This window comes from Pseudomonas sp. GW821-FHT03A09, from assembly GCF_059421065.1.
In genome coordinates, this window is the sequence record NZ_JBWKUX010000004.1 from 56,413 (window position 1) to 113,818 (window position 57,406).

Here is a 57,406-nt window from a genome sequence, read left to right on the forward strand (position 1 = left end):
GTTGATCGGTGTTGCTGCCGGGAACAGATCGGCGCAACCCTCAAACGAAGGCTTTTTTTGTTGACTGGAATAGAGATCAAGGGCGGCGCCCTGGCTGATCGAACCGGAGCGTGAGGCGTGCTCAGCCGGTGGCTTGAGAAAATCCAACAGACCCCGGGCTTGCGCCCCAGAGGAAAGCAAAACAAGGGCTGACAGCCCAACTGCAATTTTGCGCAGGTGCATGGAGTGATTCTTCGAATAAGAGTGAGGCGACAGGCTCCGCGAAACGCAGCCAAGTACATGATATTGCGAGGATTATTGACCAGTAAAAGTCACATTGGTGCCCAGCGTGCCCACCTTGCACGCCACCTGCCTGGGGGAACCACACAAAAATCTGCCAGCCTATCGCCATCTCTATATGGTAATGTTTCGCATTAAGCAGTTTATCCAAGGAATGTGCGCCGCCTGCAAGCCCGTGCGCACCATCGTTTAGAAGGATCTCCATGCCAGTCTCTATCTTCTCCCCCGCACGCCTGTTCGGTGTGCTGGCGATGCTCGTCTGTGGTTTTTTCAGCGCAACAGCCAACGCGGATTACACCGACCTCTCGCTCACCGTCGAAAAAAACCTGCAGTCCTACGTGGTCAACGCCGACGGCAGCTTCGTGCTGGATGTCGAGCTGGTCTCACGCATCAACGAAGAGCGCGCCATCAAGCCCAATGCCCAGCGCTCGGTGAGCTTCAACCGCACCCTGGAAACCCTGGCTATTATCGAGGCGTACACCCTCAAAGCTGACGGCCGCAAGGTTCCCGTGAGCGCCGACCAGATCAAGGAACAGCAGGAGCAAGCCTCGGCCAACGCGCCCATGTTCCAGGACTCTCTGGTCAAGGTGGTGATCTTCCCGGAGCTCGCCGTGGGTGATCGCATGGTCCTGCACTACCGACTCCAGCGCACTACCCCGCTGTTCCCCGGGCAGTTCGAAGACCTGTATGCACCGGATTTCTACCAGTACGAGCAGGTGCGCCTGAGCTACGACATGCCTGCCGGCATGCCGCTGCACGCCGACTCAAGGGGATTCAAAGCGTCCACGCCCGCCACTGCCAATGGCCGAGTGGTGTACCGCTGGGACTTGGAGCCCGCCGTAAAAAATCGCGTAGAAGAAGGCTCCGTCGCCTACACCGACTACGGGCAACTCCTGGCCGTGTCGACATTCACTGACTACAAACAGTTTGCCCAGGCCTACGCGGCCAGGGCACAGGTCGAAGTGACTCCGGCCATCACCACACTGGCCAAGGAACTCACCGCCAACCTCGAGACACCTCGCGCCAAAGCCTTGGTGCTGAGTGATTGGGTACGCAAGAATATTCGCTACGTGGCCGTCTACGTCGGTGCAGGCGGTGTGGTGCCACACTCAGCACAGGCCGTGCTGGATAACCGCTATGGCGACTGCAAGGACCATGTCGCGCTGCTGGAAGCATTGCTCAAGGCCGTCGCCATTGAAAGCTCGCCAGCCCTGATCAATGCCGGCAATGCCTACGTGCTGCCCAAGGTGCCGACCCTGGGGCTGCTTAACCACGCCATCACCTATGTACCCAGCCTCGACTTGTACCTGGACTCGACGGCGGCTCCCATCGCCGCCGGCTACCTGCCGATTCCCGAGCTGGGCAAACCGGTATTGCTGACCCAGACCGGCGAACAGGCCCATGTGCCTTCCAGCCAACCGGGCAAGGTGGAGTCAGCCATGCGGTTCAAGGTCAACGCCAAAGGCGCCGCCGAATTCACCAACGACTCCACCGTGAACGGCTGGGGCGCAGAACTCAACCGCTACCTGTTCAAGGCCATGCAACCGGCCGATCGTCATCAGTTGGTGCAGCGCATCCTTAGCCTGTACGGACAATCCGGCAGCGGGGTATTCGAAACCGACCTGGAAGGCAGCACTGATACCTTCAAGTCCAGCATCAAAGGCCGTACCGATAACCTGGTGAACCTGCCCGGACCGACCGGCACACCTACCCTCTCCAGCCTGTCTGGCGGTATTGCCCAGAGCGTGTTCACCTTATTGGCCGAACAAGAGCGCACTCAGGCCTTCACGTGCCTGTCGGGTGAAATCTCGGAAGTGGCGCACATGGAGTTTCCCGGCAAAGTGAAGATCCTGGCCGTGCCCAAGGCCGTGTCCGTGAAACAGGCGGGCTTCGACTATCGGGCCACCTATGTGAAGAAAGCCAATACGGTGCTGATCACACGTCACTATGCCTTTGCCAAGGCGGACGTCTTGTGTACCCCACAAGACTTCGAGGCCATGAAGCCGGTGATTGAAAGCATGGTCAACGATCTTAAAAGCCAGATCATTGTGCAGACACTGTAACGCCGCAACACCCGCGTGACAGACCAAGGCACTGGCACGCGGGCGTTCTTCGCTTTTCACAACCCTCCCTTCAAGACGTTCTGGTGTTTAAGTTGGCGCTGAAGAGGGAGTGGGTGATGAGTTCATTGAAAGTGTGGATTGCCGTGGGCTGTATGCCGCTCATGCTGAGCGCCTGCGACTCAAGGAATGCAAAAATCCAAGACATAGACCGTCTCCCTTCAGGGTTGCTGATTGAGCCAGCTCCCTTGCCGGGCGCCGAATCCACCGGCCCGCTACGCCCGGTGGTTGCCAAAGGTATCGCCCTGACAAAAACCTCGGAAGGCTGGGTGGATCAGCGCTATAACGACGCCGTCGGTTATTGCACCATCGGCTATGGCCACCTGATCAAAAAGGCGCGGTGTGATGGAACGGAGCCTGCGCAGTTTCTGCAGAAAATCTCTGACGCTCAAGGCACGGCACTGCTGGTCAACGACATGCGATGGGCTCAAATCACCGTCACAAGCGTCGTCACAGTCCCTCTGACAGACCTTCAATACGCCGCCCTGGCCGACTTTGTCTTCAATGTCGGTGCGAACAACTTCAAAACCTCAACCCTGCTGCGGGTGATCAACGAGCAGCACTTCGCGCAAGTGCCCTATCAACTCGGTCGATGGAAAATGGCCGGAGGAAAGGTCCTGCCTGGCTTGGAACAGCGCAGGCAGGGCGAGATTGACTTGTTTTTCGAGGGGCAGACGGTGCCTAAGGGGATGCTGCATTCAGGTACCGCTGACGCCATTGATATCAGGGTCGGTGAGCAGTAGCGCTACTCGGCGGCCTCCACGTTCGTACAGTCGAGCACGACGGTGAACCGTTGTTGTGCGCGTATCACTTCAATACGCCAGCCCAGTTTTTCGCATAACTGGTGCATCAACTGCAGCCCAAGGCCGTAGCCAAAATCAGTGCTCTCCTGCTGTTGCTGGGTTTCCGTCGTTTGATTGGCAATCAGCAGCCGGGGGTATTTGAAGCTGATTTCTACTTGGCCTTCCTCCGCGTATTGAAGTGCATTGCGCAGCAAGTTGCCGATCACGATACGGCACGCGGTGGGAGGCAATCGGCAAGGTTCGTTGTGGATATCGACGATCAACTCGATATCCCGGGTGCCGATCAGGTAGCGATGTTTCTCAATCAACTCTCCGACCAACTCGCTCAGGTCAACGTCTTCCTCCGGCAACGGTTCGGGACGTTCGCGGCTCATCCACAGCAACGTCTCGGCGATAAGCTGCATGTTCAGCACGGAACGCTCAATGCGTTGCAAGGAGGTCGGCAGGACACCACCGGATTGCAGGGCCAACAGTTCTATATTGGCCTTGAGCACCGCCAGTGGCGTTCGCAGTTCATGGCTGGTGTAGCGTAAAAGGCGGCCCTCACGCTGGCTGGCTGCCTGCACCTGCTCAACACTTTTGGCCAGTGCTTCGGCCAGCATATTGAATTCCTTGAAGCTGAAACCTGGCCGCCCGCTGGCCATTGCGTCAGGGTTTTTCAGGGTGCGGGACCATTGGGCCAAGCGCCCCAGCGGACGAACCAACCACCAGACCAGCAGTGCGATGATGAGCAGCGCCGGCACGAATACCGCCAGGCTGATGAACATGACGCTCTGCATCACTTGGTCAAAGTAGGCGTCGGACAACGGCGTCTCCACCTCACCACCGACCTCATCATCATGGTCGACGTCATACAGATAAAGGCTTTTGCCGTCACCCAGGGGTTGCTCGAGGATTATCTGGAACACCGCGTCATCGTCATCGGAGTAAATATCGCCGAAGATATGCACCGCACCGAAGGACAGGCTCGGCGGCGCATCCAGCAATTGGCGGATGTTCTCCGGCAACGCCTCCTTGCCAATGACGCCGGTATAGAAGTAGTTGTGCGGAGGGGGCGTGGTCGGGTCCTTCTTGTAGTGCATGCTGAAATACTGGGCTTCCTCCTCCATCATCGAGCTCGCGGCATAGAGCAAGCCGCGCACGGTGAATACAGGCAGCAGTTGGCTGTAGATCAGCAATACCAGTGCAATCAATAACAGGAAACTTCCGCTGATCACCCACTTCAGGCTCAAGCCATTACGCATGTGGTTTTACCTGGATACCGACCCCGGGAAGGGTGTGGATCAACGGCCGGCTAAAGGGTTTGTCTACCGCTTTGCGTAGCCGGTGCATGTGCACTTTGAGCGTATTACTGTCGGGTGGCTCATCGCCCCAGACTTTTGCCTCCAAGCGCTCTCGGGAAACGGGTTCAGGACTGGCGCGCATCAGATGCTCCAACAAGGTCCAGCAGATGGGCGACAAATGCAGCTCCTGCCCTGCGCGGCTGACTTTGCGGGTGCTCAGCTCCATCACCAGGTCGTCCACCTGCAGGCGACTGGTCTGACCGCTGCGGCGCATGCTCAGTGCACGAATCCTGGCCACCAGTTCGGCCAGCTCGAACGGCTTGACCAGGTAGTCGTCGGCCCCAACAGCAAAGCTGGCGAGCTTGTCCGACAACGCATCCAGCGAGGTCAGCATCAGGATGGGCGTCTGGATGCCTTGCTGGCGTAACCGCTCGCATAACTGCTGACCATCCAGTCGCGGCAGCATGATGTCCAGGAGAATAACGTCGTAGTGCTGATTGAGTGCCAGGTTAAGCCCGGTTTGGCCATTACTGGCATGGTCACAGACGATGCCGCTGATCTCCAGATACTCGATAACGGTGGTGGCCAGATCAAGGTTGTCCTCGACCAGCAGCAGGTGAATATGCACAGAAAAAGCCTCGGACAGGTAGTGCGCAGAGGTTTGAAGGATAGCGGAAGCCAGGCTGCTTTCTATTGATGTTTACCTGATGTTAACCCGCCCTTCTCTAAGCTGAAGCTCTACTTATCCAGAGCTCGTCACAGCCATGAACCTGCCTTCGATAGTTACCGGCGTCCTGCTCGCCTTGATTTTCGCCGCCCTGATGGTCGGCATCCTGACGCCGAACGCGCAGTTGATACGCCTGGGAGGGAGTAGCAAGTTTCTGATTGGCCAGAACGTCGAGCGAACAGGGTCGCACTATGTCGCCAGCGCGTCCTGATGACATAGGCGCCAGCTATGCCACGCAGTTGGTGTTATGCGTGGTGCTGATTGTTTGCGTGTCGGTTGCGATGGGCATCTATATCGTTCGCTTGAATGCACACGTTGATAAGCAACAAGAACTGTCGCCGGTGTATCTGCACGAATGTCACAAAGGCCGCGGGGGGTTTATTGTCTATTCTGATGGCAGGCGCAGCAGTGACAGTTGCTACACAGTCGATGACGGTGAATCGGCGGGGGGTGATGAGGGGCAGGAGCTATCAGGTTCACCGCGTGCTGGGTGGCTCAAGTACATCTTGCCTGGTGTTGAATCGTAGGATTAGAGACAGTCTCATATTGTGCGCTTTGCTTAACCTGGCCAAATCCAAGGCAAAAAAAGCCTGCAGCGCTGCAGGCTTTTCTCGATCTGGCTCCATGACCTGGAGTCGATCTAGGGAGCCAATGATTAACTGGACTGCCCCCGGCATCGTAGATAAACGCAAGATGTTGGGATAGTTGACCGCTTTCGGCCATAAGCGACCGCTCAACGAGGGCTTCTGCCTGCCGATAGCGGACGCTGATCATCCCGACGCAAAACTGCGCCGGTCTGCGTTTGGAAGTGCAACTATGCGTTCGCGAGTTACCACTGGCGGGGTGGAATTTCAGCCGGCCTCATTTCGCTCGTAAGCCTAACGGCCGCATCAAGTGTCAGATGATTCAGAAAGCTCTTTCGCGAAACAGGCCGCTTCAACTCTGCCGACATATTTCCCGAAATTTGCAATCTGGCTATAGCCATGAGTTTCATAAAAGCGAACCGCATGGCTGTTTACTACACGCGTCTCAAGCCAGAACGCTTTGTAACCATCGGAAATCGCACTTCGCTCAAGAAAGGAAAGAATCGCGCTTCCAACTCCTTTAGTTCCAGGAGCAGCGAACATTCGTTTCAACTCCGCGACACCGTCGGACAGCGGTCGATATGCGCCGCAGCCGATTGCTTTTCCATGCGGATCATAAGCGACCACAAACTGAGCACCTTCCCGCTCGACGTCGGAAGGATTGAACGAGGCGCGACCGCTATCGCCGGTAATCATCTGAAGGCTTTCGGAAAGTTGCTCAAGCAACTTGAGCGCTTGGGGAGTGGACGGGTTTGTCGGCTCGATATGCATCTAAAGGGTCTCAAGTACGGTTGACCCAGAATCCGGCACGGGTTGGTTTGTAGAATGCCAACAATAAGCTCTTCTTCGAAAAAATGGAGATAAGAGGGGGCAAAAAATCAATGGCTGAACGTTCGAGATTAGCTGTAGCGAGTCCATTACAGAATCCACGACAGTCAGCAATCGGCCAAAAGCAGCCAAATCCTAACGATGACTATCGACACATTGCGGCCATCCGCAGGCCTTCATTAAAGCTTTGCGGAAAGCAGGTTGCCCTCTGCGGCGGATAATATCAGCGGATACGCGTTTTCTGGCATCAACAACGTCTTTGGGATCAAAGATGGCGGCTTTTCGGCTCTATCAGCACCTTAGGATCTGAAATGGAAGCGCTCATGATGAAATACAATCCCATCATAACTCGCCCCATGAACAAACAAGTCTTGCCTGTACTGCATTTGTAATACCGTCCAAAACAGGCCACATTACTTCCGCGGTGTAACGGGGCAACGGGGCAACGGGGCAACGGGGCAACGGGGCAACGGGGCAACGGGGCAACGGGGCAACGGTATCTTGAAGCTACCGGTAGTCAAAGCAGTAACGCGAAAACGCGATAGAGAATAAAAATGGAGAGTGCCGCCAGAACATGAGCACATCACAAAATAACAATTCACCCTATGAACGGCGACGCAAAACCAGGAGCATTACGATTGATTTAGGCCCAAGTAAACCATCAACTTTGGAACAATGAAAATAACCACACAAATTATTAGTGGCAACATAAACACCTGCAAATGCTTACGCTGAATATTACCACCAAACTTCGAGTTTATTATTGATGCACCGCCCTTTACTGCAAGTGCTAAAAACAAAACGATTAATAGCGAAAGAACGATTAACATATCCCCACCAACCTGCAGAAACACCGTAAAAAAATAATATGAAAATTTGATCAAGACAATATAGCACCTGCAAGGTGCTACATCATAAAATCGAAAGATCAAATTTACTATTTAACACTATTTTGGCTAGGAGCCGTTAGTTAGCCGCCCCGCATTTCCGACGATAACACCTCCAGTGAAAGCGACACCCGCAGAAGCCAAGGTACGGCCAATACTGGCGGGCCCCATAATCGCCCCACCCAGTGCTCCCGAACCAACGGCTGCCATGAACTCACCAGCACTGAACGAGCCTCCGCCAATAAGCCCTCCAACATAAGCTGTAGCACCGGCAGCCGCCCCCCCAATTGCCCCCGGGACACCGTAAGCGCCAACAACAGCTTCCGCTTCCTCCATGGTAACTTCACGCATTTTTTACTCTCCCTGAATATAGATTAAATCACTTGAGCTTTAGCCTGCCCAAAACAGTACATCGTCGAGTATTTGAGAAAAATTCAACCCCACCGACCCTCAGGCATGCTAGGTGGGTATAACTAAGCAGCGCAACCACTACACATGTAGGGGGATACCTGCACACACAGCATATATTCAATTATCCCGAACATACAGACACAAGCTGTTACACTTGTCTGGATAGCCGCTGACATCCAGCAATAATCACATCTCCGACGACCGCCACGAGATACTCGACCCCACACAACCCCTCGAAAAAACTAACAATCACTTAAGCCAAACAGGTTTAAATAGTTGATTTTGAAACCTTCCTCACTGAGTAATCGGAATTTCTCCGAGCCCAACTTACCGACCTTACATGATCCCCATGAAACATATCCCGCAAATATTGACGTGCGTAGATTAATCCGCCATACGGAAAACAGCAGTCAATTATCCAAGTACGGTTTCCTTCATCCCATTCAGACTCATGCAGTAGAAAATTCGGATCCTCTAGCAACCTTCGCTCGCTATCAGGCGCTAAATTCGCCCAGATAACATACCCAACCGGACTGTCATAATCATCAAAGAAAAATACGATTTGCTTATGATCGATAGCAGGAATAACCCACACCCTGAAATCAACTAATCGAAGCATTGAATAACGCCGACATTGCATGACTATCCAGGCAGCAAACCCAATCAACTTAGCTTTTTCCATCAGATTGTTTTTTCGACACTGTGTAAACAACCGAAACTTTTTACTCATGGCAAAAACTCCTTCACCCCCTCATAAAATTTCAGCAAGTCATCCTGCCCTTTTACAGACTTGACTAAATCGACAACCTTACTGAATTGTGTTTCACAACCCCGCCTATCGACTGCCGTATAGATACCGCTCAGCCCATTAAAATTTATAACAACGCCATCAGCTTCCCACAGTATTGTGTCAAACGACTTTTCGCAGCTATAGGCCAACCCTGCATCTCGTACCGTGCACTCCAGTTGAGCAGTATAAGAATAATCCCCCCCATTCGCTCTTGAGTTAACCCTTAGCTCGATAACTCTTTCACGAACCTCCAACAGTAGCTTACTCACCCGGTTCAATCGAGTAGTGGTAATCGCCATATAAGCAACGAAATAGCGAAGACTGGCCTTGGAGACTTTCACCTTAATAAGCATCAGTTCGACTAGCCGATCATAAGCATCCATTAGCTCAGCCATAAGCCTCGCATCCTTACAAAACCAGGTCACGTCCTGTAATGCTCCGGTGAATTTTTGCATCAGTAATTGACGATACAAGCGGGACACATAATGTTCACAGCCCTCCCAACTCAAGGACGCCGTGACAGGCACCAACGAAAACTCATCATAGGCCAATACCTTTTGTAAAACCTTTGAGAACTCAATGAACACGGGCTCACTCAGCACTTCTTGAATAACTGGAAACGGAAACCCAACCTGTACCGCTGTATACAGGTACAGATTCCTTTCGTATTCACGAGCAAACGTCGCAACTGACTTTTCCAACATACTATTTGAGTTTGCGGCGCTGATAACTTTGTACTTGCTGAGATAAAAGCACATCTCCTGTATACTTTCCATTGCTGGAGCGTATTCAGACATAAACCGATTGATATTAAAACCATCCCACCACATTGCATTTGAAAAGACAGTTGCACCTGCCAAATCCATCCACGCGCCGTCCAATGTCACATTGGAAGCACTGATACTCTGATGAAATATCCGTTTAGCCCTTGCAGCTGCGAACTGATTAGCGTAACGATTCGCCAATTCTATCATCCCATTTTCAAGATGATTTTCCTCACTAGCAATTTGCTCCTCTCCTTTGCTTGGCAGAAAGTGGACTAATTTCCTTACCGCCAACATCACTCGTTTGGCATCCTCACTCAAATCAGTATGTTTTCTCTCTTTAAAATAAACCGCCCTAATAAAATGTGCGGGGCGTACGGCTGGTACCCTAACCAGTAGTCCACGCGGGTGCGTCTGATCTGGTTCCTTAAAGTCAACACCCAAATCTATAACGGCCGCGGTCCTTACTGCACCATGAGGTAACGCAACGTTAATTATTTCAGCCCAAATGGCTTCATAAACAGCTACATCCAGTGATAGGAAGCCGTTTCCATGGGAGTTTCCATAGCCATCCTGTGCCCGGGCGCCAACCAACTGATTAGCGCCAAGCCCCTTCAAATGAAAGGTACCGTCATAGCCGCAGCGCCCTCCTCCTCCGTTGGTTAAAATGCCGTCGCCACCATAACGCTCGGCATAAAATATTTTCTTTTCTCCAGCGACGCTCACCTCAGCATCACTATCTACGGTCACATAGCTGTAGCTAGACAACAGTTCTGACTCGCTCAAATTGCTCTCAAGGCTATTGTTATAAAAAACTATTTTTCCTTTTTGAGCCTTGACCGTCTCGAAAGGTACGAAGACCTCTGGCAGGTCAGACAATCGCAACTGTGCCATGCGCACCTCATTATTTGGAGAAATCATCTAAACGACTTATACCCAACACATTCATCAGCGCGCCGTACCAAGGCTCCATCGAACGATATAAGACGGTCAGCCGTCGCTTTCCATTCGGCGATATTATGATAGGCATTGATAAACCAACTCAAATTCTCGCAAAGATTGCCGAATGCCGAGTTGATCTGCATAACATCACCAAACTTAATACTTCCCGAGAAAAACCTTGGAACGGCCAACAAGCTACTGAACACTAAAGAAAGCTGACTATAACTTTCTGTAAACAATGACAGCCTAACCTTAACTGTAATGGTGCGACGCATATTAGCCAGACTCACATCCAGTTTGCTACTAATGTGATTTTTTTCGGAGTGACGGGCTTTCTCGAGAAGATCAATTTTACTGCTGTCGCGGTATTGCACAAGAGAATACCGGAGATCTGCCTCTGATTTTTGCTGATTATTATTTAACGAAACCAGCTTAAATCCAATTTTCTGACTTACATACATCCCTACAGCCGCATAAAAAATAGCCGCCCAAAACATATAGGCAGGCACTGTTACTCCCCACAATGTGCCGCTTCCCGAGAGACCAATCAACACGATACTGAACGACACCACGCTTGCCAACGTGTAAATAAGACCGCAAGTCAAATAGACCGTAGAGAAAGTGAATTTATTTATATCCTCAGCAATACGCTGGTCAGGATTGTCTACACGATGTTCTACTTTATCAGGCTGTAAGGACTTCACAATCCATGCAGCTAGGTAATGATTAGTCAACCAACGACGCCATTTGAGTGCAAAAATATCCACTAGAAAGGTGGTTAGCACAGAGCGGCCCACCGAGAAACATACGATCCCGAAAAAAACCAGCGTCAACCTATAAAATTTTTGTCCATTGTGGTCCTGAATAGCATTATAAAAATACTTATACCACTCGTTGAGCGCTAGTGCTGTGGCAACCCCTAAGAGCGAAAGCGTCACTAAAGCAATCAGTGCGCACCATGCAAACACTTTCTCTTCCGACTTCCAATACAATGAAGCCAACAAGAATGTATTTCGCAAAAAACTGTTTTCGTTAAGCTTTACCGCATCCGTACTTGCTGAATCCGCATCCATCATGGCTTCTCGGTTTGTTTTACATTTATAGTTTTAGTTTTAACTGACACAACTTACTTACCATCACGACTAGCTATAGCGCCCAGAACCCCAAGCGCCCCAAACTTGCCGCTAATTTCAAGCGCGCCATCTGCCAACTGTTGAGGGCGCTAATGTGTTGTTGCTCTGCGGTCGCATACGCAGTCAGCGCATTGAGCAGTTCAATCATGCTGCCGACGCCAGAACGATAGCGGCCTTGCACCACGTCCAGCGCCTGATTGGATTGTTCTACCCACTCGGCTGTCTTTTCCAGTGACCGCGTTTCAATGATGAGCGCTTGGTAGTTGCTCCACAGGTCTATGGAAATACGCTGCTCAACATTGGTTAACTCAGCCTCCATCGCCTCCATTTGCGCCTCAGCACCACGTACCTGGTAAGTACGCTCGAAGCCCTCAAATAAAGGAATATTCAGTTGCAGTCCGACACTGTTGTCACGTGTTCGACTATCACCGTTGAATGCCATTGATTGGTTGAGCTGCACATCCGACGCATTGGCAATAAATGACAAGGTCGGGCGGCCCTGCGCTTTATTCTCGTCAATGGCTGCTTTTGCCGCATCCAGCCTGGCCTTTGCGGCTACGAGCGAAGGATGATCCTGCCGGGCTTGCTCAAGTAACTCATCAATACCTTTGACAAATTGGGTATCCGGACGCCGTGTCAGACTTCCGACGAGCTCCAGTGGTGTTTGCGGCGCCAGCCCCATGCGCAGGGCAATCAGGCCCTTGGCATTGACTAAAGCCCCATTGCTGCGGACTTCATTGAGTGCCGCTTGGGAATACGCTGCCTCGGCTTGGAGGCGGTCCGAAAGTGCAGCAGCACCTGCGTCATGCTTGGCACTGGCAGCCTTAAGGTTTTCGGCTGCCAGGGCCGCCACCCGAGCAGCAGCAATCTGACTGTTTTGTGCAGCCAGCGTGTCGTAATACAATTGCGCAGCCAGTATGAAAGTTTGCTGCAATTGCTCATCTTGATTAGCGTTCGCCGCAACCAACAATTGGCGAGCATTACGCAACGCTGCGTCGCGCCGACCAAAATCAAACAACACCCAGCTCAAGGCCAATCGATGATCCACTTGGCTTTTATGGCCGCGGCCGGAGTACTCCTCACGCTGGTCATAATTCGTATCGTTGCGACCCGTGGTGATACCCGAACTTGCGTTAAGTCTGGGAAGATACGCCGACTGCCGCACTCCGACATACGCGGCCTGAGCCCTGGCATTTGCCCAGTTGAGCCTCGCCTGGGGATCGTGACACAGCACCCGCTCTATCATGTCCTCCAATGTTAAACGTGCAGGTACCAGGCTGCGCTCACACATACGGGGAACACTGTCGATGGGTTGAGTAACTGTTTGCGCAACCTTACGCTCAGTCGCGAACACATCCAGACCGGCTGCTAGACCCCACTGAGAGAAAGCACAAAGACAAGCCACTACTGTGACGGAGCGTGAAATCTTCATCACTAAGTGACCGTGCCAATAGCATGAATACAATGGGTCTCAGCAAACGGAACCGGTACAATCCGCCCATGCTCCAGCACCACTACTCGATCTGCCGAGGCAATCGTCTCAGCACGATGAGCAATAATGATCCTCGTCACTTTCAGCGCTCGCACAGCCTCATTGACTTGTTGCTCACACGCCATATCCAAGTGGCTGGTGGCCTCATCAAGAATCAGGATGTCGGGTTTCTTGTAGAGAGCCCTGGCTAATAACACACGCTGTTTCTGGCCACCCGACAAGACCGTCCCCATATCGCCCACGAGGGTGTTGTAACCCATTGGCATAGCCAGGATGTCGGCATGAATGGACGCCATGCGCGCGCACTCCATAGCCCAATCCAGATCTGGGTCAGACTCAAAGAACACGATGTTGTCTGAGAGTGAACCGGCGAACAGGCAGTCGTCCTGCATGACTGTCCCGATCTTGCCCCGGAACGTTTCGGTTCCCAGTTGTTGTAGATCACTCCCTGCCATGAGTATCCGGCCTTCGGTAGGCTGGAAGATACCCAGCAGCAAGCTAACGAGCGTACTCTTGCCGCTGCCCGAAGCCCCGGTGACGGCCACCGACTCGCCTTGGGCGATATACATATCAACGCCATTGAGCACGAACGGCTCTTGGTCGGAATATCGGTACTTCACGCCTTTAAGCTCAATATCCACCGGGCAGGCAGGCCACGTTGCATTTGCTGATGTGCCGCGGCTTTCTTCCGGTGGGTGCATGACAATGTCAGCCAACCGCTCACCTTGCAGACGCAACATATAAAGCTCAAAAAGATGGTCGATCAAGTTCGCGACGCGGCTGACGAACTGATTTTTGTAAGCCATAAACGCGATCAATACGCCGACAGTGAACTGGTTATTCATCACCAAGGAGGCACCCAGCCCAATGGCAATCAGATTCTCCAAACCAAATATCAAACCGTTCAACTGCGTGTAGATCAGCTGCAACTTCTGCGTTCTCAACCCTGCATTGATCTGTTCTACCAGCAAGCCAAGCCAGGCAAGGCGCCTTTCGTTCTGACGCTGGAACAGCTTGATCGGCCGCATACCACGCACCGTTTCAAGAAAGTGACTTTCCTGGCGGGCGGCGTGAACAATCTGTTCTTCACTAGCCCGACGCAACGGGTAGTACCACGCCCAGCGAACCATGGCGTACAGGGTCATCGCTGTGGCGGCTATGGCTGCCAGTAACGGGCTGTAGATAAACATGAGAATGAAAGTAGCGATGGTCATGAGACCATCGAGCACGGCAGAAAAGAACGCCGCTGTCAGGGTGCCCTGTATGACATCAACGGCACCGAAACGGGAAACGACATCCCCTAGATGCCGCTTTTCAAAATAGTGGATAGGCAGACGCAACAGATGACTGAATACATTGGCGCGCCATTGCACGCTCAATAGCGTGCTCAAATGCATCATGACCCAGGCCCGTATGGCGCTCACCATTTGCTGCATCAGCAACAGCAAGCCAAAGCCGATAATCAAAGTTGTCAACAGGTCACGATCTTGGGTGACCAGCACGTTGTCGAGCGTCCATTGCAGCAGGAAAGGACTGACCAGTGAGAACACTTCCAGCGCCAGCGCCAAGGCAAGCACCTGTCCAAGGGAACGGTACAGACCGCTCACTCTCCCCAGCATGCTCATCAGTTTGACTTGAGGCTTTGGCTGCTGCTTTTCAAAGCTCCCGCCAGGCCAGACTTCAAGCGCCACACCGGTGAAAGACTTGCTAGCTTCGGCCAAGCTCAAATGCCGGATGCCGGAGGCAGGGTCATGCACAATAATTCGTTGGCTCTCTACAGCCTTGAGAACAATGAAGTGGTTGAAGTTCCAATGCAAAACGCAAGGCAACTTTAATTTGCCCAGATCTTCAAGCTCCAGCCTGACAGCTCGCGTCCCAAGATTCAGTTGGTCAGCAGTCTGGATCAATTGCTTGAGCGTACTTCCCTTGAGTGACACGCTGAATTGACGGCGCAAGTCCATCAGCGTTGCATGATGACCGTGAAATCCCGTGATCATCGCCAGGCAAGCCAGGCCACACTCCGTCGCTTCAGTTTGCAGGATCAAGGGCAGGCGTCGCCCCATTCGCAAAGAGATCGCATCGAGATAGTTCATGCGGTATCTCCTAGAATTTACCAGTCAGGCTGTAGAGCGGCTCAAGCACCCACTCATAGAGATGACGAGTCTCCTGCAGGATGTCAGCCTCAACCAACATGCCGGTTTGCAGAGGTCGTGGCTTGCCATATGCCAGTACGGATTGCGCTTCGATATCGACGCGTATGCGGTAAATCTGCTCACCATTCAATCCAAGTCCAGGGACACTGCCGGTCATCGTTGCCAACTCAGCGGCAGACAACGTCGCCTTTGAGATAGAGGCGACGCTGCCACTGTGTTGGCCGAACTTCTGATACGGGTACGCCTGATAACGCACCCTCACCGGGTCACCGGTATGAATGAAACCGATGGCTTTACTCGGCGCGTACAGTTCGACTTGCAGATGAGAATTGGCAGGCACGATGCTCATCAAGACCCGTGAACTATCAACTGTCTGACCCGGCTCAACGAGAATCGCAGTAGCCACGCCACCCTGGGGAGCCGTAATGGTCAAGGCACGCTTGGCTTCACTTTCAATGAGTTCTTGCTGGATGCCCGATAATGAACGCTGAATATCTGCCAGTTGGTTTTCGTGCAGCGACGAAAGACCTGCAAACTCATGCTGGGTTTCCACCAACTGCTGGTTCAGCACTGTCGTTTCGCGAGCCAGCCCCTGGAGGGTCTGATGCTGGCCCAGGAGTTCGGACTGACGCTGTTGCAGCTGATCCATTGAGATGTAGCCCTTGTCCATCAATCCTTGATATCGATCAGCCGCATTGGTCGCCAGCTTTACAAGCTTCTCTTGACTGGCTGTCTGCTGCGCCAGCGTCCGTAACTGTCGTCGTAAACTTTCGAGCTTGCTTAGCAAGCTTTGTCGCTCCTCTGACTGCAGTTGCTTCTTTTTGACTAACTCGTCATTCAGAGAGTGCTGTCGAATGGTCAGTTGATCGGTGACATCTGCTTGAACTGGCCGCGAATCACCGGCATAGCGCTCACTGGAAATTCGGAACAGTGGCGCTCCTTGCTTGACCGGCTGGCCTTCATCGATAAAGCGCTCTAGGACTAAGCCGTACTGAGGTGCGTGTATTTTCAGTTGCCCCGAGAACGGCACCAACTGACCCGGGACGGTAATGCGCTTTGTGTAACTGCCCCATAGAAAAAAACTCACCACCATGACTGCAAAGAGCCCAGCAATCAGCGTCAGCACAGCGAAGGAAACGGGCCTAACGAGCACGATCTCCCCTAGCCAATTAGCTTGCCTAGCGCTCAGAGCTTCTAGCCGGAACAACGGTGTTTCCGATGGCACAATTCATCCTTTATCAATCTTTTTCCAGGGTTCACCCGAAGCAGTACGCGTCCTCACGGCGTCACAGAACAGTGATCAGCTCCACGCCTGATGAAAAATCAGTTGTCCAAGGTAAATTTCTGACCGCCTCATTCGTTAGCCTTACAGCTGAAGGGAGCCATCCTTTCTTCAATACCCTATATGAGCGAGCGCAGGGAGCAGCGTATTGAACATTACCGATCGAGAGTCCGCGGTACTGAATTTTTTAGTTCAAGGCTTAACCAACAAGGAAATTGGCCGAGAATTAGGAATCAGCGACCACACTGTAAGGGACCACATTTCATCAATGCTCAAAAAAACCAACACATCGAGCCGTGTTGAATTAGCTGTTAAAACCAGCACAATGAAGGGAGTAAAATAGGCCTGCCCACACCTACTTGCTTCTTTACTATCCCAGGCTCCAAACATTTAGTCACCCCCTACAACCGTAGGGGAGCCTGATTTTCAATACTGAGTTAAAACAACCTTGACATTCTCCACCCATATATTTCAAGGACCTCAACACCCACCGAAATGGTTACCAACCAGGATTATCAGTTCCACTTACACTAGCTAAAACACAACTTCAGAAATGCGTAATTACTTGACTTTCGAGTGACATCAACATTAGAAACCAGAGCCGAGCACCCACAGCTTCTTGGCTCTCCTCCGCCGCCCCCCCCTACAAATGAAGGGTGTCGACCCGAACTCTGACGAGCTATAATTTCGCTTTATACCCTTTCTATTCACCCAAAAGTTGTTTAGCTTTCGCCAACCAAAACTCAACTTCTAACGGGTGGATAGACACTCAACACTGCCTCATTCAGGGCTAAACTCGTGAAAACCTTATTTCCGGTTCTGATATCAGTTTTGATCGGCATCATCGTCGGCACGATTTCAGACTATCTAGCACTAAACTCACTTTTAAAATACATACTCATTGGATTGGCCGTAAGCAGCACCTACAAAATCATACTCATTCGATTCATTGCTAAAAAACAATAAGCATCACATCAGATTAAACTCACCCATCAGAAAATAAGGAAATGCCATGAGAAGCTTAACGAATGAAGAGCTAGTGGATGTTTATGGTGCACAGGGAGGTATGACCGTCTCAGCAGAAACAATTGGCGCATCAATTGGCGCAACCGTCGGCAACGTCTACGGTGGAAACTTAGGCGCGATGGCTGGCGGGATTATAGGCGGCGCAATCGGAAATTATCTCACTGGTACTCGCCAGCCTGGGTCCGTTAGCACTAGTGGCATTCCGTGGGGAGCTTCATTCTCAGCCCCCTCTAACGGCTCCTGATCACACCCCTAATGCTTGAAGGCACAGGGCTAAAATCAATGGTCAAAGAAATATAATCGGCTAATGCGTCGCCCCCCCCCATAGTGACTAGAAACCTCATTTAGCACTTTGAAACTTTCGAGCCTGTGATTACCTAAAGAGGTGTCCGGCTATTTAGTCGGGCATCTTGTTCGCCCCATAATTGTCGCCCCTCCCATAAAAACACCTCAAAACGCGCTCTGTAAGCGGCACTGGGTCAGCTCAGCTACTGCTTTCCCCCAGAAGTTTACTGCACTGCACGCCGTATTCCCCTATTGGTTACCGTCTTATCCGCCCCTTCAGCAAATCACTCACGCCATCCTTTACACCGGCGATGGTTTTTTGAAGCAACGAGAGCAGCTCTGGAACATGCTCAACTACTTCACTACTAGACGGATTGCACAGCCTAAGGTTCTACAGGTTATGCATCATGGTTCCAGATCCAGCTGGCATCGGGGCGCAGCCGACTCGCTCGCACCGAGCATTTTTGTGCGTATAAGGATGGGCTGTACTGTCATCCGCACGCCGATATCTGGGATGATTTTGTAGGCTACAGACCGAGGGTCTGTGGAGCGTATGTGAGTGAAGGCTTCCGGTTTTATCAGCAGATATAGATCTGAAACATGAACGTTAGGTATGAAATATGGCCGCGCCGTCAAGACACATGCACGCTCCTTCGTGTGCAGTGCGATGAGTATTCATGGTTATGAACTTGGCGATGAACCGAATTGCGTACATGCGGATTTCTGGGTGGACAAACATATAAACGGGCACACGCACCGGGATCTGAGGACGGTAGCTAAGCGGTGATTTTTACGAGCTGAAAAGAGATCCAGATGCAGATTGGAAATTACCGAAAAAGGCGATCTGCCTGCTTAATGCGGAGATCGGCGAACCAGTTTTCTTAGTGTTCTTTGACAGCATTACGTAGAGGCTCAGGGGTAACCCTTTACCGGCCCTCTCGCGATGAAACTCAAACACCTACTCAGGCCCATTGACTCCATAGCGCTGACCAAGACTAACTCTTCTAATACCATGTCCGCGCTAAACACTGACAACTCACCCCGCAAAAGGATCAGTTCAGACGAGTCTCGTCGAAGACAGCACTGGGAAACGAGACCATGAGGGGCTCCAGCACACAACGTAGCCTCCTCCCCATAGCGACGACCATTGCTCTGCTTCCCTACTCTGCTCTCGCCCTAGACACCGCCACGTTATGACTCAAGCGTTCCTCGCTCAGAGCCTCAAACTTCGATCGCCACTCCGGAAACAGCTCCATGGAGAGCTCTTTGATGACTTTGAAAGCCGTTGGGGAGCGACGATGAGTCGGAAGTCGATACTCCAGCCGATGTGCAGGTACACCTTCGGTGGCAGCGCGGCGAAAACTCACCGCAGCGGGGATTGTCGTGTGGACCATCTGAATTTTGGGATGGTCGGAAAAGGTCTCGGTCAACGTGTGATAGATGAGATTTGCATCATTGGTTGCATCGAGCTTGTTGATCACGATGTTCAACATGGGTGTCACTGCACCCAATGCAGCCAAGGGTTCCAAATCCCGATAGAGCTGGAGCATTCCTCGTTGAAACTCTCGGGCAGTCAACATATCGGGCGTGATGGGAGAAATAGCCACTTGAGACCCCAGCAAGGCCATTTCTAACACGATGGAGCGAGCCCCCTGGGTGTCGATCAGAATCAGATCAAAGTCCTGCGCGAAGGCCGGCATCAAATTCTTGAGACGCAGGCGGCCGTCAGCCGCGTGCAGCAGTAAATTACTCAACAGATTGAACGGATCATTCGACTTGATCAGCGACAGATTGGGGATACAGGTCTGAGAAATGATTTGATCAAGCCGCGTCTCATTGCTCGTGATCAACTGATAGGTACCGCCAGGCGCCTCATGCGCCAGGTTGTAAAACGAGGACAGCGACGGCTGATTATCAAGATCGATGAGCAGGGTTCGAACACCTGCATCGGCGCAGAACGCGCCCAGATTGGCACCAACCGTAGTTTTACCCGGCCTGCCTTTGGTTGAAACGACTGCTGCGACTTTCATGGGGCTTACCTCTAGATCGTAGGATTAGAGACGGCTTCATGCTGGTCACGCTGCGCGCTTCGTTCACCCCGACCAAATCCAAGGCAAAAAAAAGCCTGCATCTCTGCAGGCTTTTCTCTATCTGGCTCCACGACCTGGACTCGAACCAGGGACCCAATGATTAACAGTCATTTGCTCTACCAACTGAGCTATCGCGGAATGCGCCGTATGTTACTGATTAAAAAGAAGAAGTCAAGCATTCGATCGAATTTATCCGGATAACCGGTAACCGCCCTACTCCGAATGGGCCATTTCCTTGGCCAAATCCAGCCAGGCGCGTGCGGCAGGAGGCAGGTGGGCGCTGGCACGCCAGGCCAGGGCGATGTGCCAGTCGGTGTGGGGTTCGTCCAAGGGGATCAAGGCGATGCCGGCGTGTTGATGCTTGTGCGCCAGCATGCGTGGCAGGAAGGCGACGCCCAGTCCTGCCGAGACCAAGTCGACGATAAAGTCGATCTGCCCGCTGCGCGCCGTGACCTTGGGTGTCACACCTTTGCGCTCGCAGGCGGCGAGAATCTTGGCGTTCAGGGCGAAGCCGGCTTCGAACAGGATGAACGGTGAATCGGCAAGGTCGGTGAAGTCGATGCGCTTGCGCCGGGCCAGCGGGTGGTTAACGGGCAATACGGCCATCAGCGGTTCATTGCGCACGGGCTGGTAGTCGAAACCTTCATCCGTGGGCAACAGCAGTGCCGCCAGGTCGATCTCTCCGGCTTCCAGGCATCCGCGCAGTTTTTTACTGCCGTATTCGGTGAGTTCGATTTCGATGTCGGGGTAGCGTGTGCGGTAGGTGGCAAACATCGCCGCGAACAGCACGCCACAGCCCACCGGCGGCAGGCCGATGCGCAGTTGGCCACGCTTGAGGCCGCGCAGGTCGTTGATCTCAGCCACCAAATCGTTGCTCTCGGCGAGCAGTACCTGGGCGCGGCGGTAGGCAATTTCACCGGCGGCGGTGAGTTCGTTGCGGTGGCCCAGGCGATTGAGCAGCGGCGTGCCCAGTTCGTCTTCCAGGGTCTTGACCGCCTTGCTCACGGTGGACTGGGTCAGGGACACCACTTGCGCGGCCTGGGAAAAACCGCCCTGGCGTACCACTTCGACAAAGGCACGCAATGCTCGCAGGTTCATCAGTATTCCTTTGGCGACTGGTTATTAGTGAAAAAAGTTGTTTTTATCATGCCAGATTGTTGCCTATCCTGAACCCACCTTGCCTTGTGGAGCCCCTCGTCAATGATCATCTCGTCCGCCTCCGACTATCGCGCAGCCGCCAAGCGCAAGCTGCCGCGTTTCCTGTTCGATTACATCGACGGTGGCGCCTACGCCGAACACACGATGCGCGCCAACAGTTCGGACCTGGCCGAGATCAGCCTGCGCCAGCGCGTGCTGCGCAATGTCGACAGCCTGAGCCTCAAGACCACCTTGTTCGGCCAGTCGCTGGACATGCCCGTGATCCTCAGCCCAGTGGGCTTGACCGGCATGTATGCGCGGCGTGGCGAAGTGCAGGCGGCCAAGGCGGCCGCCAACAAAGGCATACCGTTCTGCCTGTCGACGGTGTCGGTGTGCCCCATCGAAGAAGTGGCGTCGCAGAGCGCCAATGCGATCTGGTTCCAGCTGTACGTGCTCAAGGACCGTGGTTTCATGCGCAATGCCCTGGAACGCGCCCAGGCTGCGGGTGTTACCACCCTAGTGTTTACCGTGGACATGCCGACGCCCGGCGCACGCTACCGGGATGCTCACTCGGGCATGTCCGGGCCGTTCGCGGCCTCGCGGCGCATGCTACAAGCCGTCACGAAGCCGCAATGGGCGTTCGACGTGGGGTTGATGGGCCGCCCCCACGACCTGGGCAATATTTCCAAGTACCTGGGCAAACCCACCCACCTGGAAGACTACATCGGCTGGCTGGCCAACAACTTCGACCCGTCGATCAGTTGGAAAGACCTGGAGTGGATCCGTGAGTTCTGGAAAGGCCCGATGATCATCAAAGGCATTCTCGACCCCCAGGACGCCAAGGACGCCGTGAGCTTCGGCGCCGACGGCATCGTGGTCTCCAACCATGGTGGTCGCCAGTTGGACGGCGTGCTGTCCACCGCCAAGGCCCTGCCACCGATTGCCGACGCCGTGGGCGACGACCTAACGGTGTTGGTAGACTCCGGCATCCGCTCCGGGCTGGACGTGGTGCGCATGCTCGCCTTGGGTGCCAAGGCGTGCCTGTTGGGCCGCGCCACCGCCTACGCACTCGCTGCCGATGGCCAGCATGGCGTGGAAAACCTGCTGGACATCTTCGCCAAGGAAATGCGCGTGGCCATGACCTTGACCGGCGTTACCTCCATCGAGCAGATCGACCGCACCACTCTGGTTTAACCCCGCTGTTCTGGGCGGCGCGTCTCTTATTTGCGGGGATACCGGCCTTGTTTATTCGCGATAAACAGTTCGATCCACAAAATCAGTAAGGTCGACGCCGCCAGCCAAATAACTGACACAGGCAGGCGGTGTTCGTGCTTAGTTAGAAGAGCAATTAATTGATTTATAAGATGTTTTATATAACCAAATGGATTTGGCACGAATCTCGCTCAATTCCCTGCCAAGCAGGTTAAGCGATGACAAGACGTGCGGCAGTGCCCCGGGGTTATAACCCGGCCCAAAGCGGTTTAAACTGTTTCCAATGTTTTACACAACTGAAGGAACAGTAAGACGCTTGGCATCTGCCATTCTCATCCAGCCTGTAAGACAGTTAAGTGCTTAGAGGCCGTCCGTTTATGAAAACACCCACCCAGACCAACGCAATTGACTTCGACAGTGCCAAATTGCAACGTCTGGGGTTTGGTCAACCCTCCCTGCGCCCTCGACGGCCCACGACCCTCGCCCAACTCCGCCAGCAACTGAACCAGCAATTGCAGACCAGCCTTGAGCCGGAGCGCATCCTCGGCCTGTTCTTTCGCGAGGTCCAACGCCTGGTACCCCTGGATGCCCTGCAATACCGCCATGAAACCAGCGACCTGCGCCTGGAGTTCGGCCATCGCGGCCATCACTCGGTGAGCTACAGCCTGAGCCATGAAGGCGAGCATTTGGGCGAACTGATCTTTCGCCGTAACCAGCGCTTCATGGACGACGAACTGAATCAGCTCGAATCCCTGCTGGCCACCTTGCTCTATCCGATGCGCAACGCCCTGCTCTACCGTGCAGCCACCCGCAGTGCCCTGCGCGACCCCTTGACTGAAACCGGCAACCGCATCGCCATGGACCAGACCCTGCAACGGGAGATCGACATGGCCCGACGGCATCTGAGCCCGCTGTCCTTGTTGATGCTGGACATCGACCACTTCAAGCGCATCAACGACACCCACGGCCATGCCGCTGGCGACAGCGTGCTACGCGCGGTGGCCGCGGCGATCAAAAGCCAGTTGCGCAACGTGGACATGGTGTTTCGGTTTGGCGGGGAAGAGTTCCTGATCTTGCTGTCCAACACCGGTCGCGATGCGGCAGCGATGGTCGGCGAGCGTCTGCGCCAGGCAGCGCAGGCCCAGGATTACTGGGTGGAGGGTACGCGGATCGAACTGACGGTGAGCCTCGGCTGCTCAACCCTGCTGGCTGCCGAATCGGCTGAAAGCCTGTTGCGCCGGGCCGACAACGCTTTGTATGTGGCCAAGCGCGAAGGCCGCAATCGCTTGGCCATGGCGGGGTAAGCCCCCGCCATCACCTTTACATCACGCCTCGCTGGCGACGCGCGCCGGGCGCTCGCGAACGGCTGCGGGCGCCTTGTCTTTCTCCTTTTCCAAGCGCATGCAGCTTTCCAGGAACAGGTACATGTAGTCGTAGCTCTTGCAGACGGCCTGGCGCAACTCGACCTGCAGGGCCTTGCTCGGGTTCATCCCGGCCAGGGTGCAGATGATTTCCAGGGCTTCCCAAGGGTGGGCGTCGTCGTACTGGGCGTGCATCTTCAGCCACTTCATCGCGCGCTTGCGGTCTTCCTCCGGGAAGGCGGCCGCATAGACACCGGTCGAACACACTACGGCGGACCACTCCCCAGTCGCCCCCTCGATGGCGTAGTTGGTGGCGGCGATCGCAACGATCAGCGCGTCGGCCGAGCTGGTATGCCAGCACCAGTGGCTCAGGGCGTGCAGTTCCGGCGGTACGTTCTGCGCTTGCAGTTCCTCCAGGCTCACCCCATGGGCACGGGCCCAATGCACCCAATAGTCGGCGTGGTTCAGTTCCACGCGGATATTGCGCATCAGCCAGCGCCGCGCCATATCCTCCCCAGGATGGCGGGCAAACTTGGTCTTGGTGAGGTTCTGCGCCATGTACAAGGCAAACTGTTCAACCACTGGCCAGCCACCGATCAGGTAGTGGCGCATGGTCTTGGCGCTGAGCGTGTTGTCGCGCATGCGCTGGTACAGTTCGTGTTCGACAACTCGGCGCTTGCTCTCGCTACAGTCCTGGATCAATTGCTGCGCCCAGGCGGGGTAACTTGAGGCTTCCATAAGCGGGCCGGTTCTGTTGAATGTGTCGATCACTGTAGGGCTCCTTTTTAAGTGTGATAGTACAGACCAGCAAATGTTTCAACGGAATGTGCCGGGCGCCTTGAACAACAGAGGCTGCGGCCGCACAGGTCGACACTGCAAGCTATCAAAGGTAAACAATTGCGGGCGCTCTATCAGGTAGCCCTGAGCGTAATCCACACCGATCTCAAGTAACGCCTGTTCGATGTGCGGTGTTTCAACAAACTCGGCAATTGTGCGCTTACCCATGACGTGGCCGATGTGATTGATCACTTCGACCATCGCGCGGTTAATCGGGTCGTCCAGCATATCCTTTACGAAACTTCCATCGATCTTCAGGAAGTCTACAGGTAAATGTTTAAGATAAGCGAATGAGGACATTCCGGCGCAAAAGTCGTCGAGAGAGAAGTGGCAACCTAACGCTTTGAGTTCATTAATAAAACGAATTGCACTGCCCAAATTGGCAATAGCACTCGTCTCAGTTATTTCAAAACATATCATTGCTGGAGGAATGTTGTAAGCCGCGAATTTCTCACGTAAAAAACCCAGGAAGTCATCATCACCAATGGTAATGCCTGACAGATTGATCGCACACATAGCCATGGGCCGGCCCGGGCGCTCATGCAGGCAGCCGGCGATGATCTTGAACACGTTCTCGACCACCCAGCGGTCCAGCGACGTCATCAGGCCATAACGTTCGGCGGCTGGGATAAAGCTGTCGGGCAGGATGATCCGGCCACCCTCATCATGCAGTCGCAGCAGGATTTCGACATGCCCATTGCCGCCGTCGGTATGGCCCAGCGGCGAAATTTCCTGGGAGTACAGGCAAAAACGGTTCTCTTCCAAGGCCACGTGCAAGCGCTGCACCCAAGCCATTTCACCGAAACGCAGGGACAATTCCGAGTCATCGGCATGATAGACCTGCACCCGGTTGCGACCCTTTTCCTTGGCCATGTAGCACGCCATGTCCGCTGCCCGCAGCGACGTTTCCAAGGTGGTCGGGGTTTGCGAGATATGCACCAGGCCGATGCTCACGGTGGTCATGAACGGCCGCCCTTTCCACACGAAGTGCAGGCTCTGCACGGTATGGCGCAGGCTCTCGGCGATCTTTTCCGCCACGGGTGCCGGGCAATTCTCCAGCAGGATGCCGAATTCGTCGCCGCCCAAACGCGCCAGGGTGTCGCCTTCGCGCAGATCTGACTGCAACAGCGCACAAATATGCCGCAGCAGTTCGTCCCCGGCCGCGTGCCCACAGGTGTCGTTGACCAACTTGAACTGGTCCAGATCCAGGAACATCAACGCATGTCGCCCACTTTGCTGGCGCGACACTTGCTGCAGCACCTGCTCCAAGCGGAACTCGAACTCTCGACGGTTGGCCAGGCCGGTCAAGGCATCGTGGGTCGCCTGCCACGACAGATTGGCAATGTACTGGCGCTCCTGGGTCATGTCGTGCAGCACCAGCACTGCGCCGCTGACCTTGCCGGCGCTGCGGATCGGTGCGCCGACCAGCGTGACCGACACCGTACTGCCGTCCAGGCGCTGGATCAGTTTGGAGTGTTCGCTGCCGCCACTGAGTTGGCCCTTGATGATGCGTTCGATCAGGGTAAAACCATCGGTCTCGGCGTTTTCATCCAGCAGGTTGAACAGTGCCGCCAGGGGCAAACCTTGGGCCTGGGAGGTTTTCCAGTGGGTCAACGCCTCGGCCGCCGGGTTCATATAGGCGATAGCGCCGTCTACATCAGTGGTGATCACACCGTCGCCGATCGATTCCAGGGTGATCTGCGCCCGCTCCTTCTCCGCCTGCAGGGCATTGGCAAAAGCATGACGCTGGGTCAGCAGCTTGTGGGTACGCAGCAGCGCCAGGACAATCAGGCCCAAGGCAGTGGCCAGGTTAGTGATCAGCAACAACCGTAAAATCATCCGTGAGCCTTCACCCAAGGCATCACTGAACGCCTTGGCCGCCGGGGTCACGCCGTCATTGATGGCAATGATTCGGGCTTTCCAGTCACGCACGTTGTCGCCACTGACTTGACTCGTGCTGATCGCCCGGTGCATCGCCTGGGCCAGGTCGTCCAATTGCACCAGGTAACCATCGCCCACGGTCCACAGTTCGATGGCTTTTTCCAGGTAGCTGAAATGGCGAAAGTTGAGGTACAGCCAGATCAGGCTGGAAACGTCGTCCGGATGATTGCCGCCCTTGAGGATGCCCAGGCGCGCGGCGGTGAGGTCGGGGGTGGGACGGTCAAGGGCGATGCGCAGTTCGTGCCCACCTTGGGGCACCGCAATAGCTTGCTGGTACTTGAGGTAAGTGGCTTCGTCACGGTTATCGGCGTAGAGCGTCAGGTAATAGATGGCGTCTTTCTGGCCCTTGGACCATAGGCTTTCGCCTGCCACGTAGCCACGTACTGCAGAAAGCACGTAGAGACTGAGGCAACCTAACAATGCCTGGAACAGCACCACGGCAATAAAAGGCCAGACAATGCCCAGCAGCCGAGGCTTGCTAAACGTCGCTGCGAGAGTCGGTTTTTGCTTCATGAAGCCCCTTGCACATGCACAGCTGAATACGCACGCGAGAATCCGCTTCCCAAAGCATTCTATCAACGCACTTGTTGCAGATGTCCGTACAATTTGGCGTACAACCCACCATCGGCAATCAACTGCTGATGGTCGCCATCTTCGGCGATATGCCCACCATCGAACACCAGCACCCGATCAGCCTGTTTCACCGCCGACAAGCGGTGGGCGATGATCAGTGTAGTACGCCCGCTGAGAAACCGCGCCAGTGCCTGATGCAGGTTGTATTCGGTAGCGGCATCCAGGGCCGAAGTGGCCTCATCCAGAATGACGACTTTGGGCTCTGCCAGCACCATCCGCGCAATCGCCAGGCGCTGGCGTTGCCCACCGGAAAAACGCACGCCGGAACGCCCCACCACGCTGTCCAGGCCCAAGGGCAACGCCTTGACGGTAGCATCCAGCTGGGCGATTTCCAGTGCCTGCCAGCAGGCCTGGTCGGATCGGGCACGCCCCATGGTCAGGTTGGCGCGCACGGTGTCGTTGAACAGCGCCGGATGTTGCAGCACCACTGCGACGTTTTCGCGGATGGTCGCCAGGCCGATTTCCTGCTGGGTGGCGCCACCGAAACGGATACTGCCAGCTTGCGGGGTGTACAGCCCCAGCAACAGTTGCACCAACGTACTCTTGCCACCGCCGCTGGCACCGACGATGGCGACCTTTTCACCCGGCGCGATACTCAGGTTCAACTGGTCGAGCACCAGGTCTTCGCCGTAGCCGAAGTTGAGGCCCCGCACATCAATGCCTACCGTCTCACGCCCGGTAAACGGATCTTCGCCACCCGCATACTGCGGCTCATCGGCGCGCGCCAGCAGCTCGTTTATCCGCGTCAGCGCTCCACCCGCCGCGTAGTAGGCATATTGCAGGTTCAACAATTGCTCTACCGGACCGATCATGAACCACAGGTAACTGAACACCGCGAGCATCTGGCCGATGGACAGGTCGGAAAACAGCACGGTGAGCATGGCCGCCGCACGGAAGATGTCGATGCCGAACTGGAACAGCAAACCGCTGGCGCGGCTGGAAGCATCGCTTTTCCACTGGGAGTTGATCGCGTAGTCGCGCACTTCCTGGGCGCGCTGGCCGAGGCGACCGAGGAAAAAGCCCTGGCGGTTGCCGGCGCGAACTTCCTGGATGGCATCAAGGGTTTCGGTCAGAGCCTGGGTAAAGCGTGAGGTGCTGTCGTTTTCCAGTTTCTTCAGGTGTTTGACGCGCTTGCCCAGTTGCACCGTGGCGTAGATCACCAATGGGTTGAACAGCAGGATCAGCAATGCCAACTGCCAATGCATCCACACCAGAATGGCCGAGGTGCCGACCAGGGTGAGCATGGCCACCAGAAAACGACTGAGGGTTTCACCGACAAACTTGTCCAGCGTATCCAGGTCGGTGACCAGGTGCGTGGTCACCGTACCGCTGCCCAGGCTTTCGTACTCACCAAGGGAAATGCGCTTGAGCCGTTCGATCAGGCGCACGCGGATGCGATACACAATGTCCTTGGCCAGCCGCGCAAACAGCCGCGCCTGCACCACGTTGAACACCAAGGCGCCGCAGCGCAGCAACAAGGTCACCAGCAGCATCAGGCCGATGTAGCCAGCGGCCTTCTGCCAGCCCAGGGGCAAGGCGTGATTCATCACCTTGAGGGCGGCATCGCCATGGCCCAGCAGCACTTCGTCCACCAGCAACGGCAACAGCAACGGAATGGGAACGCTGCACAGGGTCGCCAGCACGGCGACGCCATTGGCGATCCATAGGGATTTCTTGTGGCGCAGGGCCAGGCGGCGAATTTCCGCCCAGGTCAGGCGATCAGTACGTTTGGTCGGCTCAAGGTCAGGCTGATCATGCACAGGTTGCCCGCTCCAGCCATCGACCCAGCAAAGGCGACAACTCGGACAACGGCTGGTAACCATTGGTCAGCAAGGCCAGTTGGCCATTGCGCTCGGCCAGCAGCGTCGGGAAGCCGGCGATGCCCAAGTCCTGCACCCAAGTGAAATCAGCAGCCGTCGCGGCATGCTGTTCGGCGCGGTCAAACTCACCGGCAAACTCGATACGCGGAATACCCGCCTGCTCAGCCAACTCCACCAGCACACTGGCGAGGGTCACGTCGCGGCCCTCGACATAAAACGCGCGCTGGATCAGCCCCAGCAGCTTCCAGGCGCAATCCGGCGCCAGGCTGCGGGCGGTGACGATGGCGCGACAGGCCGGCTCGGTGTCATAGACGAAACCGTCGGGCAACGCGCCTTCGCGCTTGAACGGCTGGCCGGTGGCTTCGGTGACCGCCTGCCAATGCTCCAGGATATAGCGCCGGGTGGTGGGCTCCAACGCTGCGCCACTGCCGGTGCGCAAGCCGCCCACCACCAGGTGCAGCTCTACGCCGGCCGCCTGGGCCTGCTCCACCAACGCCTCGGCCACTGGGGCAAAGCCCCAGCACCAGGAACACATCGGGTCCATTACATAGAGCAGGCGCGCGGACATGGCTCAGGCCTCGGAAGGAGATTGCTTGTAGTTGAAGCCAATCGGGTGCGGCATATTGCGGGCCTTGGCCAGTTCAATCTGCTTTTGCCGGTCAATTGCACTGCGGCGGGTCTTCTCTGGCAGTTTATCCCAGCAATGCGGGCAACTGATGCCGGCCACATAGTGCTCGGACGCGCGGTCTTCGGCGCTCACCGGTGTACGGCAGGCATGACATTGATCGTAGTCGCCTTCGCTCAAGTCGTGGCGCACGGTCACACGATTGTCGAACACGAAGCAGTCGCCCTGCCATTTGGTTTCTTCCTGAGGCACCTCTTCCAGGTACTTCAGAATGCCGCCCTTGAGGTGGTAGACCTCATCAAAGCCTTCGCTGAGCATGTAGCTCGATGCCTTCTCGCAACGAATGCCACCGGTGCAGAACATGGCGACCTTCTTGTGCTTGGCCGGGTCGAAGTTGGCTTTGATATAGTCGGGAAATTCGCGAAAGCTGGTGGTTTTCGGGTCAATCGCGCCTTCAAAGGTGCCGATGGACACTTCGTAGTCGTTACGGGTGTCGATCAGCAGCACTTCCGGGTCGCTGATCAGCGCGTTCCAGTCCTGCGGGTCGACGTAGGTGCCGACTTTCTTGTTCGGGTCGACGCCTTCGACGCCCAGGGTCACGATCTCTTTCTTGAGTTTGACCTTGGTGCGGTAGAACGGCTGATCATCGCAGTAGGATTCTTTGTGGTCGATATCGACCATGCGCGGGTCGTTCTTCAACCAGGCCATCAGGCCATCAATGCCTTCGCGGCTGCCGGATACGGTGCCGTTGATGCCTTCTTCGGCGATCAGCAAGGTGCCTTTGATGCCATTGTCGACCATCGCCTGCAGCAGTGGCTCGCGCAGGGCGACGTAATCTTCGAGGGTGACGAACTTATACAGTGCCGCCACGACAATCGGTTGAGTCATGAGTTTGTCTCCAGGTGGCTACCCTCGTAAGGGGTGAACCGGATGTAGAAAAATGCTGGCCAAGCCGCGCGGCGCGCATTCTAACAAAACCGCGATGTCACTGCATCGACACTCAGTCACCGATATTTCCTTGACTCACTCACGGCATTGGCTGGCCTCGGCCCATACAGCCTGAGTGATAGCGTCTTGCGTTGCCCATGGGATCCACCTATGGGCTAACAGGAAGATCAATGACATGGAAACCTCAAACATCTCGTTATTGGCCAGACTGGTGGAACGGCCCGTCCCTCCAGGTGTCGGGAAGGTCGACTTCACCACCGCCATGCATCAACTCGGCTTCACCAGCGTCTTTGACATCGTCGAGTTGCCCAAGAGCGAATTCATCCTTCAACTGGCCCGCTGCAATGATGACGATGGCGCCCAAGCTTACGAAAACGCACTGTCTTACACCACGCAGTTGCGATGGCTGTACGACCAATCACAAGGGAACGCGCGCCCACGCTCTCGTAGCAAACGTGACTTGAAATCGAACGTGCCTAACCTGCTCAACGAGAACTGGGAGAGCGCCTGTCACCCTGATGCTATTGCCGCTATCGATTCGCCTGTCGCCTATTTGCGCGCACTGTTTCTTTTCGCAACCCAGCTTGAAAAAAACGGCAAGGGAACGCAAGCCAAAATCCCCTTGAGCCACCGGCGCCCAGACCTGAAAGACCTACTGATTGACCACGACACGACCTTTGCCCAGCGCCCGCTGTTGACGCTGATCGAAGGCATCTTGCGCAAACAGATCGAACTCCATCATCCGCAAGAAAAGTTGCACTCCCTGCTCAGCGAGCAACGCTATCCCTTGACGCTGCCTTACCACCATCATCACCTTCAATGCCGCCTGGGGCTGTCGGGAAGCCTGCACCATTACCCGACTCTCCAGCCAAACCCTCCTCAACACCCGTGATCTGGATAACACCAGCACCTTCAATCAATGGAAGCTCGTGGGCGAAGCCATCATCGCCGCACATCAATAACGGCTTACGCTCAACCAGCAGACTCAAGGAATGACCATGTCTGAATCCCTCGACCGGCAACTCAATGAAGCCTGGCGTGATGCCATGCTGAGCTACTATCTGGCCCACTGCATCAGCACCGCCCTTAAAGACTCGTTGCGCACCCCCAACTTGGAGCCTTCCGCACATGGGTTTGGAAGAACACTGCGTTACACGGGGCATCAACGCACTCACGTCGGTACAACTTATCAACATTACGCAGACCGTTGCCGTGGTTGACAGTCGCTCCCCTCACGCACTGTTCTTGGGAATAACGCGTGCCTGCGGAGTCTGCGTCACGCTCTCGCGGTGATATTGAACGGTACGTACAGCCAGTCCGCGAGGGTCCATGGCCTTCAAGGTAGGTGTGTTTCGATGCAGAGAATTTGACATAAACCCATGACCTGATTAGCTAAGGTCAAGAAAGTCTAGGGAGGCGCTCTGTGGAGTGGGGGGTATTGCGAGGGTGTTTTATGTGTCTAATTACAGAGACAGAATACAGCAACCTGCGAGCGCGACTGTGTCGCGCTCGCAGGCCTTGAGCTGCAGGTTCAATGCCCGCCGGCGCAGGTCGGCGAGGCCGGGGCTGCGTCGATTTTCGCCCATTCGTCAGGCGTGTAGGTATGCAGCGCCAGTGCATGAAACTCGCTCATCAGGTCACCCAGGGTGGCGTAGACCTTCTGATGGCGCTTGACGCGGTTGAGCCCCTCGAACTGCGGGCTGACCAGCACGGCCTTGAAGTGGGTCTGCAACCCACGACTGTGCATGTGGCTTTCATCCAGCACGCTCAAATGGTCGGTGCCCAAGGCGGCAAGCGCCGTTTCGATACGCTGTTGCATGGTCATTCCTGCTTACTTCTTCTTGGCCGGTGCCGCGGCTTTCGGCGTCAGCTCGTTGGTCATGTCTTCCAACAGCTTGTTCACCACCGGTACGGCGCTTTCCAGCTTGGCCTGGGTCATCTGGGCCGATTGCTGGGTCAACTGCGGCATTTTTTCCAGGACTTTCTTGCCCAGTGGCGACTGGTAGAACGCGACCAAGTCCTTGAGCTCGGATTCGCTGAAGTTGGTGGTGTAGAGCTTGACCATGTCCGGCTTCAGCTTCGGCCAGCCGATGGCCTGGTCCAGGGCGGCGTTGGCCTTGGCCTGGTAGCTGTCCAGTACGGACTGCTTGGTGGCAGGCGCCTTGGTCTGTTCGAAACGCTGAGCGAACATTTGCTGCACTTGCATGTACACCGGGGTACCCAGCTTGTCAGCGTGGGCCAGGGTAAGGAAGGCTTCGGCACTGGCGTTGTGGCTGGCGGTATCGGCAAGAACCTGGCCGCTGGCGCAAACCAGAGCAACCGCGGTACAGATGGCACGAAGACGAGTCATCGAGTTTCCTTTTCTAGCAGGCGAGGTAAGACCCCAAGGGCGCCCATTCTGCGCCTAAAAAACGCCCTGGCTCAACCCCACCCCTTGTCGGACCTGATTTTGCGGGGCTTCAACCCGATGAACAACGTTTTATGGAACCCACCTGGCCGATCACGGCCTAAACTGCGCAAACGAACCTGAAGGAGTGTGCCCGATGAGCCGTATCGAAACCGACAGCCTGGGGGAAGTTCATGTCCCGGATGACGCTTACTGGGGCGCGCAGACCCAACGTTCACTGGTGAATTTCGCCATCGGCGAACAACGCATGCCACTGGCCGTGCTGCACGCCCTGGCGTTGATCAAGAAGGCCGCGGCCAGGGTCAACGACCGCAACGGCGACCTGCCCGCCGATATTGCCCGCCTGATCGAGCAAGCCGCCGACGAAGTGCTCGACGGGCAACATGACGACCAGTTCCCGTTGGTGATATGGCAGACCGGCAGCGGCACCCAAAGCAATATGAACGCCAATGAAGTGATTGCCGGTCGTGCCAACGAACTGGCGGGCAACAACCGGGGCGGCAAAAGCCCGGTACACCCCAACGACCACGTCAACCGCTCCCAGAGCTCCAATGACTGCTTCCCCACGGCGATGAGCATCGCGACCGCGCAGGCAGTGCATCAGCATCTATTGCCCGCCATCGCCAACCTTTCCGGTGGGCTGGCGGAGCAAGCCGCCAAACATATGAAGTTGGTGAAAACCGGTCGCACCCACATGATGGATGCCACGCCGATCACCTTCGGCCAGGAACTCTCGGCCTTTATCGCCCAGCTCGATTATGCCGAACGCGCGATCCGTGGCGCCCTGCCCGCCGTGTGCGAGCTGGCCCAAGGTGGCACCGCCGTCGGCACCGGGCTCAATGCCCCCCACGGCTTTGGCGAGGCCATTGCCTCCGAGTTGGCAGCGTTGTCCGGCTTGCCATTCGTCACCGCCCCCAACAAGTTCGCCGCCCTCTCCGGCCATGAGCCGCTGGTCACCCTGCATGGCGCGCTGAAAACCCTGGCCGTGGCCCTGATGAAACTCGCTAACGACCTGCGCCTGCTAGGTTCCGGCCCGCGCGCCGGGCTGGCCGAAGTGAAGTTGCCCGCCAACGAGCCGGGTAGTTCGATCATGCCGGGCAAGGTCAACCCGACCCAGTGCGAGGCGTTGTCGATGCTGGCCTGCCAGGTACTCGGCAACGACGTGACCATCGGCATCGCCGCCAGCCAAGGCCACTTGCAGTTGAACGTGTACAAGCCGGTGATCATCCACAACCTGCTGCAATCGATCCGTCTGCTGGCCGACGGCTGCAACAACTTCCAGGAACACTGCGTCGCCGGCCTGGAACCTGACCCTGTGCAAATGGCCGAGCATCTGGAGCGTGGGTTAATGCTGGTAACGGCGCTCAATCCTCACATCGGCTATGACAAGTCGGCGCAAATCGCCAAGAAGGCGTATGCCGAAGGCTTGACGCTACGGGAAGCCGCGCTGGAGTTGGGGTACCTCACCGATGCGGAGTTCGACCAGTGGGTACGCCCGGAGGACATGCTGGGAAACTAGGACGCCATACGCAAGCGCCGGGCCTTGAGCCCGGCGAGCAACGACGGCGCCAGCGCCACGGTCGCCGACCCCAGCACCACCACCAACGCCCCGGCATACCCCAGGGCGTTGATCTCTTCAGCCTGCACGAAGTCAGGCCACCACCAGGCAGCCAAGGCCACCGCAACAAACGTCACCAAGGGCGTCAGCGCGAGGGTCGCACTGACCCGTGAAGCTTCCCAATGCGCCAGCGCCTCGGCGAACGCGCCGTAGGCCACTAAGGTGTTCATGCAGCAGGCCAGCAGCAGCCAGCCTTGCAGTGGGCTTAGGTCCAGCGCCTCCAACGGATGCGCCCAGGGCGTAAGCAACAGCGCACAGGACAGGTAGATCACCATCATCACTTGCAGCGAATTCCACACCGTCAGCAGTTGCTTCTGGCCCAGGGCGTAGAACACCCAGATGGAGGTCGCCAGCAAGATCGTCAATACGCCAGCGGTGTAGGTGCCTAGGGAGGTGAGCAACTCTGTCAGGCGCAGGTTGAAGAACAGACCGAAACCGCAGATCAACACCACCAACCCCAACACCTGCCCCAGGCTGAACCGCTCCTTGAACACAAACACACTGGCAATCATCAAGAAGATCGGGCCCATCTGCACCACCAACTGCGCGGTGCCAGGGCTGAGCATCTTCAGTCCGACCAGATACAACACGTAGTTGCCCACCAACCCGCACACTGCCATTGCCACCAACCAGCCACCCTTGGGGCCGAGCACCTTGCGACTGGGCAAGCGCTTGGTGAGCGCCAAGTAGACGAACAGGCAACCGCCGGCCACCGTCAGGCGAAACCAGGTGACCGTGATCGGGTCCATCACCTGCAGCACTTGTTTGAGTTTGATGGGCAGGATGCCCCACAGGAACGCGGTCAACAGGGTCAAGCCAAAGCCATAGACCCAGCGGCCGGAAGAGATGTGCATGAGAGCCCCGAATGCCTGAGGAAGTGGAGGCAGCATTCTAGGGGGACTAAGGGGTGCGCTGGCGAGCGTTTTTTTCAGCACAACGCAAATCAAAGGTGGGAGCTGGCTTGCCTGCGATAGCGGTTCGTCAGCCAAACTATTCTTGCCTGTCACTCCGCTATCGCAGGCAAGCCAGCTCCCACATTTTTGATCCAGTTTCTTCAGTGAAGGTCAGCGCACCGCCTCAAAGAGGCCAGTGGCACCCATCCCGCCACCGACACACATGGTGACGATGCCGTAACGCAAGTTACGACGCTGCAACTCCCGCACCAGATGCCCCACTTGCCGCGAACCGGTCATGCCGAACGGATGACCGATGGAAATCGAGCCGCCGTTGACGTTGTACTTCGCGTTATCAATTTCCAAGCGATTGCGTGCATATAGGCACTGGGAAGCAAACGCCTCGTTCAACTCCCACAGGTCAATATCCGCCACTCGCAAGCCCTTGGCCTTGAGCAGCTTGGGCACCGAGAACACGGGACCGATGCCCATCTCATCCGGTTCGCAACCCGCCACGGTAAAACCACGGAAAAACGCCTTGGGCTTGAGCCCCAGCGCCTGGGCTTTTTCCAGGCTCATCACCAAGGTCATCGAAGCCCCGTCGGAGAGCTGTGACGAGTTGCCTGCCGTCACCGAACCGTCGTCGGCAAACACCGGTTTCAACCCTTGCAGGCTGGCCAAGGTGGTGTCCGGGCGGTTGCAGTCGTCGCGATCGACCACGCCGTCCAACACCTGCACCGCCCCCGTGTTCTTGTCTTCAACCTTGTACTTGATCGCCATCGGCACGATTTCATCGTCGAACAAACCCTCGGCCTGGGCCTGGGCGGTGCGTTGCTGGCTTTGCAGGGCGTACAAGTCCTGTTCTTCGCGGCTGACGTTATAGCGGCGCGCGACGATCTCGGCGGTCTGGCCCATGGGGAAATAGATGCCTGGCACCTGCTCCTTGAGCAGCGGGTTGATCAGGTTATCGGAGTTGACGCTTTTCATGGTCAGGCTGATGGACTCGACGCCGCCGGCCACAATGATGTCGCTGCAACCCGAGGCGATCTGGTTGGCCGCGATGGCAATCGCCTGCAAACCCGAAGAGCAGAAACGATTGAGGGTCATGCCCGCCGTGCCGGTGCCCAATTGCGAAAGCACCGCCACGTTACGCCCGATGTTGTAGCCCTGGGCTCCTTCGTTGGAGCCGGCGCCGACGATGCAATCCTCCACCGTCGCCGGGTCAATACCGTTGCGCGCGAGCAGCGCGTTGACGCAATGGGCCGCCATGTCATCGGGGCGGGTCTGGTTGAACTTGCCACGAAAGGATTTCGCCAGGCCGGTTCGCACGCTGTCGACGATCACTACTTCACGCATGGGGCTACCTCGATCTTGTGGTTGTTGGGAGATGGATCGAGGATAGATCCAGGCCCTCACCACCGCGACGATCATTCATCCGGCGTATGCAAAACCATGGGTAGCTCACCACAACAGGTTATTTCTTTTTCTTTTTATCGTGCTTGTCGGTTTTGTCGAACGCCTCTTCCAACGCCCGGTTGATGGTGCGCAGCACCTTGACCCGCGCCCAGCGCTTGTCGTTGGCTTCCACCAGGGTCCAGGGCGAAACTTCGGTGCTGGTGCGGTCGACCATATCGCCCACGGCGGCGCGGTAGTCGTCCCACTTGTCGCGGTTGCGCCAGTCGTCTTCGGTGATCTTGAAACGTTTGAACGGTATCTCTTCACGGGCCTGGAAACGCTCCAGCTGCGTGTCCTTGTCGATGGCCAGCCAGAACTTGACCACGATCACGCCCGCATCGCGCAGTTGCTCCTCGAAGTCGTTGATCTCGCCATAAGCACGCATCCAGTCGGCCGGAGTGCAGAAGCCTTCGACGCGCTCCACCAACACCCGGCCGTACCAGGAGCGGTCGAACACGGTAAACATGCCGCGCGCCGGGATTTTCTGCCAAAAGCGCCACAGATAAGGCTGGGCGCGCTCGTCTTCACTGGGCGCGGCAATGGGCACGATGCGGTACTGACGTGGGTCGAGCGCCGCTGCCACCCGGCGAATAGCCCCGCCCTTGCCCGCCGCGTCGTTGCCTTCGAACACGGTGATCAGCGCGTGCTTGCGCATGCGTTTGTCGCGCATCAGGCCGGAGAAGCGCGCCTGCTCGGTGATCAGTTGTTCTTCGTAATCATCCTTGTCCAGGCGCAGGGTCAAGTCGAGACTGTCCAGCAGGCTCTTCTTGTCCACCGACGCGATCAAGGGTGCCGGGTTCATGCCGCTGGATTTGCCCTTGGCCAGTTTCAGGGTGTTTTGCAACCCCTCGAGCAGCAGCTTGCCCACGGTGAGGCTGCGGTAATGGGCATCGACACCTTCGATCACATGCCACGGCGCGTAGTCGCGACTGGTGCGGCGCAGAATGCGCTCGCCGAAATGCACGAACTTGTCGTAGGTCTCGGACTGCTGCCAGTCCAGCGGACTGATGCGCCAACTGTGCAGCGGGTCGTCGGCCAGCGCCTTGAGGCGCGCCTTCATCTGCTTCTTGGACAGGTGAAACCAGAATTTGAAGATCAGCGCACCTTCATCGCAGAGCATCTTTTCCAGGCGCTCGGCACCGGCGATGGCCTGGTCCAGGCGGGCATCCTTGATCTCGCCGTGCACCCGGCCCTGCAGCATCTGGCTGTACCAGTTGCCGAAAAAAACCCCCATGCGACCTTTTGCCGGCAGTTGCCGCCAATAGCGCCAGGCCGGTGGCCGCGCCAGTTCTTCATCGGTTTGTTGGTCGAAGGTGCGCACTTCGATCAGGCGCGGGTCCATCCACTCATTGAGCAGCTTGACGGTTTCACCCTTGCCGGCGCCTTCGATGCCGTTGATCAGGATGATCACCGGGAAGCGCTTCTGCTGCTGCAGCTCGTACTGTACTTCCAGCAAGGCTTCGCGCAGGGCCGGCACTTCGGCGTCGTAGGTGTCTTTGTCGATGGCGTGACCGATTTCGGCGGATTCGAACATGGGCAGCTCCGTTTCAAGATGGCTCAAGACTAGCGGATTGGGCAGCAACACGCGGGAGGAAATTCCATGCGCGCTTGCCATGGGTCAATTCAACGTCCATTGATCGGCTAGAATGGCCGCCTTGTTTTTACAGAGCCGCCCATGAACCCGATCACCCACGCCCAGCTCGACTGGGATGACCAAGGCCGCCCGCACTCGCGGGTGTTCGACGATGTGTACTTCTCCGATCAGTCGGGCCTTGAAGAAACCCGTTATGTGTTCCTCGAACAAAACCGTTTGCAGGAGCGTTTTGCCTCACTGCCAGCGACTGGGCGGCTGGTGATTGGTGAAACCGGGTTCGGCACGGGCTTGAACTTCTTATGTGCCTGGCAGTTGTTCGAACAAAATGCGGTGGCGGGGGCACGGCTGCATTTTGTCAGCGTGGAAAAATACCCGCTGAGCCACGCCGACCTGCAACGCGCCCTCGCCCTCTGGCCGGAACTGCAACCGTTTGCCGAGCAACTGTTGGCCCAGTACATCGCCATCCACCAAGGCTTCCAACGCCTGGTGCTGGATAACGGTCGCGTGACCCTGACCCTGCTGATCGGCGATGTGCTGGAGCAATTGCCACAACTGGATGCGCAGATCGATGCGTGGTTTCTCGACGGTTTCGCCCCAGCCAAAAACCCGGAGATGTGGACCGCCGAGCTGTTTGCCGAACTGGCACGCCTGGCCGCGCCAGGCTCGACCATCAGCACCTTCACCAGCACCGGCTGGGTGCGTCGGCTGATCAACGCCGCCGGGTTCAAGATGAAACGCACGCCAGGCATTGGTCACAAGTGGGAAATCCTGCGTGGGGAGTTTCTCGGCTGGCCCACTGAAACACCGCCACCACCTGCCCCCAAGCCTTGGTTTGCCCGACCGGTGACGTTAACCGGCGAGCGCAAGGCCCTGGTGATCGGTGGTGGCCTCGCCGGTTGCGCCACGGCGGCCAGCCTGGCTGCGCGGGGTTGGAAGGTCAGTCTGCTGGAGCGCCATGACGGGCTTGCCCAGGAAGCCTCGGGTAATCCGCAAGGCGTGCTCTACCTTAAGCTGTCGGCCCATGGCACTGCACTGTCACAGATGATCGTCGCCGGTTTTGGGCATACCCGCCGCCTGCTGGAACACCTGCATCGCGGCGTGGACTGGGACGGCTGCGGCGTACTGCAACTGGCCTTCGATGCCAAGGAAGCCCAGCGCCAGATGCAGCTTGCCGAGGCCTTCGCGCCCGATCTACTGCATGTGCTGAACAGTGGTCAGGCCGAGGCGAAAGCCGGTATTGCCTTGGCGCATGGAGGACTGTTCTTCCCCGAAGGCGGCTGGGTGCATCCACCCGCGCTGTGCCAGTGGCAAGCCGGCCAGCCCGGGATCAGCGTGCTGGCCCACAACGATGTGCTCGACCTGCGTAACGTCGATGGGCACTGGCAAGCCTGGGACGGTGAGCGTCTGCTGGCCAGCGCACCGGTGGCGGTCCTGGCCGGCGCCGCTGACGTCCGACGCTTCGCCGACCTGCCGCTCAAGCGCATCCGCGGGCAGATCACCCGCCTGCCACAGACCGCCGAAAGCCAGGCCCTGGCCACGGTAGTCTGTGCTGAAGGGTATGTCGCCCCAGCGCGCCAGGGCGAGCACACCCTGGGCGCCAGCTTCGATTTCAACAACGAAGACCTCACACCCACCGCCGCCGACCACGCCGGCAACCTGGCGATGCTCCAGGATATTTCCGCAGATCTGGCCCAACGCTTACAAGCCGATACTACCGACCCGACCACCCTGCAAGGGCGCGCCGCTTTCCGCTGCACCAGCCCAGACTACCTGCCGATTGTCGGCCCACTGGCCGACAGTGCCGCCTTCGTCCAGGCCTACGCGGCGCTGCGCAAGGATGCACGCAGTGTTCCTGACACGACCTGTCCTTGGCTCGATGGTTTGTATGTCAACAGCGGCCACGGCTCGCGAGGCTTGATTACCGCGCCGCTGTCTGCAGAGTTGCTGGCGGCCTGGCTTGATAACGAACCACTGCCCCTGCCCCGCAGCGTGGCAGAAGCGTGCCACCCCAATCGGTTTGCCGTGCGCGGGTTGGTCCGCAGTAATGCCAACAAGGCCTAAGGCTTGAGGCACTGCTCCCAGAAAGGCAGTTCCACCTGGGACTTTCCCTGCCGTGGTGACAGTTCAGCCGCCCGGGCTTTGAACACTGCGTCACCGCGGCCTCGCGGCTTATAACCGATTGTTCTAAAACTCCCACTATATCCCCGTGTCAGTTTCTGGGTACGCCCCCTTTGGGCGTATTGAGTGTTTCCCCTCCCCAACGGAAAAACCGGTAAGGAATTTATGTGCGGACTAGCTGGAGAATTACGTTTCGATGCTCAACCTGCCAACCTGGCTGCGATTGAGCGCATCACCCATCACCTGGCCCCTCGCGGCCCCGACGCCTGGGGTTTTCATGCCCAAGGCCCGATTGCCCTCGGTCACCGGCGCCTGAAAATCATGGACCTGTCGGACGGCTCGGCCCAACCGATGGTCGACGCGCAGTTGGGCCTGTCCCTGGCCTTCAACGGTGCCATCTACAATTTCCCGGAACTGCGAGAAGAGCTGGAAGCCTTGGGCTACGCCTTCTATTCCGGTGGCGACACCGAAGTGTTGCTCAAGGGCTATCACGCCTGGGGCGAGGCGCTGCTGCCCAAGCTCAATGGCATGTTCGCTTTTGCCATCTGGGAGCGCGATGCCCAGCGCCTGTTCATCGCTCGTGACCGTCTGGGTGTGAAACCGTTATACCTGTCACGTACCGGTCAACGCCTGCGTTTCGCCTCAGCCTTGCCGGCGCTGCTTAAAGGCGGCGATATCAACCCGATCCTCGATCCGGTGGCGCTCAACCATTACCTGAACTTCCATGCTGTGGTGCCTGCACCGCGCACCCTGCTGGCAGGCATTGAAAAACTGCCACCGGCGAGCTGGATGCGCATCGACGCCAGCGGTAAGACCGAGCAGAAAACCTGGTGGACCCTGCCCTACGGCCCACATGAGGATGAACACAACCTCACCCTGGAAGACTGGACCGACCGTGTACTCGACAGCACCCGCGAAGCCGTGGCGATCCGCCAACGTGCCGCCGTGGATGTCGGTGTGCTGCTCTCCGGCGGCGTCGATTCGAGCATGCTCGTCGGCCTGTTGCGCGAAGTCGGTGTAGAGGATCTATCGACCTTCTCCATCGGCTTCGAAGACGCCGGTGGCGAGCGCGGCGACGAGTTCCAGTATTCAGACCTGATCGCCAAACACTACGGCACCCGTCACCATCAGTTGCGCATCGCCGAAAGCGAGATCATCGAACAACTGCCCGCCGCATTCCGCGCCATGAGCGAACCGATGGTCAGCCATGACTGCATCGCCTTCTACCTGCTGTCGCGGGAAGTGGCCAAGCATTGCAAGGTGGTACAGAGCGGCCAAGGCGCCGACGAGCTGTTCGCCGGTTACCACTGGTATCCGCAGGTGGACGGCGCCGCCGATCCGTATGCGGCTTATCGCGAGGCGTTTTTCGATCGCAGCTATGACGACTACGCCGCCACCGTCGCGCCTGAATGGCTGACCGCCAATGACGCCGCTGGCGATTTTGTGCGTGAGCATTTTGCAATGCCCGGCGCCGATGCCGCCGTGGACAAGGCCCTGCGCCTGGACAGCACGGTGATGTTGGTGGACGACCCGGTCAAACGCGTCGACAACATGACCATGGCCTGGGGCCTCGAAGCACGCACGCCGTTCCTCGACTACCGCCTGGTGGAACTGTCGGCTCGCGTGCCGGGCAAGTTCAAACTGCCCGATGGCGGCAAACAGGTGCTCAAAGAGGCCGCGCGCCGAGTGATCCCCAGCGAAGTCATCGACCGCAAGAAAGGCTACTTCCCGGTGCCGGGCCTCAAGCACTTGCAGGGCGACACCCTGAACTGGGTGCGCGAACTGCTGCTGGACCCCAGCCAGGATCGCGGCCTGTTCAACCCGGCCGTGCTCGACCGCCTGCTCACCGACCCGCAGGGCCAACTGACTCCGTTGCGCGGCTCCAAACTGTGGCAACTGGCGGCGCTGAACCTGTGGCTCAGCGAACAAGGAATCTGATCGATGAAACCCCATGCAGCGGCTTACAGCCAACGTTTGCTGAAGGGCCAGGCACCGTCATATGAGCGCCTGCAAGCCCGACTGGCCGAAGATGGCAGCCCTCAGAATGCCGAACCGATTGCCGTGCATTGCGGTTGGGGCCGGTTGTTGATCGGCCACACCTTCCCCGACCCGGCCAGCCTGGCCGAGGAGCTGCTCAACGAACAGGCCGGGGAACGGGATATCGCTCTGTATGTGGCCGCGCCTCAACAGATTCTGGGGCTCGACCCGCAGCAACTGTTCCTCGACCCCTCCGACACCCTGCGCCTGTGGTTCAGTGACTACCGTCCGGCCACCCGTGTGTTTCGTGGTTTTCGCATCCGCCGTGTACAGACCGACGCCGATTGGCAGGCGGTTAACCAGCTCTACCAAGGGCGCAGCATGTTGCCGGTCGACGCCGAGCGCCTCACGCCCCGCCACCAAGGCGGCCCAGTGTATTGGCTGGCGGAAGACGAAGACAGCGGCGCGGTGATCGGCAGCGTGATGGGCCTCAATCACCAGAAAGCCTTTCATGACCCGGAGAACGGCAGCAGCCTGTGGTGCCTGGCGGTTGACCCGCAATGCACTCGCCCCGGTGTGGGCGAAGTGCTGGTGCGCCATTTGGTGGAACACTTCATGAGCCGTGGCCTGAGCTACCTGGACCTGTCGGTACTGCACGATAACCGCCAGGCCAAGAACCTCTACGCCAAGCTGGGTTTTCGTGCGCTGACCACCTTTGCCATCAAACACAAAAACGGCATCAACCAGCCGCTGTTTCTCGGCCCGGGCCCGCAGGCGGGGTTCAACCCGTATGCACGGATCATTGTCGAGGAAGCCCATCGACGTGGCATTGATGTACAGGTCGACGACGCCGACGCCGGGTTGTTCACCTTGAGTCACGGCGGGCGCCGCGTGCGCTGTCGCGAATCGTTGAGCGACCTGACCAGCGCCATCAGCATGACCTTGTGCCAGGACAAGAGCCTGACCCATAAGGTACTCAAGGCTGTCGGCTTACAGTTGCCGTCCCAGCAGTTGGCGGGCAGTGCGGATGACAACCTGGAGTTTCTCGACGAGCACCAGCGCATCGTGGTCAAGCCGTTGGACGGCGAGCAAGGCCAGGGCGTGGCCGTGGACTTGCAGACCATCGAGGACGTGCAACAGGCCATCGAAGCAGCACATCAGTTCGACAGCCGTGTGCTGTTGGAGAGCTTTCATGAAGGCCTGGACCTGCGCATCCTGGTGATCGGTTTTGAAGTGGTCGCCGCCGCGATCCGCCGCCCGGCTGAAGTCACCGGCGATGGCCATCACAGCATCCGAGCCTTGATCAAAGCCCAGAGCCGTCGTCGCCAGGCCGCCACCGATGGCGAAAGCAAAATTCCCCTCGATGGCGAAACCGAGCGCACGCTCAAGGCTGCTGGCTACCGTTACGACAGTATTCTGCCCCGTGGCCAGACCCTGGCCGTGCGGCGCACCGCCAACCTGCACACCGGTGGTTGCCTGGAAGACGTCACCGCCATCCTGCACCCCACGTTGGTGGACGCAGCCATCCGCGCCGCCCGCGCCCTGGACATTCCCATGGTCGGCCTGGACTTGATGGTGCCCGCTGCTGACCAGCCCGAGTACGTGTTTATCGAAGCCAATGAACGGGCTGGCCTGGCCAATCATGAGCCGCAACCCACTGCGGAAAAGTTTGTGGACTTGTTGTTTCCCCATAGTTAGCTGAGTGCTTGAGAGGTGGGTTGCCTGCACCGCCGCCATCGCGGGCAAGCCCGCTCCCACAGGTTGACCGCATTCCCCTGTGGGAGGGGGCTTGCCCCCGATGAGGCCCTCAAAGGCACCACATCCACAAGCCAACAGGAGTCTTTATGAGCCAAACCATCCCCGAACCCGACCTCAACTACCTGCAAAAAGTCCTGCTGGAAATGCTCGCCATTCCCAGCCCCACCGGGTTCACCGACACCATCGTGCGCTACGTCGCCGAGCGTCTGGAAGAACTGGGCATCCCTTTCGAAATGACCCGGCGCGGAACCATCCGCGCCACTCTCAAGGGCCAGAAGAACAGCCCCGACCGTGCCGTGTCCGCGCACCTGGACACCATTGGCGCCGCCGTGCGGGCGATCAAGGACAACGGTCGCTTGAGCCTGGCACCGGTGGGTTGTTGGTCGAGCCGTTTTGCCGAAGGCAGCCGGGTCAGCCTGTTCACCGACAACGGCGTGATCCGAGGCAGTGTGTTGCCCCTGATGGCCTCCGGGCATGCGTTCAACACGGCGGTGGATGAAATGCCAGTGAGTTGGGACCATGTGGAACTGCGCCTGGACGCCTACTGCGCCACCCGCGCCGACTGCGACTCCCTGGGCATCAGCGTGGGCGACTATGTGGCGTTCGACCCTTTGCCCGAGTTCACCGAAAGCGGACACATCAGCGCCCGTCACCTCGACGATAAAGCCGGTGTCGCGGCTCTGCTCGCCGCGCTCAAGGCCATCGTCGACAGTGGCGAGCCCTTGTTGATCGACTGTCACCCGTTGTTCACCATCACCGAAGAGACCGGCAGTGGCGCAGCGGCTGCCCTGCCGTGGGATGTCAGTGAATTCGTGGGGATCGATATCGCGCCGGTCGCGCCAGGCCAACACTCCAGCGAGCATGCCGTGAGCGTGGCGATGCAGGATTCCGGCGGGCCATATGACTATCACTTGTCACGCCACCTGCTGCGCCTGGCCTCGGATAACGACCTGCCGGTGCGTCGCGACCTGTTCCGCTATTACTTCAGCGATGCCCACTCGGCCGTCACCGCCGGCCACGACATCCGCACTGCGCTGCTGGCATTCGGTTGTGATGCCACCCACGGCTACGAACGCACCCACATCGACAGCCTGGCAGCCCTCAGTCGCCTGCTGGGTGCGTACATTCTCAGCCCGCCAGTGTTCGCCAGCGATGCACAACCGGCCCAGGGTTCACTGGACAGGTTCAGCCATCAGTTGGAGCACGAGACGCAAATGGAGAGCGACACCCGTGTGCCGTCCGTGGACAGCCTGGTCGGCCACAAGTCCTGACGCTGGCAACTGCTGGTAACAAGGGCCTCGGCGCAGTAGGATCGCCGGGACCCATTACCCGAGGCTTGTATGCTGATTCCCTACGACGCACTTGAAGTCGACACCTTGACGCGGCTCATCGAAGACTTCGTCACCCGCGACGGCACCGACAATGGCGACGACACGCCCCTGGAAACCCGCGTACTGCGCGTGCGCCAGGCGCTGACCAAGGGCCAGGCCCTGATCGTATTCGACCCAGAAAGCGAACAATGCCAGTTGATGCTCAAGCATGACGTGCCCAAGCATCTGTTCGACTGACTGAGTTTCAGGGGGTGGTGGCGGTGCGGGGTTGGGCGGCTTGGCGCTCGAGGATCTTCTGATACACCTCGGCACGGTGCACGTTGACGCCCACCGGTGCCGCGATGCCGAATTTCACTTGGGTACCGTTCAACTCGAGGATATGCACGGCGATATCATCGCCGATGGAGATGATTTCGCCTATGGCGCGACTTAAGACCAGCATGACGGTTGTCCTTTTGAAGTGACAGGACCTTGACCATGCGCGCTTGAAGTGGACCCAGCAATGGCTTGCGATCAAATCAGGCACCACCTACACCAATAGGTAATTTGCCTGACAGACCGCACCCCGATCAGCCCTTAATGGCTTGCGCCTTGGCCCGCATCTTGTCGGCCATCACTGTCATTTCGTTATACAGCAGCTGCGGGTTTTTCTGCTTCAATGCCCAGGCCATCCGCCCCTGCTCATGGGGCAAAATCATGAATTCGCCTTCGGCGACGCGCTGATAGATGTAATCGGCGATATCCGCCGCCGAGATCGGCGAGCTTTCCAGCAACTTGCCCACCTGCGCTTTCATCGCCGGGGTCGGCCCACGGAAAGAGTCGAGCAGGTTGGTCTGGAAAAACGACGGGCACACGACATGCACGCCGACTTCCTGTTGCTTGAGCTCCACCAGCAAACTTTCCGACAGCGCCACCACGCCGGCCTTGGCCACGTTGTAGTTGCTCATCGCCGGCCCTTGCATCAACGCCGCCATCGAGGCGATGTTGATGATCCGGCCCTTGCTCTTCTCGAGCAGTGGCAGGAACGCCTTGCAGCCCTTGACCACGCCCATCAGGTTGATTGCTATCTGCCAGTCCCAGTCTTCCAGGGACAATTCAGCGAAGAAGCCGCCGGATGCAACACCGGCATTATTGACGATCACATCGATGCCACCGAGCTTCACCTCGCACGCCTGGGCGAAAGCCGTGAGCTGGCTGTAGTCACGCACATCACAACGCTGGGTGAACCCATCACCACCGGCTTCACGCACCAGCTTGAGGGTTTCCTGCAAGCCGGGCTCGCTGACATCCGACAAGGCCAACTGCCAGCCTTCACGGGCCCAGCGCAGAGCGATTTCACGACCCAGCCCGGACCCGGCGCCGGTGATCATCATGCGATTTTGCATAGAGAAGTTGCCTTGTGGTTCACGAAAGAAGTGCCCGGCAGTGTAGCGAAGGTTTTTCCTGTACCCACGTACCATCCAGTTGATGAATGCCTTGGGCAAACCGGCGACCGGGTACGAGGTTGGCCTATAGCGTAAGTTCAACATTTCTCAACTAGGTTTACTTATTTGCGAACGAATTAAAAGAAATAAGCAAGTTTTCGAAATGCTTTAAAGAAACATTGAATTCTCCCTGAAACAGCAGAGTCGGAGTTATTAAGTCGTCCGTAAAAACGGGCGGGCCTACCCTTAAATGACTGGTCTTTACTCAAGGCCTATAAGGAAAAAAACATGAGCCTCATTCTGATCATTATCCTGATCCTGCTGTTGGTCGGCGGCCTGCCGGTATTCCCACACTCGCGTAATTGGGGTTATGGCCCATCGGGCATCCTGGGCGTAGTGCTAGTGGTTCTACTGGTACTGCTGTTACTCGGTCGGATATAAACGCAGGGCAAAAAAAGAGGCCTCATATAGAGGCCTCTTTTGTATTGCCGGCTAATCAGTCCGGCTTGCCGTCAACCACACCTGCGGTGTTATCCAACAGGCTCTTGGTAGCGGTTTGCAGGAACGATTCAAGCTTCTGCTTCAATGCAGCCTCGTCCGGCGATTCCGGAATGACTTTGCCAGTCGGCTCTGCGCCCAGCTCGTATTCCCACAGCTTCGGTGGCATTTCCTTAGGCAGTACCAGCACGCGGTCACCGGTGAGCAAGGCGACGGTCTGGTCGCTGCCCGATGGCTTGATCACGCCGAAGCCCTTGTCGCCTTCCGGCAGGTTCAGCAGGTCACGGCCCCAGCACTGGTGCAGGGTGTCGCCGCCCAGGCGGCCCATGATGGTCGGCACGATGTCGATCTGGGTGCCCACGGTGTGATCACGCACACCGAACTTCTCCTGCATGCCCGGTGCAATCATCAGCATCGGCACGTTGAAGCGGCCCAGGTCCATCTCGGTGATCTGCTGTTCGTTACCAAAACCGTGGTCACCCACGATCACGAACAGGGTTTCCTTGAAGTACGGCTCCTTGCGGGCCTTTTCAAAGAACTGGCCCAGAGCCCAGTCGGAATAACGCATGGCGGTCAAATGTTCGTTGAGGCTGCCACGGTCAGTGACTTTCTCGACCGGCAATGGCGTCGGCAACGCGTACGGCGTGTGGTTGGACAGGGTTTGCAGCAATGCGTAGAACGGCTTGCCACCTTCGCGGGCTTTCAACTCTTCCAGGCCACGGTTGAACATGTCCTGGTCGGACACGCCCCAAGTCGGGTCGGAGAATACCGGGTTGACGAAGTCGTTGCGCCCGATGAAGTTGGTCATGCCTTGGTTGCTGAAGAAGCCCGACTGGTTGTCCCAGGCAAAATCGCCGTTGTAGACATACACGTCGTCAAACTTGCGGGCGCTGAGCAACTGCGGCAGGCCCGACAGCTTGTGGCTGCCTTCCGGCGTCTGCATCAGGTATTCGAAGCCCGGCAGGTTCGGGAAGCACGCCATGGTGGCGAACATGCCCTGATGGGTATGAGTACCGTTGGAGAAGAAGCGGTCGAACAGCAGGCCTTCCTTGGACAGTTTGTCGAAGTACGGCGTGATGTTGCCAGGGCGACCCAAGGCGCCTACCGAGTGACCGGCGAAGCTTTCCATCAGGATCACCACGACGTTCTTGATCGGCAGGGTCTTCTCGGCCGGTGGTGTGAAGTCGCGACGTACGGCGGTGGTATCGGTGTCCACCAGCTTCTCATGGGCCGGCAACAGCAACATGTCGCGCACGGTCTGGGTCGCCAGCGGCTGGTCCAGGGTGGCTTTCCAAATGTTGGAACGCTCTTCGGAAAAACGCGACTTGGCGGCAGCAATCAGCGACAGGGTGCCGTTCAAGCCCAGTTGGTTGGCGAAGTTCGAATCGGTGGTGTAGACATCACCCCAACGCAGTGGCGGGCCCTGGCGCAGGGTGCCACGGATGGCGACCGTCGCGATCAGCAGGCAGACCACGAACACCGCAATACGTGTGTACCACGGCGCCACCTGGCGCGTGCCGATGCTACCGCCACTGAACGGGCCACGAGGGCGTGTTGCGCGGTCGGCGCCCTTGAAGGCGATGCTCAGGATCAGCGTGCCCACGGCCCAGGCCAGCAGGTAACGCACCACCGGGAAACCGTACCAGAGCATGCTCATCACGGTTTTCGGGTCTTCCTTCACATATTGGAAGACCAGGCCGTTGAGGCGTTGGTGGAATTCGCGGTAGAAGTCCATTTCCATCAGGCCCAGGAACAGGGCAATGCTGGACGCGACGGTCAGCCACAAACGGAAGAAGCCCCGCGCCGCCATGGCCCGTACGCTGAACAACGCCAGCAGCAGCGGGACCAGCGCGTACATCACAAAGCGGATGTCGAAGCGCGTGCCGTTGGCGAACGCTTCGAGGAAGGTCGAGGCCGGCGTGTCGAGGATCATCTCGCGGTTGTAGACCAGCAGCGCCAGGCGCAGCAGGGAGAACATCACCATCATGACCAGTGCGCAGAGCAGTGTGTACGCCAGATGGGATTTGACGGTCGGTTGCAGCAGGCGATTTGAAGCTCGCTGCTGATTCAGGGCGTCCGGGTTTGCCATGTCGTTTCAGGACCCATTGGAAGTTGAAGTTGCGAAGTAATACCGTGGCGCGAATGGTGCCCGATCAACGGCAGCAAGGCTATTAATTACTGAACGCGCACCACTGCCCCATCGTTAATGGCACTTGAGATAGAGCCTTGGATGGGTGAATAAAGCCGGCGAATTGTCTTGGATAAGATGTGAAAATTTCGTACAACGAATATTTCGACACACAAAACTTATCAGTGTAGCGGGACCCCAAGTGGGAGCGGGCTTGCCCGCGAATACGGTATATCAGTGCCAGACGAGTTGGCTGACACACCGCAATCGCGGGCAAGCCCGCTCCCACATTTTACTGGTGCCACTGCAAATTGATGGGGTATCAGATCCGCACATTGCCCCGCGGCCCGGCAATCGCCCAGATGATCAGGCCCAATACCGGCAGCAGCAGGATCAACAAGATCCACAGCACTTTGGCGCCCGTGCTCGCGCCGCTTTTGAACACGTTGATGATCGCCCAGATATCCAGCGCGAGGATGATCAGGCCGATCAGGCCATTAAAAGTGGAACCCATGATGTCGCTCCTAAGTGAGGGCATGCACTTGTAGGATAGTCAGCCCTGACCGGGGTTCCGTTTTATTTCAGACGTGTACGGCAACGCGCAGCGCTTCAAGGGATGGCTCGGCCTTGATGCCGACTTCGGCGCACAGCTCCAGCACACGCGGCAGGTCGTTGCCGTATACCAGCACGGTCTGGATTTCATCATCGAGCAATTGGCTGAAATTCATCAGCACGTAGCCGCCGTCTTCCGGGCTGAGAGCGCTCATCTGGATCTGAATGCGGTTCAGCGCCGTGAGGTCGTCGGTCTTGGCCAGTTGCTTAGGCTTGAGGTTGAACGCCACACCCGGACCGAACGACGCAACGATCTGCGCAAACAAATCGCCATAGGTGTCGGCCTGGAACAGCACGGTATCCGGCAGGCTGCCGACCACCACCCACTCACCCAGTGAGATGGGGAACGTGTCGTCGTAGTTGATATCCGGATTGGCCGCCAGAAAAGCCACAGGGTCGGCGTAGGCCTGGGCCGCTTCTTCGGCGATGCGCGCCACTTCGTCCTCGCCCATGACGCCGGCGCTGATTTTGCTGATGAGTTCGACGAGGGCGGTTTTCATGGGGATGGTCCTGTTGCGGGCTGGTTTTCGAGGGCGCGTAGCCTACACCAGTTTCTGCAACTGCGCCGCCGTATCCGCCGCGCCCATGGTCTGCGCCGCGGCCAAAGCGGTGGCGCCTTGGGCATCGACTGCCTTGGGGTTGGCGCCTTGGCCCAGCAGGTAATCCACCATCTCAACGCGGTTGAACATCGCCGCCATCATCAGCGCCGTACGACCGTCCGAGGACGCAGCGTCCACCGGCGCGCCACCTTCGATCAGCGCCTTGACCACCGGCAGATTGCCCTTGAATGCCGCGCCAGCAATCGGCAGTTGGTTCTTCTCATTGGCAATCTGCGGGTCAGCCTTGAACTCCAGCAATACTTTCACCGCATCGGCGTGGCCGTGGTAGGCCGCCAACATCAGCAAGGTGTCGCCGTTGTGGTTGCGCAGGTTGGCAGGCAAGCCTTTGGCCAACAGTGCGGCGAGCATGGCAGCATCGCCATTACGGGCCACGTTGAAGACCTGCTCGGCAAATTCGGCGGCTTCATCTTCGGTCATTTGTTTAGGCTGATCTGACATGTGGGGCTCCTTGTCTGTGTGCGTTATAGGCGCACAGTGTCACGGTGGAGCTCCCCACTGTCATGGCTTTTTTGCCAAAAGCGCCCATAGGCAGAATCAATAACGGAACTGCCCACCCTGGATCTGCGCCAACAATTGCCCGGTGACCGGCACATAGCTGTCGGACCCCGGCAACCAGGCGTAAACCGGGTCATTGCCGGCCTTGTCCGGGTCGAATGCCTCTTCCTTGAGCTTGACCTTCTGGTACTTGAAAGTGCCGGTGGTTTCCATCTTCACCTTGATCCGCAGGAACAACGGCACGGCGTAATGTGGCAACTGGCCGTGGGCGAATTGCAGCAGCTCGCGCATGTCCAGGGATGCCAAGGATTCGCTGGGGGTGATGGCGACCATCCCCGCCCGCCCATTGGTATTTTCGATCTCGACGCCATAGGCCACCACTTCGGCGATCTGCGGATGCTGCAGCAGGACATTCTCCACTTCGGTGGTCGACACGTTTTCACCCTTCCAGCGATAGGTGTCGCCGAGGCGATCAACAAACTGCGCATGGCCAAAACCGATGCTGCGCAACAAATCGCCAGAATTGAAATAGCGGTCGCCCTTTTCGAACACGTCGGTGAGCACTACCTTGCGGTTCTTTTCCGGGTCGGTGTAGCCGTCATAGGGCGACTTTTCATCGATCCTGGCGAGCAGCAGTCCCTGCCCGCCCGCTTGTACCTTGCGCATGAAACCGTCGCTGCCACGCAGCGGCTCACCGGTATCGTGGGCGTAGTCAACCAGCGCCCAGTGTTGCAGGCAAAAGCCGATGGTGTTGTCGAAATTGAGGATGTTGGTGAAGCCGATATTACCGTCGCTGGCAGCATACAATTCGCAGACATGTTCAACCCCGTAGCGCTGCTTGAACTGCGCCCACACTCCTGGGCGCAGGCCGTTGCCGACCATTTTGGTCACGCGGTTATCACGGTCCTGTGCACTGGGCGGCTGATCAAGCAGATAGCGGCATAGCTCACCGACATAACCCAGGGTAGTCGCGTTGAATTTGCGCGCATCGTCCCAGAACTGGCTGGCGCTGAATTTGCGGCGGATGGCGAAACCCGATGCCCCGACAATCGCCGAGCCCCAGCACACACATAGCCCGGTGGCGTGATACAGCGGCAAGGTGCAATACAGGACATCATCCGAGTCCATGTCCAGGGCGATACTGCCGAAGCTGACGGCGGTCTTGGTCCAACGGCCGTGTTTCATGATGCCGGCCTTGGGCAAGCCGGTGGTGCCGGAGGTGTAGATATAGAAGCAAGGGTCGTTGAAGAAGATACGACCAGTACTGTCGGGGTTGTCCACCGAGCCGTCGGCGCTGGCGGCCAGCAGGTCGGTATAGCCTTCAGGCACCGTGCTCGCGGATTGATCGGCGACAAACCAGGTCCTGCCTGCTTCAATCGCTACCTGATCGCAAACCGCCGCGTGGGCAGCCACCAACTCGGCACCCACCACGATCGCCACCGGGCTCACCAAGTTCAAGCTGTGCACCAACGCCGCCTGGGTTTGCGAAGTATTGAGCATGGCGCAGATACCGCCCAGCTTGGCCACCGCCAGTACCGTCAGGAGCAGTTCAGGGCGGTTTTCGACAAATACCGCGATCACATCACCCTTGGCGATACCTTGGGCCTGCAAGTGGTGAGCAATGCGATTGGCTCGTTGGTTGGCTTCGCTGTAGCTGAGCACTTCGTCGCCATACAGCAGCGCAGCGCCGTGAGGATTACGCAGGACGGCCTGTTCGAAGTACCAACCGAGACCGCAAGGTTGCCCTGGGTCGGTGACATTCGCCGCACGCATGCCGCGCACCACCCGTGGCAGGGCTCGAACGATGGCTGGCACCTTACGCAGCATCATGCCCCAAGTGATCATGTCATCTTGCTGGTGGCTCATGGTGGAACGTCCTTTTTCTTATTGTTGGTCTGACCCATCTACAACGGCGCTCCTGTAGGCAGGAGACCGAATGCCTTGCAGGAAAATACGCCAGCGATTCTTTGGCTGTACACGCAGGATTTGAAAAGTTTTGTATCCCAGATACGTACGGCACAAAAAATGGAATTCTGTGATTCGTCAGCAGTCATTAGCAGAGAACGCCCACCGAAACCTTCGTCTTCTATAACGCAAAATGCAGGATGCACGATGGCCATTCATGCAATTTGCACGAAAACGAAAATCTTTAAATTTGTTAAGTTGTTGTTTTATAAGCAATTAATTCGATAGCCAATACTGGCACAATCACTGCACCTATCACTCCATGCTTGCCAACTTGAGCCAACGGAGCTGATAGACATGAGCCTGATCCAAGATAAATTCGCTTCTGTATTCTCCCAATACGACGTCACCACCCAGCCGCGTCCCGATGGTGGCATTCTGTTGACCCTGCGCAACAGCGAAGGCAAACAGGTCAAGCGCTCGATCTCTTATCAGCAACTGCACACCGCTGATCAGTTGACCTGGGTGATCAGCGCCATTCGCCGCGACCTGGCCGAACAAGCCAGTGAGTTGCCACAGATTTCGATGCTGCAAAGCCAGAACCGCTTTGCCCTGCCGACTTACCACTCGGCTTAAATCACACGCACAAAAAAAGGGCCGCGACGCCATCAAGCGTCACGGCCCTTTTTGCTGTCCGTCAGCACAAACCCAGGCGGATGGCTTCATTCATTGCCTGCACACGGTTGGTCACTTCCAATTTGCCGTAGATATTGCGTAGATGGAATTTCACCGTAGCTTCGGAGGTGGCTCGAATCTGGCTGATCTCCCAGACGGTCTTGCCTTCCGAAGCCCATCGCAGTATCTCCAGCTCCGCCGGGGTCAAGGGTTTGCCGGACAAACTCATGCGTTTTCTGATCGCCGTCGGCAGGATAACCAGCGGGTGACAGGACTCGACTGAGTCACTCATTGCTCTCTCCTTTCATTTACAGAACCCCTGCCCCTCTTCGGATTCCTCCTATTGACAGGTGACATAAACATTGAACGCGGAGAGAGTTACATAATGATTGGAATGAAAGCGTAAGACACAGAATAAACAGCCATGTCTTACAAGCAACTAAGCTTCTTCCCACAGTAATTTCCAACTTGCTGGGGTTGAACGTTCAAATAGCTATGCTTAGTCGTCCAATCCTGGAAAAAGACGCGCTATTTCATTTCCAGTAAATTCCAGCCCAGCACCTTTAGCCGAATTAAACATACGCAATGTCACGAAGTGCGGGTTCTCCCCCATGTCAAACCAATGGGGCAGGCCGGCAGGGATCACCAGCAGGTCATTTTTTTCACAACGCACGCCATACACATAGTCGCCAATGTGCAGGCTGAACAACCCTTGGCCCGCGATGAAGAAACGCACTTCATCCTCGCTATTGCGGCGCTCGTCGAGGAACTGGGCGCGCAGCTCATCCTTCTGTGGATGGTCGCCGGTCACGCTGAACACCTCCACGGCCGCATAACCCAGGCTGTCGATCTGCGGCTGATACGCCGCGATCATGGCGATGTCGCTGGCACCCTTTTCAATGATACCGGGCTGCCAACGCTCGAAGCGCACGCCGTGTTCGGCCAGGGTCGAGCGGATGTCGTCAAAGTGGGTCAGCACTTTATTCGGGGTATCGGGTGTGGCGACGTGGTAGACAGCTACATAACTCATTGCACGGTTCCTTGGTTCGGCTCTTGCAATCGAAAGCCAATGATAACGGCAGCGGCCAGGGCTGCGACGCTGGCAATACTAAAGGTGAAGGTCGGCCCCAGCAGGTTCCAGCTATAACCGGAATACAGGGCTCCCACAGCCCCCCCTGTGCCCGCCAAAGCCGCATACAACGCTTGGCCCTGACCTTGTTGGCGGTCGCCGAAACTACGTTGCACAAAGGCGATCGCCGCCGCATGAAAACTGCCGAACGTGGCGGCGTGCAGTACTTGCGCCAGCAACAGTACCCAGAAAAACTCGGCCAGTGTGCCCAGCAGCAACCAGCGCAGCGCTGCCAACAGGAAGCTGGCCAGCAGTACCCGACGTACCGAAAAGCGCGCGAGGAGGCGGCTCATGGCCAGGAACATCAACACTTCCGCCACCACACCCATCGCCCACAGCAGGCCGATCACACCTCGGCTGTAACCCAAATGCTCGAGGTGCAGCGTAAGGAAGGTGTAATACGGCCCATGACTCATTTGCATCAGCGCCACGCAAGCATAAAACGCCAGTACCCCGGGGCCGCGCAACTGCTTGAGAAACCCATCGCCGGCCAGGCGGTTGCCGTGGGTGACGGGTTGCGCATTCGGCACCCACAGGCTGGCGCCGATGATACCGGCCATGATCACCACGACCACCACCGGGTAAATATCCAGGCTCAGCCAGTCGAACAGACGCCCCATGATGACCACGGCCAGGATGAAGCCGATGGAGCCCCAGAGACGGATCTGGCTGTAGCGCGAGGTCTGTTTTTGCAGGTGAGCCAGGGTGATCACTTCAAACTGCGGCAACACCGCGTGCCAAAAGAACGCATGCAGTGCCATCACCATGGCCAGCCAGGCGTAGGTCTTGCTGATGAATATCAGCGAAAAGCTCAGGAGGGTGCACACCGCGCCAAAGCGTACGATGGCCAGGCGCCGGCCGCTGTAGTCGCCGAGCCAGCCCCACAGGTTGGGGGCCACGCAGCGCATCAACATGGGGATGGCTACCAGTTCGCCGATGCGTGCGCTGGGAAAACCCAGGTGATCGAAGTACAGCGCAAGGAATGGCGCGGTCGCCCCCAGCAGGGCGAAGTAGAACAGGTAAAAGCTGGAGAGACGCCAGTATGGGAGGGTTGGGGTCATGCTATAGGGGCTGCTTCGCAGCCCAGCGCGAGCAAGCTCGCTCACGACAACAGACCGTCACAGCTGACCCAGCACCGGGGTACTCACGTGCACATCGGCGTTCTGCCCGCGGTTGCGCAACAGGTGGTCCATCAACACGATGGCCATCATGGCTTCGGCGATCGGCGTAGCACGGATACCCACGCACGGATCGTGGCGACCCTTGGTGATCACGTCCACGGGGTTGCCGTGCACGTCGATCGAACGGCCCGGCGTGGTGATGCTCGACGTGGCCTTGAGCGCCAGGTGGGCAACAATCGGCTGGCCGGAGGAAATACCGCCGAGGATGCCACCCGCGTTGTTGCTCAGGAAACCTTCAGGCGTCATTTCATCGCGATGCTCGGTGCCGCGCTGGGACACGCAAGCGAAACCGGCGCCGATTTCCACGCCTTTCACCGCGTTGATGCTCATCAACGCGTGGGCCAGCTCGGCATCGAGGCGGTCGAAAATCGGCTCGCCCAGGCCCGGTTTCACACCTTCGGCCACCACGGTGATCTTGGCGCCGACGGAGTCCTGATCGCGGCGCAACTGGTCCATGTAGGCTTCCAGTTCCGGCACTTTGTCCGGGTCGGGGCTGAAGAAGGCGTTGTCTTCAACACTGTCCCAGGTCTTGAACGGGATTTCGATTGGGCCCAACTGGCTCATGTAGCCACGGATGACGATGCCCTGGGTGGCCAGGTACTTCTTGGCGATGGCACCGGCGGCCACACGCATCGCGGTTTCGCGGGCCGAGCTGCGGCCACCGCCACGGTAGTCGCGCTCACCGTATTTGTGATGGTAGGTGTAGTCGGCGTGGGCCGGACGGAACAGATCCTTGATCGCCGAGTAGTCCTTGGACTTCTGGTCGGTATTGCGGATCAGCAGGCCGATGGCGCAACCGGTGGTGCGGCCTTCGAACACGCCGGACAGGATTTCGACTTCGTCGGGCTCCTGGCGCTGGGTCGTGTGGCGGCTGGTGCCGGGCTTGCGGCGGTCGAGGTCACGCTGCAGGTCTTCCAGGGACAGCTCGAGGCCGGGCGGGCAGCCGTCGACAATGGCGACCAACGCCGGGCCATGGCTTTCGCCCGCGGTGGTGACAGTGAACAGCTTGCCGAAGGTATTGCCGGACATGCAGGGCGCTCCGTGAAATCAGTTGAATCAAGTCAACCGTAATAACTTAAGGCGGCCAGTATACGCAGGCTATCGTACTAGTTCATCCTCGAAACCTTACCGGTAGGCGTTGGTCCAACCGGCACCTTCCTCATGATGGCGCGATGATGCTGCGAGTTTTGCTTTT

At 57.3% G+C, this 57,406-nt stretch carries 52 protein-coding genes and 1 tRNA gene (2 of these 53 running past the window's edge); 19 read left to right on the forward strand and 34 right to left on the reverse strand.

The annotated features are described in order from the left end of the window. Positions 1-222, reverse strand: partial view of a DNA/RNA non-specific endonuclease gene (locus AC07V4_RS08165; RefSeq protein WP_492636002.1) — the beginning only. The gene continues 642 nt to the left of window position 1, outside the view; the window shows 222 of its 864 coding nt (coding positions 1-222); it begins with the start codon at positions 220-222; its stop codon lies beyond the left edge, outside the window. Positions 223-482: 260 nt separating this feature from the next. Between AC07V4_RS08165 and AC07V4_RS08170 the strand changes: the two genes are divergently transcribed. Then, positions 483-2,342, forward strand: coding sequence for a DUF3857 domain-containing transglutaminase family protein (locus tag AC07V4_RS08170; RefSeq protein WP_492636001.1), 1,860 nt, complete (start codon positions 483-485; stop codon positions 2,340-2,342). 116 nt (positions 2,343-2,458) lie between these two features. Next, complete coding sequence (locus AC07V4_RS08175; RefSeq protein ID WP_492636000.1) at positions 2,459-3,142, forward strand: lysozyme; 684 nt, start codon at positions 2,459-2,461, stop codon at positions 3,140-3,142. A gap of 2 nt (positions 3,143-3,144) precedes the next feature. Here AC07V4_RS08175 and AC07V4_RS08180 read toward each other — a convergent pair whose 3' ends face one another. Both AC07V4_RS08180 and AC07V4_RS08185 read right to left on the reverse strand, forming a co-directional pair. Beyond that, complete coding sequence (locus AC07V4_RS08180; RefSeq protein WP_492635999.1) at positions 3,145-4,446, reverse strand: sensor histidine kinase; 1,302 nt, start codon at positions 4,444-4,446, stop codon at positions 3,145-3,147. After that, entirely contained in the window at positions 4,439-5,113 is a 675-nt protein-coding gene (locus tag AC07V4_RS08185) for a response regulator transcription factor (RefSeq protein ID WP_492635998.1), read from the reverse strand. The genes AC07V4_RS08180 and AC07V4_RS08185 overlap by 8 nt, the downstream gene beginning before the upstream one ends. Positions 5,114-5,249: 136 nt before the next feature. Between AC07V4_RS08185 and AC07V4_RS08190 the strand changes: the two genes are divergently transcribed. Continuing rightward, a complete protein-coding gene (locus AC07V4_RS08190; RefSeq protein WP_492635997.1) occupies positions 5,250-5,423 on the forward strand; it encodes a hypothetical protein in 174 nt (57 codons plus the stop codon). Next, a complete protein-coding gene (locus tag AC07V4_RS08195; protein ID WP_492635996.1) occupies positions 5,404-5,739 on the forward strand; it encodes a hypothetical protein in 336 nt (111 codons plus the stop codon). The genes AC07V4_RS08190 and AC07V4_RS08195 overlap by 20 nt, the downstream gene beginning before the upstream one ends. A 363-nt stretch (positions 5,740-6,102) precedes the next feature. Here AC07V4_RS08195 and AC07V4_RS08200 read toward each other — a convergent pair whose 3' ends face one another. The 7 genes from AC07V4_RS08200 to AC07V4_RS08230 form a co-directional block, all read right to left on the reverse strand. Beyond that, the gene (locus AC07V4_RS08200) at positions 6,103-6,567 is read right to left on the reverse strand and encodes a GNAT family N-acetyltransferase (RefSeq protein ID WP_492635995.1); all 465 of its coding nucleotides are present in this window, start codon (positions 6,565-6,567) and stop codon (positions 6,103-6,105) included. A 1,623-nt stretch (positions 6,568-8,190) separates the two neighbouring features. Continuing rightward, positions 8,191-8,652, reverse strand: coding sequence for a toxin-activating lysine-acyltransferase (locus AC07V4_RS08205; RefSeq protein ID WP_492635994.1), 462 nt, complete (start codon positions 8,650-8,652; stop codon positions 8,191-8,193). Then, positions 8,649-10,370 carry a hypothetical protein gene (locus AC07V4_RS08210; RefSeq protein ID WP_492635993.1) on the reverse strand — a complete coding sequence of 574 codons (1,722 nt, stop codon included), beginning with the start codon at positions 10,368-10,370 and terminating at the stop codon, positions 8,649-8,651. The genes AC07V4_RS08205 and AC07V4_RS08210 overlap by 4 nt, the downstream gene beginning before the upstream one ends. Before the next feature lie 23 nt (positions 10,371-10,393). Then, complete coding sequence (locus AC07V4_RS08215; protein ID WP_492635992.1) at positions 10,394-11,494, reverse strand: ABC transporter ATP-binding protein/permease; 1,101 nt, start codon at positions 11,492-11,494, stop codon at positions 10,394-10,396. Positions 11,495-11,564: 70 nt separating this feature from the next. Beyond that, positions 11,565-12,983: a TolC family protein gene (locus tag AC07V4_RS08220; protein ID WP_492635991.1), complete on the reverse strand. Its 1,419-nt coding sequence runs from the start codon at positions 12,981-12,983 to the stop codon at positions 11,565-11,567. A 2-nt stretch (positions 12,984-12,985) separates the two neighbouring features. After that, positions 12,986-15,136 carry a peptidase domain-containing ABC transporter gene (locus tag AC07V4_RS08225; RefSeq protein WP_492635990.1) on the reverse strand — a complete coding sequence of 717 codons (2,151 nt, stop codon included), beginning with the start codon at positions 15,134-15,136 and terminating at the stop codon, positions 12,986-12,988. Between the two features lie 10 nt (positions 15,137-15,146). Further along, positions 15,147-16,403 carry an HlyD family secretion protein gene (locus AC07V4_RS08230; RefSeq protein WP_492636057.1) on the reverse strand — a complete coding sequence of 419 codons (1,257 nt, stop codon included), beginning with the start codon at positions 16,401-16,403 and terminating at the stop codon, positions 15,147-15,149. Between the two features lie 223 nt (positions 16,404-16,626). On the opposite strand from AC07V4_RS08230, the gene AC07V4_RS08235 reads away from it, so the two are divergent. Beyond that, positions 16,627-16,821: a response regulator transcription factor gene (locus AC07V4_RS08235; protein WP_492635989.1), complete on the forward strand. Its 195-nt coding sequence runs from the start codon at positions 16,627-16,629 to the stop codon at positions 16,819-16,821. Between the two features lie 669 nt (positions 16,822-17,490). Continuing rightward, positions 17,491-17,748, forward strand: a complete 258-nt coding sequence (locus tag AC07V4_RS08240) for a colicin V family bacteriocin (protein ID WP_492635988.1) — start codon at positions 17,491-17,493, stop codon at positions 17,746-17,748. Positions 17,749-18,949: 1,201 nt separating this feature from the next. Here AC07V4_RS08240 and AC07V4_RS08245 read toward each other — a convergent pair. From AC07V4_RS08245 to AC07V4_RS08255, 3 genes are all read right to left on the reverse strand, one after another. Beyond that, the gene (locus tag AC07V4_RS08245; protein WP_492635987.1) at positions 18,950-19,819 is read right to left on the reverse strand and encodes a ParA family protein; all 870 of its coding nucleotides are present in this window, start codon (positions 19,817-19,819) and stop codon (positions 18,950-18,952) included. A 122-nt stretch (positions 19,820-19,941) separates the two neighbouring features. Beyond that, positions 19,942-20,017: transfer RNA gene (locus AC07V4_RS08250), tRNA-Asn, on the reverse strand. A gap of 75 nt (positions 20,018-20,092) precedes the next feature. Next, positions 20,093-20,977, reverse strand: coding sequence for a LysR family transcriptional regulator (locus tag AC07V4_RS08255; RefSeq protein WP_492635986.1), 885 nt, complete (start codon positions 20,975-20,977; stop codon positions 20,093-20,095). Between the two features lie 102 nt (positions 20,978-21,079). On the opposite strand from AC07V4_RS08255, the gene lldD reads away from it, so the two are divergent. Then, positions 21,080-22,210 (forward strand): FMN-dependent L-lactate dehydrogenase LldD, encoded by a 1,131-nt coding sequence (lldD, locus tag AC07V4_RS08260; RefSeq protein WP_492635985.1) that lies wholly within the window; start codon positions 21,080-21,082, stop codon positions 22,208-22,210. Positions 22,211-22,605: 395 nt separating this feature from the next. Continuing rightward, positions 22,606-23,532 carry a GGDEF domain-containing protein gene (locus tag AC07V4_RS08265; protein ID WP_431752180.1) on the forward strand — a complete coding sequence of 309 codons (927 nt, stop codon included), beginning with the start codon at positions 22,606-22,608 and terminating at the stop codon, positions 23,530-23,532. A 21-nt stretch (positions 23,533-23,553) separates the two neighbouring features. On the opposite strand, the gene AC07V4_RS08270 is transcribed toward AC07V4_RS08265, so the two are convergent. The 5 genes from AC07V4_RS08270 to trhO all read right to left on the reverse strand — a co-directional run bounded on the left by AC07V4_RS08270 (position 23,554) and on the right by trhO (position 30,333). Continuing rightward, positions 23,554-24,327, reverse strand: coding sequence for an iron-containing redox enzyme family protein (locus tag AC07V4_RS08270; RefSeq protein ID WP_431752188.1), 774 nt, complete (start codon positions 24,325-24,327; stop codon positions 23,554-23,556). Between the two features lie 78 nt (positions 24,328-24,405). Beyond that, the gene (locus AC07V4_RS08275) at positions 24,406-26,880 is read right to left on the reverse strand and encodes an EAL domain-containing protein (RefSeq protein WP_492635984.1); all 2,475 of its coding nucleotides are present in this window, start codon (positions 26,878-26,880) and stop codon (positions 24,406-24,408) included. 62 nt (positions 26,881-26,942) lie between these two features. After that, positions 26,943-28,760: an ABC transporter ATP-binding protein gene (locus AC07V4_RS08280; protein ID WP_431752182.1), complete on the reverse strand. Its 1,818-nt coding sequence runs from the start codon at positions 28,758-28,760 to the stop codon at positions 26,943-26,945. Further along, positions 28,753-29,355: a DsbA family protein gene (locus AC07V4_RS08285; protein ID WP_338577058.1), complete on the reverse strand. Its 603-nt coding sequence runs from the start codon at positions 29,353-29,355 to the stop codon at positions 28,753-28,755. Before AC07V4_RS08285 ends, AC07V4_RS08280 begins: the two co-directional genes overlap by 8 nt. A 36-nt stretch (positions 29,356-29,391) precedes the next feature. Beyond that, positions 29,392-30,333 carry an oxygen-dependent tRNA uridine(34) hydroxylase TrhO gene (gene trhO / locus AC07V4_RS08290; protein ID WP_492635983.1) on the reverse strand — a complete coding sequence of 314 codons (942 nt, stop codon included), beginning with the start codon at positions 30,331-30,333 and terminating at the stop codon, positions 29,392-29,394. 235 nt (positions 30,334-30,568) lie between these two features. On the opposite strand from trhO, the gene AC07V4_RS08295 reads away from it, so the two are divergent. Together AC07V4_RS08295 and AC07V4_RS08300 are read left to right on the forward strand one after the other, a co-directional pair. Continuing rightward, a complete protein-coding gene (locus tag AC07V4_RS08295) occupies positions 30,569-31,285 on the forward strand; it encodes a Tc toxin subunit A (RefSeq protein ID WP_492635982.1) in 717 nt (238 codons plus the stop codon). 106 nt (positions 31,286-31,391) lie between these two features. Then, complete coding sequence (locus AC07V4_RS08300) at positions 31,392-31,613, forward strand: hypothetical protein (RefSeq protein WP_492635981.1); 222 nt, start codon at positions 31,392-31,394, stop codon at positions 31,611-31,613. 311 nt (positions 31,614-31,924) lie between these two features. Here the strand turns inward: AC07V4_RS08300 and AC07V4_RS08305 are convergent, their stop codons facing one another. Both AC07V4_RS08305 and AC07V4_RS08310 read right to left on the reverse strand, forming a co-directional pair. Then, a complete protein-coding gene (locus AC07V4_RS08305; protein ID WP_015885082.1) occupies positions 31,925-32,218 on the reverse strand; it encodes a BolA family protein in 294 nt (97 codons plus the stop codon). Between the two features lie 6 nt (positions 32,219-32,224). Then, on the reverse strand, positions 32,225-32,743 hold the full coding sequence (locus tag AC07V4_RS08310; protein ID WP_431752184.1) for a DUF2059 domain-containing protein: 519 nt from the start codon (positions 32,741-32,743) through the stop codon (positions 32,225-32,227). Between the two features lie 193 nt (positions 32,744-32,936). On the opposite strand from AC07V4_RS08310, the gene AC07V4_RS08315 reads away from it, so the two are divergent. Further along, positions 32,937-34,319, forward strand: a complete 1,383-nt coding sequence (locus AC07V4_RS08315; RefSeq protein WP_492635980.1) for a class II fumarate hydratase — start codon at positions 32,937-32,939, stop codon at positions 34,317-34,319. Here the strand turns inward: AC07V4_RS08315 and AC07V4_RS08320 are convergent. The 3 genes from AC07V4_RS08320 to pap all read right to left on the reverse strand — a co-directional run bounded on the left by AC07V4_RS08320 (position 34,316) and on the right by pap (position 38,300). Beyond that, positions 34,316-35,272, reverse strand: a complete 957-nt coding sequence (locus AC07V4_RS08320) for a DMT family transporter (protein ID WP_492635979.1) — start codon at positions 35,270-35,272, stop codon at positions 34,316-34,318. The genes AC07V4_RS08315 and AC07V4_RS08320 overlap by 4 nt on opposite strands. 210 nt (positions 35,273-35,482) lie before the next feature. Continuing rightward, on the reverse strand, positions 35,483-36,667 hold the full coding sequence (locus AC07V4_RS08325) for a thiolase family protein (protein ID WP_492635978.1): 1,185 nt from the start codon (positions 36,665-36,667) through the stop codon (positions 35,483-35,485). Between the two features lie 118 nt (positions 36,668-36,785). Further along, entirely contained in the window at positions 36,786-38,300 is a 1,515-nt protein-coding gene (gene pap, locus AC07V4_RS08330) for a polyphosphate:AMP phosphotransferase (RefSeq protein ID WP_431751346.1), read from the reverse strand. 141 nt (positions 38,301-38,441) lie between these two features. Here pap and mnmC point away from each other — a divergent pair, with 141 nt between their 5' ends. From mnmC to AC07V4_RS08355, 5 genes are all read left to right on the forward strand, one after another. Then, on the forward strand, positions 38,442-40,421 hold the full coding sequence (gene mnmC, locus AC07V4_RS08335; RefSeq protein ID WP_492635977.1) for a bifunctional tRNA (5-methylaminomethyl-2-thiouridine)(34)-methyltransferase MnmC2/FAD-dependent 5-carboxymethylaminomethyl-2-thiouridine(34) oxidoreductase MnmC1: 1,980 nt from the start codon (positions 38,442-38,444) through the stop codon (positions 40,419-40,421). Positions 40,422-40,643: 222 nt separating this feature from the next. Then, on the forward strand, positions 40,644-42,416 hold the full coding sequence (locus AC07V4_RS08340; protein WP_492635976.1) for an N-acetylglutaminylglutamine amidotransferase: 1,773 nt from the start codon (positions 40,644-40,646) through the stop codon (positions 42,414-42,416). Positions 42,417-42,419: 3 nt separating this feature from the next. Continuing rightward, a complete protein-coding gene (gene ngg, locus AC07V4_RS08345) occupies positions 42,420-44,153 on the forward strand; it encodes an N-acetylglutaminylglutamine synthetase (RefSeq protein ID WP_492635975.1) in 1,734 nt (577 codons plus the stop codon). Positions 44,154-44,299: 146 nt separating this feature from the next. Next, positions 44,300-45,484 (forward strand): osmoprotectant NAGGN system M42 family peptidase, encoded by a 1,185-nt coding sequence (locus AC07V4_RS08350; protein WP_431751374.1) that lies wholly within the window; start codon positions 44,300-44,302, stop codon positions 45,482-45,484. 69 nt (positions 45,485-45,553) lie between these two features. Continuing rightward, on the forward strand, positions 45,554-45,781 hold the full coding sequence (locus AC07V4_RS08355; RefSeq protein ID WP_003192759.1) for a YheU family protein: 228 nt from the start codon (positions 45,554-45,556) through the stop codon (positions 45,779-45,781). Between the two features lie 7 nt (positions 45,782-45,788). On the opposite strand, the gene csrA is transcribed toward AC07V4_RS08355, so the two are convergent. Both csrA and AC07V4_RS08365 read right to left on the reverse strand, forming a co-directional pair. Further along, a complete protein-coding gene (gene csrA, locus AC07V4_RS08360; RefSeq protein ID WP_492635974.1) occupies positions 45,789-45,986 on the reverse strand; it encodes a carbon storage regulator CsrA in 198 nt (65 codons plus the stop codon). Positions 45,987-46,113: 127 nt separating this feature from the next. After that, a complete protein-coding gene (locus tag AC07V4_RS08365) occupies positions 46,114-46,929 on the reverse strand; it encodes an SDR family oxidoreductase (RefSeq protein ID WP_492635973.1) in 816 nt (271 codons plus the stop codon). Between the two features lie 327 nt (positions 46,930-47,256). Between AC07V4_RS08365 and AC07V4_RS08370 the strand changes: the two genes are divergently transcribed. Continuing rightward, entirely contained in the window at positions 47,257-47,409 is a 153-nt protein-coding gene (locus AC07V4_RS08370) for a DUF3309 family protein (protein WP_015885095.1), read from the forward strand. Between the two features lie 55 nt (positions 47,410-47,464). Here AC07V4_RS08370 and AC07V4_RS08375 read toward each other — a convergent pair whose 3' ends face one another. From AC07V4_RS08375 to AC07V4_RS08395, 5 genes are all read right to left on the reverse strand, one after another. Next, a complete protein-coding gene (locus tag AC07V4_RS08375) occupies positions 47,465-49,555 on the reverse strand; it encodes an LTA synthase family protein (protein ID WP_431751543.1) in 2,091 nt (696 codons plus the stop codon). 361 nt (positions 49,556-49,916) lie between these two features. After that, positions 49,917-50,108 (reverse strand): PLDc N-terminal domain-containing protein, encoded by a 192-nt coding sequence (locus AC07V4_RS08380; protein WP_003172956.1) that lies wholly within the window; start codon positions 50,106-50,108, stop codon positions 49,917-49,919. Positions 50,109-50,175: 67 nt separating this feature from the next. Beyond that, positions 50,176-50,706 (reverse strand): hypothetical protein, encoded by a 531-nt coding sequence (locus tag AC07V4_RS08385; RefSeq protein WP_492635972.1) that lies wholly within the window; start codon positions 50,704-50,706, stop codon positions 50,176-50,178. Positions 50,707-50,748: 42 nt separating this feature from the next. Then, positions 50,749-51,264: an ankyrin repeat domain-containing protein gene (locus AC07V4_RS08390; RefSeq protein ID WP_492635971.1), complete on the reverse strand. Its 516-nt coding sequence runs from the start codon at positions 51,262-51,264 to the stop codon at positions 50,749-50,751. 96 nt (positions 51,265-51,360) lie between these two features. Next, on the reverse strand, positions 51,361-53,187 hold the full coding sequence (locus tag AC07V4_RS08395; RefSeq protein WP_492635970.1) for a long-chain-acyl-CoA synthetase: 1,827 nt from the start codon (positions 53,185-53,187) through the stop codon (positions 51,361-51,363). 396 nt (positions 53,188-53,583) lie between these two features. Here AC07V4_RS08395 and AC07V4_RS08400 point away from each other — a divergent pair, with 396 nt between their 5' ends. Then, a complete protein-coding gene (locus AC07V4_RS08400; protein WP_016970113.1) occupies positions 53,584-53,862 on the forward strand; it encodes a DUF3509 domain-containing protein in 279 nt (92 codons plus the stop codon). A gap of 61 nt (positions 53,863-53,923) precedes the next feature. On the opposite strand, the gene AC07V4_RS08405 is transcribed toward AC07V4_RS08400, so the two are convergent. From AC07V4_RS08405 to aroC, 4 genes are all read right to left on the reverse strand, one after another. Further along, complete coding sequence (locus tag AC07V4_RS08405; protein ID WP_492635969.1) at positions 53,924-54,193, reverse strand: response regulator transcription factor; 270 nt, start codon at positions 54,191-54,193, stop codon at positions 53,924-53,926. A gap of 207 nt (positions 54,194-54,400) precedes the next feature. Then, complete coding sequence (locus tag AC07V4_RS08410; protein ID WP_492635968.1) at positions 54,401-54,931, reverse strand: 1,2-dihydroxy-3-keto-5-methylthiopentene dioxygenase; 531 nt, start codon at positions 54,929-54,931, stop codon at positions 54,401-54,403. Beyond that, the gene (locus tag AC07V4_RS08415) at positions 54,928-56,091 is read right to left on the reverse strand and encodes an MFS transporter (protein ID WP_492635967.1); all 1,164 of its coding nucleotides are present in this window, start codon (positions 56,089-56,091) and stop codon (positions 54,928-54,930) included. The genes AC07V4_RS08410 and AC07V4_RS08415 overlap by 4 nt, the downstream gene beginning before the upstream one ends. Before the next feature lie 57 nt (positions 56,092-56,148). After that, a complete protein-coding gene (aroC, locus tag AC07V4_RS08420) occupies positions 56,149-57,240 on the reverse strand; it encodes a chorismate synthase (protein WP_492635966.1) in 1,092 nt (363 codons plus the stop codon). 143 nt (positions 57,241-57,383) lie between these two features. Here aroC and AC07V4_RS08425 point away from each other — a divergent pair, with 143 nt between their 5' ends. Next, on the forward strand, positions 57,384-57,406 hold the beginning of the coding sequence (locus tag AC07V4_RS08425) for an alpha/beta hydrolase (protein WP_492635965.1). It continues 940 nt past the right edge of the window; the window shows 23 of its 963 coding nt (coding positions 1-23); it begins with the start codon at positions 57,384-57,386; its stop codon lies beyond the right edge, outside the window.

Excerpts from the sequence above, each read along its gene's own strand:
- AC07V4_RS08170 (WP_492636001.1), top strand. The coding sequence starts at position 483 with ATGCCAGTCTCTATCTTCTCCCCCGCACGCCTGTTCGGTGTGCTGGCG.
- AC07V4_RS08175 (WP_492636000.1), top strand. The coding sequence starts at position 2,459 with ATGAGTTCATTGAAAGTGTGGATTGCCGTGGGCTGTATGCCGCTCATG.
- AC07V4_RS08180 (WP_492635999.1), bottom strand. The coding sequence starts at position 4,446 with ATGCGTAATGGCTTGAGCCTGAAGTGGGTGATCAGCGGAAGTTTCCTG.
- AC07V4_RS08190 (WP_492635997.1), top strand. The coding sequence starts at position 5,250 with ATGAACCTGCCTTCGATAGTTACCGGCGTCCTGCTCGCCTTGATTTTC.
- AC07V4_RS08195 (WP_492635996.1), top strand. The coding sequence starts at position 5,404 with ATGTCGCCAGCGCGTCCTGATGACATAGGCGCCAGCTATGCCACGCAG.
- AC07V4_RS08200 (WP_492635995.1), bottom strand. The coding sequence starts at position 6,567 with ATGCATATCGAGCCGACAAACCCGTCCACTCCCCAAGCGCTCAAGTTG.
- AC07V4_RS08205 (WP_492635994.1), bottom strand. The coding sequence starts at position 8,652 with ATGAGTAAAAAGTTTCGGTTGTTTACACAGTGTCGAAAAAACAATCTG.
- AC07V4_RS08210 (WP_492635993.1), bottom strand. The coding sequence starts at position 10,370 with ATGGCACAGTTGCGATTGTCTGACCTGCCAGAGGTCTTCGTACCTTTC.
- AC07V4_RS08215 (WP_492635992.1), bottom strand. The coding sequence starts at position 11,494 with ATGATGGATGCGGATTCAGCAAGTACGGATGCGGTAAAGCTTAACGAA.
- AC07V4_RS08220 (WP_492635991.1), bottom strand. The coding sequence starts at position 12,983 with ATGAAGATTTCACGCTCCGTCACAGTAGTGGCTTGTCTTTGTGCTTTC.
- AC07V4_RS08225 (WP_492635990.1), bottom strand. The coding sequence starts at position 15,136 with ATGAACTATCTCGATGCGATCTCTTTGCGAATGGGGCGACGCCTGCCC.
- AC07V4_RS08240 (WP_492635988.1), top strand. The coding sequence starts at position 17,491 with ATGAGAAGCTTAACGAATGAAGAGCTAGTGGATGTTTATGGTGCACAG.
- AC07V4_RS08245 (WP_492635987.1), bottom strand. The coding sequence starts at position 19,819 with ATGAAAGTCGCAGCAGTCGTTTCAACCAAAGGCAGGCCGGGTAAAACT.
- AC07V4_RS08255 (WP_492635986.1), bottom strand. The coding sequence starts at position 20,977 with ATGAACCTGCGAGCATTGCGTGCCTTTGTCGAAGTGGTACGCCAGGGC.
- lldD (WP_492635985.1), top strand. The coding sequence starts at position 21,080 with ATGATCATCTCGTCCGCCTCCGACTATCGCGCAGCCGCCAAGCGCAAG.
- AC07V4_RS08265 (WP_431752180.1), top strand. The coding sequence starts at position 22,606 with ATGAAAACACCCACCCAGACCAACGCAATTGACTTCGACAGTGCCAAA.
- AC07V4_RS08270 (WP_431752188.1), bottom strand. The coding sequence starts at position 24,327 with ATGGAAGCCTCAAGTTACCCCGCCTGGGCGCAGCAATTGATCCAGGAC.
- AC07V4_RS08275 (WP_492635984.1), bottom strand. The coding sequence starts at position 26,880 with ATGAAGCAAAAACCGACTCTCGCAGCGACGTTTAGCAAGCCTCGGCTG.
- AC07V4_RS08285 (WP_338577058.1), bottom strand. The coding sequence starts at position 29,355 with ATGTGTTCCTGGTGCTGGGGCTTTGCCCCAGTGGCCGAGGCGTTGGTG.
- trhO (WP_492635983.1), bottom strand. The coding sequence starts at position 30,333 with ATGACTCAACCGATTGTCGTGGCGGCACTGTATAAGTTCGTCACCCTC.
- AC07V4_RS08295 (WP_492635982.1), top strand. The coding sequence starts at position 30,569 with ATGGAAACCTCAAACATCTCGTTATTGGCCAGACTGGTGGAACGGCCC.
- AC07V4_RS08300 (WP_492635981.1), top strand. The coding sequence starts at position 31,392 with ATGTCTGAATCCCTCGACCGGCAACTCAATGAAGCCTGGCGTGATGCC.
- AC07V4_RS08305 (WP_015885082.1), bottom strand. The coding sequence starts at position 32,218 with ATGACCATGCAACAGCGTATCGAAACGGCGCTTGCCGCCTTGGGCACC.
- AC07V4_RS08310 (WP_431752184.1), bottom strand. The coding sequence starts at position 32,743 with ATGACTCGTCTTCGTGCCATCTGTACCGCGGTTGCTCTGGTTTGCGCC.
- AC07V4_RS08315 (WP_492635980.1), top strand. The coding sequence starts at position 32,937 with ATGAGCCGTATCGAAACCGACAGCCTGGGGGAAGTTCATGTCCCGGAT.
- AC07V4_RS08320 (WP_492635979.1), bottom strand. The coding sequence starts at position 35,272 with ATGCACATCTCTTCCGGCCGCTGGGTCTATGGCTTTGGCTTGACCCTG.
- AC07V4_RS08325 (WP_492635978.1), bottom strand. The coding sequence starts at position 36,667 with ATGCGTGAAGTAGTGATCGTCGACAGCGTGCGAACCGGCCTGGCGAAA.
- pap (WP_431751346.1), bottom strand. The coding sequence starts at position 38,300 with ATGTTCGAATCCGCCGAAATCGGTCACGCCATCGACAAAGACACCTAC.
- mnmC (WP_492635977.1), top strand. The coding sequence starts at position 38,442 with ATGAACCCGATCACCCACGCCCAGCTCGACTGGGATGACCAAGGCCGC.
- AC07V4_RS08340 (WP_492635976.1), top strand. The coding sequence starts at position 40,644 with ATGTGCGGACTAGCTGGAGAATTACGTTTCGATGCTCAACCTGCCAAC.
- ngg (WP_492635975.1), top strand. The coding sequence starts at position 42,420 with ATGAAACCCCATGCAGCGGCTTACAGCCAACGTTTGCTGAAGGGCCAG.
- AC07V4_RS08350 (WP_431751374.1), top strand. The coding sequence starts at position 44,300 with ATGAGCCAAACCATCCCCGAACCCGACCTCAACTACCTGCAAAAAGTC.
- AC07V4_RS08355 (WP_003192759.1), top strand. The coding sequence starts at position 45,554 with ATGCTGATTCCCTACGACGCACTTGAAGTCGACACCTTGACGCGGCTC.
- csrA (WP_492635974.1), bottom strand. The coding sequence starts at position 45,986 with ATGCTGGTCTTAAGTCGCGCCATAGGCGAAATCATCTCCATCGGCGAT.
- AC07V4_RS08365 (WP_492635973.1), bottom strand. The coding sequence starts at position 46,929 with ATGCAAAATCGCATGATGATCACCGGCGCCGGGTCCGGGCTGGGTCGT.
- AC07V4_RS08370 (WP_015885095.1), top strand. The coding sequence starts at position 47,257 with ATGAGCCTCATTCTGATCATTATCCTGATCCTGCTGTTGGTCGGCGGC.
- AC07V4_RS08375 (WP_431751543.1), bottom strand. The coding sequence starts at position 49,555 with ATGGCAAACCCGGACGCCCTGAATCAGCAGCGAGCTTCAAATCGCCTG.
- AC07V4_RS08380 (WP_003172956.1), bottom strand. The coding sequence starts at position 50,108 with ATGGGTTCCACTTTTAATGGCCTGATCGGCCTGATCATCCTCGCGCTG.
- AC07V4_RS08385 (WP_492635972.1), bottom strand. The coding sequence starts at position 50,706 with ATGAAAACCGCCCTCGTCGAACTCATCAGCAAAATCAGCGCCGGCGTC.
- AC07V4_RS08390 (WP_492635971.1), bottom strand. The coding sequence starts at position 51,264 with ATGTCAGATCAGCCTAAACAAATGACCGAAGATGAAGCCGCCGAATTT.
- AC07V4_RS08395 (WP_492635970.1), bottom strand. The coding sequence starts at position 53,187 with ATGAGCCACCAGCAAGATGACATGATCACTTGGGGCATGATGCTGCGT.
- AC07V4_RS08400 (WP_016970113.1), top strand. The coding sequence starts at position 53,584 with ATGAGCCTGATCCAAGATAAATTCGCTTCTGTATTCTCCCAATACGAC.
- AC07V4_RS08405 (WP_492635969.1), bottom strand. The coding sequence starts at position 54,193 with ATGAGTGACTCAGTCGAGTCCTGTCACCCGCTGGTTATCCTGCCGACG.
- AC07V4_RS08410 (WP_492635968.1), bottom strand. The coding sequence starts at position 54,931 with ATGAGTTATGTAGCTGTCTACCACGTCGCCACACCCGATACCCCGAAT.
- AC07V4_RS08415 (WP_492635967.1), bottom strand. The coding sequence starts at position 56,091 with ATGACCCCAACCCTCCCATACTGGCGTCTCTCCAGCTTTTACCTGTTC.
- aroC (WP_492635966.1), bottom strand. The coding sequence starts at position 57,240 with ATGTCCGGCAATACCTTCGGCAAGCTGTTCACTGTCACCACCGCGGGC.